Annotated in this window: 56 protein-coding genes and 1 pseudogene (1 of these 57 running past the window's edge); 23 read left to right on the forward strand and 34 right to left on the reverse strand. The window is 70.4% G+C overall.

What is annotated here, in order from left to right; translation table 11 throughout:
* The 7 genes from H4F98_RS12425 to H4F98_RS12455 form a co-directional block, all read right to left on the reverse strand.
* Positions 1-2297 (reverse strand): Tex family protein (locus H4F98_RS12425; RefSeq protein ID WP_182688140.1); only part of this gene is annotated, 2297 nt, incomplete at its 3' end.
* Between the two features lie 327 nt (positions 2298-2624).
* Positions 2625-4646, reverse strand: a complete 2022-nt coding sequence (locus tag H4F98_RS12430) for a M2 family metallopeptidase (RefSeq protein WP_182688142.1) — start codon at positions 4644-4646, stop codon at positions 2625-2627.
* Positions 4647-4737: 91 nt separating this feature from the next.
* A complete protein-coding gene (locus tag H4F98_RS12435; RefSeq protein ID WP_182688144.1) occupies positions 4738-5229 on the reverse strand; it encodes a hypothetical protein in 492 nt (163 codons plus the stop codon).
* 51 nt (positions 5230-5280) lie between these two features.
* Complete coding sequence (gene minE, locus H4F98_RS12440; RefSeq protein WP_182688146.1) at positions 5281-5541, reverse strand: cell division topological specificity factor MinE; 261 nt, start codon at positions 5539-5541, stop codon at positions 5281-5283.
* Between the two features lie 2 nt (positions 5542-5543).
* Complete coding sequence (gene minD / locus H4F98_RS12445; protein WP_141518264.1) at positions 5544-6353, reverse strand: septum site-determining protein MinD; 810 nt, start codon at positions 6351-6353, stop codon at positions 5544-5546.
* 25 nt (positions 6354-6378) lie between these two features.
* A complete protein-coding gene (gene minC / locus H4F98_RS12450; protein WP_182688148.1) occupies positions 6379-7158 on the reverse strand; it encodes a septum site-determining protein MinC in 780 nt (259 codons plus the stop codon).
* Entirely contained in the window at positions 7155-7754 is a 600-nt protein-coding gene (locus tag H4F98_RS12455; protein ID WP_182688150.1) for a GNAT family N-acetyltransferase, read from the reverse strand. The genes minC and H4F98_RS12455 overlap by 4 nt, the downstream gene beginning before the upstream one ends.
* A 162-nt stretch (positions 7755-7916) precedes the next feature.
* Here H4F98_RS12455 and H4F98_RS12460 point away from each other — a divergent pair, with 162 nt between their 5' ends.
* The 7 genes and pseudogenes from H4F98_RS12460 to H4F98_RS12485 all read left to right on the forward strand — a co-directional run bounded on the left by H4F98_RS12460 (position 7917) and on the right by H4F98_RS12485 (position 13676).
* A complete protein-coding gene (locus H4F98_RS12460; protein ID WP_182688152.1) occupies positions 7917-9125 on the forward strand; it encodes a sensor histidine kinase in 1209 nt (402 codons plus the stop codon).
* The gene (locus tag H4F98_RS12465; RefSeq protein ID WP_182688154.1) at positions 9122-9763 is read left to right on the forward strand and encodes a response regulator; all 642 of its coding nucleotides are present in this window, start codon (positions 9122-9124) and stop codon (positions 9761-9763) included. Before H4F98_RS12460 ends, H4F98_RS12465 begins: the two co-directional genes overlap by 4 nt.
* A 216-nt stretch (positions 9764-9979) precedes the next feature.
* Complete coding sequence (locus tag H4F98_RS12470) at positions 9980-11167, forward strand: polyketide cyclase (RefSeq protein ID WP_182688155.1); 1188 nt, start codon at positions 9980-9982, stop codon at positions 11165-11167.
* Between the two features lie 633 nt (positions 11168-11800).
* Positions 11801-11896: pseudogene (locus tag H4F98_RS17055) on the forward strand (IS110 family transposase); the annotation flags it as partial.
* A 185-nt stretch (positions 11897-12081) separates the two neighbouring features.
* Entirely contained in the window at positions 12082-12465 is a 384-nt protein-coding gene (locus H4F98_RS12475) for a DUF423 domain-containing protein (RefSeq protein WP_182688156.1), read from the forward strand.
* A gap of 3 nt (positions 12466-12468) precedes the next feature.
* On the forward strand, positions 12469-13143 hold the full coding sequence (locus H4F98_RS12480; RefSeq protein ID WP_182688157.1) for a DNA-3-methyladenine glycosylase family protein: 675 nt from the start codon (positions 12469-12471) through the stop codon (positions 13141-13143).
* A gap of 143 nt (positions 13144-13286) precedes the next feature.
* The gene (locus H4F98_RS12485; RefSeq protein WP_182688158.1) at positions 13287-13676 is read left to right on the forward strand and encodes a hypothetical protein; all 390 of its coding nucleotides are present in this window, start codon (positions 13287-13289) and stop codon (positions 13674-13676) included.
* Between the two features lie 90 nt (positions 13677-13766).
* Here the strand turns inward: H4F98_RS12485 and H4F98_RS12490 are convergent, their stop codons facing one another.
* From H4F98_RS12490 to H4F98_RS12520, 8 genes are all read right to left on the reverse strand, one after another.
* Complete coding sequence (locus H4F98_RS12490) at positions 13767-14576, reverse strand: M15 family metallopeptidase (RefSeq protein ID WP_182688159.1); 810 nt, start codon at positions 14574-14576, stop codon at positions 13767-13769.
* A 9-nt stretch (positions 14577-14585) separates the two neighbouring features.
* Positions 14586-15161: a PH domain-containing protein gene (locus H4F98_RS12495; RefSeq protein ID WP_182688160.1), complete on the reverse strand. Its 576-nt coding sequence runs from the start codon at positions 15159-15161 to the stop codon at positions 14586-14588.
* A 25-nt stretch (positions 15162-15186) separates the two neighbouring features.
* Positions 15187-15312, reverse strand: coding sequence for a hypothetical protein (locus H4F98_RS16935; RefSeq protein WP_281368145.1), 126 nt, complete (start codon positions 15310-15312; stop codon positions 15187-15189).
* Between the two features lie 39 nt (positions 15313-15351).
* A complete protein-coding gene (locus H4F98_RS12500) occupies positions 15352-15528 on the reverse strand; it encodes a DUF4177 domain-containing protein (protein WP_182688161.1) in 177 nt (58 codons plus the stop codon).
* Positions 15521-15733, reverse strand: a complete 213-nt coding sequence (locus H4F98_RS12505) for an Arc family DNA binding domain-containing protein (protein WP_182688162.1) — start codon at positions 15731-15733, stop codon at positions 15521-15523. The genes H4F98_RS12500 and H4F98_RS12505 overlap by 8 nt, the downstream gene beginning before the upstream one ends.
* 8 nt (positions 15734-15741) lie before the next feature.
* The gene (locus H4F98_RS12510; protein ID WP_182688163.1) at positions 15742-16116 is read right to left on the reverse strand and encodes a hypothetical protein; all 375 of its coding nucleotides are present in this window, start codon (positions 16114-16116) and stop codon (positions 15742-15744) included.
* A gap of 7 nt (positions 16117-16123) precedes the next feature.
* On the reverse strand, positions 16124-17002 hold the full coding sequence (locus H4F98_RS12515) for an SPFH domain-containing protein (protein ID WP_182688164.1): 879 nt from the start codon (positions 17000-17002) through the stop codon (positions 16124-16126).
* A gap of 148 nt (positions 17003-17150) precedes the next feature.
* On the reverse strand, positions 17151-18125 hold the full coding sequence (locus H4F98_RS12520; protein WP_182688166.1) for a hypothetical protein: 975 nt from the start codon (positions 18123-18125) through the stop codon (positions 17151-17153).
* 103 nt (positions 18126-18228) lie between these two features.
* Between H4F98_RS12520 and purT the strand changes: the two genes are divergently transcribed.
* Both purT and H4F98_RS12530 read left to right on the forward strand, forming a co-directional pair.
* A complete protein-coding gene (purT, locus tag H4F98_RS12525; RefSeq protein ID WP_182688168.1) occupies positions 18229-19443 on the forward strand; it encodes a formate-dependent phosphoribosylglycinamide formyltransferase in 1215 nt (404 codons plus the stop codon).
* A gap of 115 nt (positions 19444-19558) precedes the next feature.
* Positions 19559-20035, forward strand: a complete 477-nt coding sequence (locus tag H4F98_RS12530) for a hypothetical protein (protein ID WP_182688170.1) — start codon at positions 19559-19561, stop codon at positions 20033-20035.
* 19 nt (positions 20036-20054) lie between these two features.
* Here the strand turns inward: H4F98_RS12530 and H4F98_RS12535 are convergent, their stop codons facing one another.
* Together H4F98_RS12535 and H4F98_RS12540 are read right to left on the reverse strand one after the other, a co-directional pair.
* A complete protein-coding gene (locus H4F98_RS12535) occupies positions 20055-21281 on the reverse strand; it encodes an endonuclease/exonuclease/phosphatase family protein (RefSeq protein WP_246373171.1) in 1227 nt (408 codons plus the stop codon).
* 8 nt (positions 21282-21289) lie between these two features.
* A complete protein-coding gene (locus H4F98_RS12540; RefSeq protein ID WP_182688174.1) occupies positions 21290-22069 on the reverse strand; it encodes an arginyltransferase in 780 nt (259 codons plus the stop codon).
* Between the two features lie 134 nt (positions 22070-22203).
* On the opposite strand from H4F98_RS12540, the gene H4F98_RS12545 reads away from it, so the two are divergent.
* The gene (locus H4F98_RS12545) at positions 22204-22884 is read left to right on the forward strand and encodes an EF-hand domain-containing protein (RefSeq protein ID WP_182688177.1); all 681 of its coding nucleotides are present in this window, start codon (positions 22204-22206) and stop codon (positions 22882-22884) included.
* A 639-nt stretch (positions 22885-23523) separates the two neighbouring features.
* Here the strand turns inward: H4F98_RS12545 and H4F98_RS12550 are convergent.
* From H4F98_RS12550 to H4F98_RS12575, 6 genes are all read right to left on the reverse strand, one after another.
* Positions 23524-24747, reverse strand: a complete 1224-nt coding sequence (locus H4F98_RS12550) for an RNA polymerase sigma factor (protein ID WP_182688179.1) — start codon at positions 24745-24747, stop codon at positions 23524-23526.
* Between the two features lie 91 nt (positions 24748-24838).
* Positions 24839-26008, reverse strand: coding sequence for an RNA polymerase sigma factor (locus H4F98_RS12555; protein WP_182688182.1), 1170 nt, complete (start codon positions 26006-26008; stop codon positions 24839-24841).
* A 12-nt stretch (positions 26009-26020) separates the two neighbouring features.
* Complete coding sequence (locus H4F98_RS12560) at positions 26021-26227, reverse strand: hypothetical protein (protein ID WP_182688184.1); 207 nt, start codon at positions 26225-26227, stop codon at positions 26021-26023.
* A gap of 89 nt (positions 26228-26316) precedes the next feature.
* The gene (locus H4F98_RS12565) at positions 26317-27201 is read right to left on the reverse strand and encodes a hypothetical protein (protein ID WP_182688186.1); all 885 of its coding nucleotides are present in this window, start codon (positions 27199-27201) and stop codon (positions 26317-26319) included.
* Between the two features lie 3 nt (positions 27202-27204).
* The gene (tesB, locus tag H4F98_RS12570; RefSeq protein WP_182688188.1) at positions 27205-28101 is read right to left on the reverse strand and encodes an acyl-CoA thioesterase II; all 897 of its coding nucleotides are present in this window, start codon (positions 28099-28101) and stop codon (positions 27205-27207) included.
* Positions 28102-28199: 98 nt separating this feature from the next.
* Complete coding sequence (locus tag H4F98_RS12575) at positions 28200-28760, reverse strand: N-acetylmuramoyl-L-alanine amidase (RefSeq protein WP_182688189.1); 561 nt, start codon at positions 28758-28760, stop codon at positions 28200-28202.
* Between the two features lie 73 nt (positions 28761-28833).
* Here H4F98_RS12575 and H4F98_RS12580 point away from each other — a divergent pair, with 73 nt between their 5' ends.
* From H4F98_RS12580 to H4F98_RS12600, 5 genes are all read left to right on the forward strand, one after another.
* Positions 28834-29355, forward strand: a complete 522-nt coding sequence (locus H4F98_RS12580) for an MOSC domain-containing protein (RefSeq protein ID WP_182688191.1) — start codon at positions 28834-28836, stop codon at positions 29353-29355.
* 2 nt (positions 29356-29357) lie between these two features.
* Positions 29358-29900, forward strand: a complete 543-nt coding sequence (locus H4F98_RS12585; protein ID WP_182688193.1) for an alpha/beta hydrolase — start codon at positions 29358-29360, stop codon at positions 29898-29900.
* Positions 29897-32053 (forward strand): bifunctional 23S rRNA (guanine(2069)-N(7))-methyltransferase RlmK/23S rRNA (guanine(2445)-N(2))-methyltransferase RlmL, encoded by a 2157-nt coding sequence (gene rlmKL / locus H4F98_RS12590; RefSeq protein ID WP_182688194.1) that lies wholly within the window; start codon positions 29897-29899, stop codon positions 32051-32053. Before H4F98_RS12585 ends, rlmKL begins: the two co-directional genes overlap by 4 nt.
* 322 nt (positions 32054-32375) lie before the next feature.
* Entirely contained in the window at positions 32376-33239 is an 864-nt protein-coding gene (locus tag H4F98_RS12595) for a pirin family protein (RefSeq protein WP_182688195.1), read from the forward strand.
* Entirely contained in the window at positions 33239-33565 is a 327-nt protein-coding gene (locus H4F98_RS12600) for a DUF3861 domain-containing protein (protein ID WP_182688196.1), read from the forward strand. The genes H4F98_RS12595 and H4F98_RS12600 overlap by 1 nt, the downstream gene beginning before the upstream one ends.
* A gap of 51 nt (positions 33566-33616) precedes the next feature.
* Here the strand turns inward: H4F98_RS12600 and aqpZ are convergent, their stop codons facing one another.
* From aqpZ to H4F98_RS12625, 5 genes are all read right to left on the reverse strand, one after another.
* Positions 33617-34351, reverse strand: a complete 735-nt coding sequence (aqpZ, locus tag H4F98_RS12605) for an aquaporin Z (protein WP_182688197.1) — start codon at positions 34349-34351, stop codon at positions 33617-33619.
* A 540-nt stretch (positions 34352-34891) separates the two neighbouring features.
* Entirely contained in the window at positions 34892-35347 is a 456-nt protein-coding gene (locus H4F98_RS12610) for a hypothetical protein (protein WP_182688198.1), read from the reverse strand.
* A gap of 114 nt (positions 35348-35461) precedes the next feature.
* Entirely contained in the window at positions 35462-36322 is an 861-nt protein-coding gene (locus H4F98_RS12615; RefSeq protein WP_182688199.1) for a pirin family protein, read from the reverse strand.
* A 96-nt stretch (positions 36323-36418) separates the two neighbouring features.
* Entirely contained in the window at positions 36419-36988 is a 570-nt protein-coding gene (locus tag H4F98_RS12620) for a phosphoglycerate mutase family protein (protein ID WP_182688200.1), read from the reverse strand.
* 48 nt (positions 36989-37036) lie between these two features.
* Positions 37037-37498, reverse strand: a complete 462-nt coding sequence (locus tag H4F98_RS12625) for a VOC family protein (RefSeq protein ID WP_182688201.1) — start codon at positions 37496-37498, stop codon at positions 37037-37039.
* Positions 37499-37626: 128 nt separating this feature from the next.
* On the opposite strand from H4F98_RS12625, the gene radA reads away from it, so the two are divergent.
* Complete coding sequence (gene radA / locus H4F98_RS12630) at positions 37627-39048, forward strand: DNA repair protein RadA (protein WP_182688202.1); 1422 nt, start codon at positions 37627-37629, stop codon at positions 39046-39048.
* Between the two features lie 22 nt (positions 39049-39070).
* Here the strand turns inward: radA and purU are convergent, their stop codons facing one another.
* The 6 genes from purU to H4F98_RS12660 all read right to left on the reverse strand — a co-directional run bounded on the left by purU (position 39071) and on the right by H4F98_RS12660 (position 45687).
* Positions 39071-39922, reverse strand: coding sequence for a formyltetrahydrofolate deformylase (purU, locus tag H4F98_RS12635; RefSeq protein WP_182688203.1), 852 nt, complete (start codon positions 39920-39922; stop codon positions 39071-39073).
* Between the two features lie 105 nt (positions 39923-40027).
* On the reverse strand, positions 40028-41614 hold the full coding sequence (locus tag H4F98_RS12640; RefSeq protein ID WP_182688204.1) for a DHA2 family efflux MFS transporter permease subunit: 1587 nt from the start codon (positions 41612-41614) through the stop codon (positions 40028-40030).
* Positions 41615-41622: 8 nt separating this feature from the next.
* A complete protein-coding gene (locus H4F98_RS12645) occupies positions 41623-42840 on the reverse strand; it encodes an efflux RND transporter periplasmic adaptor subunit (RefSeq protein WP_425487605.1) in 1218 nt (405 codons plus the stop codon).
* Between the two features lie 47 nt (positions 42841-42887).
* A complete protein-coding gene (locus H4F98_RS12650) occupies positions 42888-44333 on the reverse strand; it encodes an efflux transporter outer membrane subunit (RefSeq protein WP_182688206.1) in 1446 nt (481 codons plus the stop codon).
* A gap of 4 nt (positions 44334-44337) precedes the next feature.
* Positions 44338-44787, reverse strand: a complete 450-nt coding sequence (locus H4F98_RS12655) for a MarR family winged helix-turn-helix transcriptional regulator (RefSeq protein ID WP_182688207.1) — start codon at positions 44785-44787, stop codon at positions 44338-44340.
* A gap of 105 nt (positions 44788-44892) precedes the next feature.
* Positions 44893-45687: a cytochrome C assembly family protein gene (locus tag H4F98_RS12660; protein WP_182688208.1), complete on the reverse strand. Its 795-nt coding sequence runs from the start codon at positions 45685-45687 to the stop codon at positions 44893-44895.
* A gap of 135 nt (positions 45688-45822) precedes the next feature.
* Here H4F98_RS12660 and ffh point away from each other — a divergent pair, with 135 nt between their 5' ends.
* The 7 genes from ffh to rplS all read left to right on the forward strand — a co-directional run.
* Positions 45823-47190, forward strand: a complete 1368-nt coding sequence (gene ffh, locus H4F98_RS12665) for a signal recognition particle protein (RefSeq protein ID WP_182688209.1) — start codon at positions 45823-45825, stop codon at positions 47188-47190.
* 92 nt (positions 47191-47282) lie between these two features.
* Positions 47283-48455, forward strand: coding sequence for an acyltransferase family protein (locus H4F98_RS12670; RefSeq protein ID WP_182688210.1), 1173 nt, complete (start codon positions 47283-47285; stop codon positions 48453-48455).
* A 239-nt stretch (positions 48456-48694) separates the two neighbouring features.
* Positions 48695-51979: a S8 family serine peptidase gene (locus tag H4F98_RS12675; protein WP_246373173.1), complete on the forward strand. Its 3285-nt coding sequence runs from the start codon at positions 48695-48697 to the stop codon at positions 51977-51979.
* A 174-nt stretch (positions 51980-52153) separates the two neighbouring features.
* Positions 52154-52423, forward strand: coding sequence for a 30S ribosomal protein S16 (rpsP, locus tag H4F98_RS12680; RefSeq protein ID WP_182688212.1), 270 nt, complete (start codon positions 52154-52156; stop codon positions 52421-52423).
* A gap of 28 nt (positions 52424-52451) precedes the next feature.
* Complete coding sequence (rimM, locus tag H4F98_RS12685) at positions 52452-52973, forward strand: ribosome maturation factor RimM (protein WP_220479206.1); 522 nt, start codon at positions 52452-52454, stop codon at positions 52971-52973.
* Between the two features lie 147 nt (positions 52974-53120).
* Positions 53121-53912, forward strand: a complete 792-nt coding sequence (gene trmD, locus H4F98_RS12690; protein WP_182688213.1) for a tRNA (guanosine(37)-N1)-methyltransferase TrmD — start codon at positions 53121-53123, stop codon at positions 53910-53912.
* Between the two features lie 122 nt (positions 53913-54034).
* Positions 54035-54167: the 5' portion of a 50S ribosomal protein L19 gene (gene rplS / locus H4F98_RS12695; RefSeq protein WP_141519391.1), read on the forward strand. It continues 254 nt past the right edge of the window; the window shows 133 of its 387 coding nt (coding positions 1-133); it begins with the start codon at positions 54035-54037; its stop codon lies beyond the right edge, outside the window.

Genomic DNA, 54167 nt, shown 5'->3' on the forward strand with positions numbered 1-54167 from the left:
CTGCCGCGCGCGGCGTCGCGCCCGCGGCCGCCGGCCGGCCGACCCGCCTCGCGCGGTCCGCGCGAGGCCTCGCGTGGCTCGCGCTGCGGCGCGGTGGCCGGGTCCAGGCGTCGCGACAGCGCGATGCGCTTGCGCGGTACGTCGACTTCCAGCACGCGCACCTTGACCACGTCGCCGGCCTTGACCACGTCGCGCGGGTCCTTGACGTAGCGGTCGGCCAGTTCCGAGATGTGCACCAGGCCATCCTGGTGCACGCCGATGTCGACGAAGGCGCCGAACGCGGCGACATTGCTCACCACGCCTTCCAGCACCATGCCTTCGCGCAGGTCCTTGATGTCCTCGACGCCGTCGGCGAAGCGGGCGGCCTTGAACTCCGGGCGCGGGTCGCGACCGGGCTTCTCGAGCTCCCTGAGGATGTCGCGCACGGTCGGCACGCCGAAGGTCTCGTCGGTGAACTGCTCGGCCTTCAGGCCGCGCAACAGGGCGCTGTCGCCGATCAGCTGCTTCACGTCGCGGCCGCACCGGGCGAGGATGCGCTCGACCACCGGGTAGGCCTCCGGATGCACGGACGAGGCGTCCAGGGGTTGCTCGCCCTCGCTGATGCGCAGGAAGCCCGCGCACTGCTCGAAGGTTTTCTCGCCCAGGCGCGGCACCTTCAGCAGGGCCTTGCGGCTGGCGAAGGGGCCGTTCTGGTCGCGATAGACGACGATGTTCTCGGCCACCGTCGTCGACAGTCCGGAGACGCGGGTAAGGAGCGCGGCCGAGGCGGTGTTGACGTCGACGCCGACCGCGTTCACGCAGTCCTCCACGCGCGCGTCCAGCGCCCGGGCGAGCCGGTACTGGTCGACGTCGTGCTGGTACTGGCCGACGCCGATCGCCTTGGGCTCGATCTTCACCAGTTCGGCGAGCGGATCCTGCAGGCGACGCGCGATCGACACCGCGCCGCGCAGGGACACATCCAGGTCGGGGAACTCCTTGGAGGCAAACTCCGACGCCGAGTACACCGAGGCGCCGGCCTCGCTGACGACGATCTTCTGCATCGCCTGCGCGGGCAGCAGCTTGAGCAGGTCGCCGGCCAGCTTGTCGGTCTCGCGCGAGGCGGTGCCGTTTCCGATCGCGACCAGCTCCACGCCGTGCTTCTCGCACAGCGCCCGCAGCACGTGCAGCGAGGCGTCCCACTGGCGCCGGGGCTCGTGCGGGTAGATGGTGGCGGTGTCGACCAGTTTGCCCGTGCGGTCGACCACCGCGACCTTGACGCCGGTGCGCAGGCCCGGGTCCAGCCCCAACACCGCCTTCGGGCCCGCGGGGGCGGCCAGCAGCAGGTCCTTGAGGTTGTCGCCGAACACGTCGATGGCCTCGGCCTCGGCCTTCTCGCGGGCCTGGCCGAACAGGTCCAGCATCAGGTGCAGGTGCAGCTTGGCCTTCCAGGCCAGGCGGCACCCGTCGAGCAGCCACTTGTCGGCGGGGCGGCCCTGGGCGCGGATGCCGGCGTGCACGGCGACCCGGCCCTCGGCCTGGGCATGGCCGGCCTCGGCATCGCTCCCGGGGTCGAGGTCCAGGAACAGGAATTCCTCGCGCCGGCCGCGGAACAGCGCCAGCAGGCGATGCGAGGGGATCGCGGCGAGGTTCTCGGCGTGGTCGAAGTAGTCGCGGTACTTGGCGCCCTCGGCCTCCTTGCCCTCGGCGACGCGGGCGCGGATCACGCCCACCTCGGACAGCCAGGCGCGCAGGCCGCCGACCAGGGTCGCGTCCTCGGCCCAGCGTTCCATCAGGATCGCGCGCGCGCCGTCCAGCGCGGCCTTGGCGTCGGCCACGCCCTTGTCGGCGTCCACGTAGGCGGCCGCGGCCTCCTCGGGCACCTGCATCGGATCGTCGAGCAGGCCATCGGCCAGGGGCTCCAGTCCGGCTTCGCGGGCAATCTGGGCCTTGGTGCGGCGCTTGGGCTTGTAGGGCAGGTAGAGGTCTTCCAGGCGCGCCTTGCTGTCGGCGGCCTCGATGTCGGCGCGCAGCGCGTCGTCCAGCTTGCCCTGTTCCTCGATGCTCGCCAGCACGGCGCTGCGCCGGTCCTCGAGTTCGCGCAGGTAGGTCAGCCGCGTTTCCAGGTTGCGCAACTGGATGTCGTCCAGTCCGCCGGTGACTTCCTTGCGGTAGCGGGCGATGAAGGGCACGGTGGCGCCTTCGTCGAGCAGGCCGATGGCGGCGATGGCCTGGGCGGGCTGGGCGCCGATCTCATCGGCGATGCGGGAGGCGATCTGGGCGGCGACGCGGGTCGCGCTGGACTTGGAGCTGTCGGACATCGATTTCTGGCATTGCGGGACGCGGGGTCCGGGGCGTCGATTGTGGCAATGCGCCGCGGCCAGCGGTACCCGTTGACAAGCCGGGCCGAACCCGCCCCGGCCGCGGGCAGCACCGTTGCGAAACGACGGCCAGGCGAACGCCGGTATCCGGCATCGGCTCTACCGCTGCCCCGGGTGCGTTTTGCTTGCCCGGGTTGCAGGGACGGCCTATGGGGTTGGGACGCAGGCCACCCGGGTCAGCCGAGCGGCATTCACCCCCAGTCGGGAGAAGAACAAAAAAACGGGCCGGCGAATGGCCGGCCCGTCGGGTGGCGCGTGGCGGAGCGGTCAGCCCTGGGCGTCGGCGCTGGCCGCGGCATCGTCTGCCGCTTCCTCGCCGGCCGGCGCCGGCGCGGGCACCGTGGTGCTGGCCTGCCAGCCGCAGGTCTGGCCTTCGTTCTGCTCCTTCAGCCAGTCCTGCAGCGGTGCGAAGTATTCCAGCACCGCACCGGCGTCCATGCTCTCGCCGCCGGTCAGCTCCTTGAGGGTCTGCTGCCAGGGCTGGCTTGCGCCCTTGGCCAGCATGGCCTGGAACTTCTCGCCCGCGGCCTTGTTGCCGTAGAAGCTGCACTGGTACAGCGGGCCTTCGTATCCGGAGGCATCGCACAGCGCCTTGTAGAACTGGAACTGCAGCACGTGCGACAGGAAGTAGCGCGTGTACGGGGTGTTGCCCGGCACGTGGTACTTCGCGCCCGGGTCGAAGAACTCCTCGCCGCGCGACTCGACCGGGGCGACGCCCTGGTACTTGGCCTTCAGGTCCCACCATGCCTTGTTGTATTCGCCCGGCGCGATCGAGCCGTCGAACACGCCCCAGCGCCAGCGGTCGATCATCAGGCCGAACGGCAGGAACGAGACCTTGGCCAGGGCCATGCGCATCTGCGCGTTGATCAGCGCCTCCTTGCTCTGCTGCTGCGCGTCCACCAGGCCGATCGACTGCAGGTACTCGGGGGTCATCGACAGCACGATGGTGTCGCCGATGGCCTCGTGGAAGCCGTCGTGCGCGCCGTTCTGGAAGATCGGCGGCTGGTCCTTGTAGAGCATGTAGTAATAGACGTGGCCCAGCTCGTGGTAGATGGTCGTGAAGTCTTCCTCGTTGGGCTTGATGCACATCTTGGTGCGCACGTCGTCGGCCATGTCCATCGGCCAGGCGCTGGCGTGGCAGACCACGTTGCGGTCGCGCGGCTTGATGAACTGGGTCTTGTCCCAGTACGTCGCCGGCAGCTTGGGCATGCCCAGAGAGGTGTAGAAGTCCTCGGCGCGCTCGGTCATCTGGCGCGCGGTGGCGAGATCGGCGCCATGCTCGATCTCGGCCAGGTCGGAGGCGTTGCGCTCGCCCTTGTGCCGGGCCATCCCGGCGGCGAAGTTCTGCTGCCACTGGCCTTCGAGCGCGCCGGTGATGTCCAGGCTGCCGGCGTTGCGGTAGGGCGCCAGGATGTCCCACAGGTTGCCCCAGTCCTGCTGCCACATGTTGCCCATCAGGTGGGCGGGCAGCATGCCGCCGGCGACCTCGCCCTTGTCCTCGCCGTACTTGGCGTCCAGGCGGGTGCGGGCGTAGCAGTGCAACTGCTCGTAGAGCGGCTTGACCTGGCCCCAGAGGCGGTCGGTCTCGGCCGCGATCTCGGCCGGGGTCATGTCGTAGCCCGAGCGCCACATCTCGCCGGCGTCGGCATAGCCCATCTCCTGGGCGCCTTCGTTGACCAGCTCCACGAAGCGGGTGTAATCCTTGCGCATCGGCTGGGCGATGGTGTGCCAGCCGCGCCAGGCGTCGAGCTGGTCGTCGTAGTCGCGGTCGCTGCGCAGCACGTCCTCGAGCTCGCCGAGCTGGCGGCACTTGCGTGCGTCGCCTTCGCCGGTGCAGTACTCGCCCTCGCCGTACATGGCCTCCATGCTGGCCGCGATCTTCGTCAGCTCCGAGAGCTTGGCCGGATCCCGCGGCGCGGGCATCGAGGTGCTCAGCTTGAGCAACTGGATGGCGCGCGCGGTCTGCGGCGACATCTCCTGGCCCTCGAACTTCTTGGCCTGCTCGATCCAGCTGTTGAGCTGGGTCAGCATGCGTTCGTTGGCCTTGGAGGAGATCAGCTGGCTGTCGCTGTTGATGTAGGTCGAGGCGATCCACTGCGCGGAGGTGATCTCCGGGTACATGGCGCGCATCTCGTCGTTGACGCGGGCGACGAACTGGTCGGCGGTCTCGCCGCCGGGGGTGGTCGAGCCGGTGGTGCCGGCGTCGTCGCTGGACGGCTTGCTGCAGCCGGCCAGGCCGATGACGGCCGCGGTGATGCCGAGCGCGAGCAGGGCGCGGACAGGTTTCATGGGATGGGATCTCCTCGAACGGATCGCGCCGATGCGCTGAAAACGCAAGGCTAGAGGCCGTTCCCGGGTGGCGCAAGTGCGCGAGGCGGGGTCAGCAGGGCGCCGGAACGGGCAGGGCGAGGGTGCGCGCCGGCAGTTCGACGAGGCCGCGGGCCTGCAGCCAGCGCCAGGCGGCGTCGGAATCGTGTTCGAAATAGGCGGCGGCCGATCCCAGCCGGAAGGTGTAGCCCCAGGCGTCCATGTCGGCCAGCACGCGCGCGCGTCCGACCCCGGGCAAAGCGTCGCCGAGCAGGGCCTGCAGGATGCAGACCGCGTCTTCCTCCTCGATCGAGTCGGTGGCGTCGGTATGGACGGCGGCGCGGCGCTCGGGCGGCAGCACGATCAGGTGGCAGGCTTCGTGCAGAAGCGAATGCACCGGCGTGTCGCCGCGCGCATGGACCGTGCTGCCGATCAGCCCGGCCTCGCATTCGCCCCAGTAGCTGCCGGGGATCGGCATGCCGTCGGCGACCCGCTCCAGGCGCAGGCCATAGCGCGCCAGCAGGGCCGCCACGGCCTCGTGTTCGATGTCGGCGAGGGTCAGCATCGCGGGACGCGCGGTGCGCGGCGGCGGGGTGCGCGCGCCGCGTGCCGCGGCTCAGGCCTGGGCGGGGTTCTCGGGCAGCGAGACCGAGATGTCCAGCACCTTGCTGTCGCCCTCGCCGATCAGGTCGACCTTGACCGCCTCGGCGTCGACGTTGACGTACTTGCGGATCACCTCGAGGAGCTCGCGCTGCAGGGTCGGCAGGTAGTCGGGGCCGCCGCGGGTGGCGCGCTCGTGGGCGACGATGATCCGCAAGCGGTCCTTGGCGACCGATGCCGTCTGCTTCTTGGCCAGCAGGAAGTCGAACAATCCCATCATCAACCTCCGAACATCTTGCTGAAGAAGCCCTTCTTCTCGACGTGGGTGAAGCGCATCGGGCGGGTGTCGCCGAGCAGGCGGGCGACGGCGTCGTCGTAGGCCTGGGCGGCATCGGATTCGGTGTCGAGGATGACCGGTTCGCCCTTGTTGGAGGCGTTGAGCACGTCCCCGGACTCCGGGATCACGCCGATCGTCTTCAGGCCGAGGATCTCCTCGACGTCGCCGACGCTGAGCATCTCGCCGGTTTCCACGCGCTTGGGGCTGTAGCGGGTGAGCAGCAGGTGCTCCTTGACCCGCTCGCCGTTCTCGGCCTTGCGCGTCTTCGAGGAAAGCAGGCCCAGGATGCGGTCGGAATCGCGCACCGAGGAGACTTCGGGGTTGACCACGACGACGGCCTGGTCGGAGAAGTACATCGCCAGGTAGGCGCCCTTCTCGATGCCGGCCGGGGAGTCGCAGACGATGTAGTCGAAGCCCTCGTCGGACATCTCCTTGAGGACCTTCTCCACGCCTTCCATCGTCAGCGCGTCCTTGTCGCGGGTCTGCGAGGCGGCCAGCACGTAGAGGTTGTCGAAGCGCTTGTCCTTGATCATCGACTGCTTGAGCGTGGACTCGCCGTTGACGACATTGACGAAGTCGTACACCACGCGGCGCTCGCAGCCCATGATGAGGTCGAGGTTGCGCAGGCCGACGTCGAAGTCGATCACGGCCACCTTGTGTCCACGACGGGCAAGTCCACACGCGAGGCTGGCGCTGGTGGTGGTCTTGCCGACGCCGCCCTTGCCTGACGTGACTACGATGATTTCGGCCAAGTTCAAATCCTCCGGTGGAGCGGCATCAGTCGAGTGCCGCTATTTTTAGTTGTTGGTCTTCCAGCCAGACCTGCACGGCCTTGCCGCGCAGGTCGGAGGGTATGTCTTCCAGCACCCGGTAGTGGCCGGCGATGGCCACCAGCTCGGCATGGAACTCGCGGCAGAAGATGCGGGCCTGCTCGTTGCCCTGAGCGCCGGCCAGTGCGCGGCCGCGCAGGGGGCCGTAGATGTGGACCGAGCCGTCGGCGATCACTTCCGCGCCCGCGCCCACCGGCGAAAGCACGGTGAGGTCGCGATTGTCGGCATAGACCTGCTGGCCCGAGCGCACCGGCGCGGACTGGATCTTGCCCGGCTGGCCGCTGCCGGGCACCGCGGCAGCGGCCGGCGCGGCGGGGCGGGCCGATGCCGGGGAGGCTTGCGCGGGCGCCGGTTCAACTGCCGGGGCCGGCGTGCCATCGGCGCGCTCGTACTGGGCGCGGAACTTGGCCAGCAGCGGCAGGCCCAGGGCCTCGGACAGGCGCTCGGTCTCGGGGGTGCCATAGGCCAGCGCCACCGGCAGCACGCCCGCCTCGACGAGTCCGTCGATCAGGGCACGGGCGGTGGTGGCGTCGGGCACCTGCGACAGCCCGCCGAAGTCGATCACCACCGCGGCGCGCGCGAACAGCTTGGGCGCGCGCTGGACGCGCTGGCGCATCTCGTCGACGAGGCGGGCGACGTCGAGGGAGCGGATGCGAAGGTTGGCAATGCCGACCTGGCCGATCTTGAGTTCGCCGGCCTGCTCGTAGTCCATCGCCGCTGCGCTCATCGACCGGTGCCCGTCATGCGGGGCGGGCTGGCCAGGTGCGCGCGATTGCGTACCCACGGCGCGTCGGGCAACTCGCCGCCGTAGGTGTCCCGCACCCAGGCATAGCTGCACAGGGGCTTCATGAGCATCGCCGCGCGGACGTTGACGCCGGGCATGACATGCTGGCCGATCTCGCGAAAGCCGAAGCTGCCGTGGAAGAGCAGGGCCGGGTCGTGGCCGCCTTCCAGGAAGACCTCGCAGGCCATCTGCGGGTACCGCAGCTCGGCATAACTCTGGGCATCGGCGTAGAGGGCGCGCCCGACGCCGCCGCCGCGGCGCCGGCTGGCGACGACGATGCGGTCGATGTAGAAAAAGTCGGCGTGGCGGTCCCGGAACCAGTTGAAATTGCTGCTCTCGTGCTCGGCGCGGCTGCCGACGCCGATCATGAAGCCGGCCAGGGTGTCGTCGCGGAGGGCGACGCGGAAGTACTCGGCGGTATCGAAGAAACGGCGGACCCTCGCCGCGTCCAGCGGCAGGATGGCGGGGCCGGCGGCGTTGTTGAGGGCAAGGACGGAATCCAGCTCGTGCTCGTGCACGTCGCGGACGACGATCGACATTCCTGACTCCATGTGATTCCTGGCCGGGGGCGTGGGGCGCTCCGGCAATGCGGGATTATCGCATGGCCGGGGCGGCTCGGCGAAGTGCCGGCGACCCCGCCGGGCGTCGCGGCATGACTTTCGGGCGGCCCTGCACCCCCGCAATGCCGTTAGCATGCGGGAATGTTGACCCATCTGAACCATTCCCGACTGCTTCGCTATGCCGGCCTGTTCACCTGGGTCGTTGTGGGCGTGCCCCTGCTCTACCTCTATTCATGGTCCTGGCTCCTCGAGGCCGGCGGGGTGGAGTCGGGCGTGGCGGCCGGGTTCGCGGCGATGCCCTGGGCGGCGATCGCGGCCTACGCGCTCTTCGGCGCGAGCTATGCCTGGCTGACCCGGGAGCTGGGCGGGCGCCAGGTCCGCTGGGTCGACCAGTTGTTCCTGCTGGTGCTGACCGCCAGCGCGGTCGGGGTCAGCTATTTCACCGAGACCGGCCTGGGCAGCATCCTGCTGATGGTCACCGCCAGCGTCCTGCCGTGGATGCTGCCGTTGCGGGTCGGCGTGGCCTGGCTGGTCCTGAGCCAGCTGATCATCGTCCCGGTCTACATCCGCCTGGACCTGCCGGTCTTCGAGGCGGTGATGCAGTCGGTCCTGTACGCAGGCTTCTCGGGCTTCGTCTTCGTCACCAGCCTGGTCGCGCGCCAGCAGTCGCTGGCGCGGGAGGAGCAGCGCCAGCTGAACGCGGAGCTGCGCGCCACCCGCGCACTGCTCGCCGAGAGCGCCCGCGTGAACGAGCGCACCCGCATCTCGCGCGAGCTTCACGACCTGCTCGGCCACCACCTGACCGCGTTGAGCCTCAACCTGGAGGTCGCCAGCCATCTGTCCGAAGGGCGGGTCAAGGACCACGTCCGCCAGGCCCACACGCTCGCCAGGCTGCTGCTGACCGATGTGCGCGAGGCGGTCAGCCAGCTGCGCGAGGGCGGCGCGATCGACCTGGAGTCCGCGCTGCGGCCCCTGGCCGAGAACGTGCCCTCGCTGAACATCCAGATGGACATCCAGTCGCCGCTCACCGTGGACGACCCCGAGCGCGCGCATACCCTCCTGCGCAGCACCCAGGAGATCATCACCAACACCGTCCGCCACGCCCACGCCCGAAACCTGTGGATCGAGGCCCGCAGCGAGGATGGCATGATCGTCATGCGGGCCCGGGACGACGGCCGCGGTGCCGAGGCGCCGGTGCCCGGCAACGGCCTGCAGGGCATGCGCGAACGCCTGCAGCAGCAGGGCGGCGAACTTACGATAGAGACACGACCGCAGGCCGGGTTCTCGCTGCGTCTCGTATTGCCTGCCACGGTGGCCGCGGCCCCCGTCAACGAAGGAGTGGTTGCATGATCCGCGTATTGCTCGTAGACGATCAGACCCTGGTGCGCCAGGGGGTACGTTCCCTGCTCTCGCTGGCGGAAGGCATCGAAGTGGTGGCCGAGGCCGGCGACGGCCGGCAGGCGGTGGAGATGGTCCCGGAGGTCCGGCCCGACGTGGTCCTGATGGACATGCGCATGCCGGTGATGTCCGGGTTGGAGGCCCTGCAGGCGCTGGCCCATGCCAACAACCTGCCGCCCACGATCATCCTGACCACCTTCGACGACGACCAGCTGGTCCTGGCCGGGCTCAAGGCCGGTGCCAAGGGCTACCTGCTCAAGGACGTGTCGCTGGAGCAGCTGGTGGGCGCGATCCAGACCGTGGCCGAGGGCGGTTCGCTGGTCCAGCCGGCGATGACCCAGCGACTGCTCTCGGGCCTGGAGCACATGCGCAACGATTTCGTCAGCCTCGATCGCCCGGATCCGCTGACCGACCGCGAGACCGAGATCCTGCGCCTGATGGCCGGCGGCTTCTCCAACAAGGAGATCGCCAATTCGCTGGGCGTCGCGGAGGGGACCATCAAGAACCACGTGTCGAACATATTGTCCAAGCTCGGCGTGCGCGATCGCACGCGGGCGGTGCTCAAGGCGTTCGAGCTGCAGCTGGTCTGAGCCGGGGGCGGGCGAGCGTGTGCGCATGACGGCCTTCCGGTGGACCTGAACCGGGGCCCGGGGCGGGTGGCCAGCCGCCTCCAGGACCGGCGCGGGGCGTGGACCGGACGGCCTTCCGGGTTCCTGCGAAAGAGTAATGCGCCGGCCCCGTTACCTTTGCTAGGATTGTGGGTCTGCGCCCCGGTTTGGTCCCGGGTCGGTCCTGGAGAACGCTGAATGACCCGTCTGATCGAAATCCTGATTTCCCTTGCCATCGTCGCCGCGCTGTTCCTGACGCTTGGCGTGCTGTTGCCGGATCGCCGCCACCTCGAGGAAAGCGTCGAGACGAACCGCAAGCTGACCATCGTCTACGACACCATCAACAGCCTGCGCCGCTTCGACGACTGGAACGCGCTGGTCCTGCACGATCCCGCGATCAAGCTGGAACTGTCGGGCCCCGAGTCGGGCGTCGGCGCGCGCCTGGAATACACGTCCGAGGTCGAGGAAATCGGTACCGGCAGCTGGGAGATCACCGGCAACGAACCGCTCAAGAGCGTCAGCTACGCCCTGACCACCCGTCCCGGCGGCAACAATCCGTTCCGCGGACGCGGCAAGAACCAGCGCAGCACCTTCACGCTGACCCCGACCGGCCGCAGCGGTCGCAACACCATGATCACGCAGATCTACGACGTCGACTACGGCTGGGACCTGCTGGGCCGCTACTCGGGCATGTACGTGGCCAGCAACTTCGGCCAGGACATGAAGCTCAGCCTGTCGCGCCTGACCAACATGCTGTCGACGGTGCCGAACATCGACTACACCGAGTTCGGCAAGGACGACCCGTCCAAGGCGCCGCGCACCGACGATCGCCCGGCCGAGAACCTGCTGGTCGTCAGCGCCGCCGTGCCGCGCGAGAACGAGGCCGTCGCCAAGCAGATGAAGGCCAACCTGGAGTGGATCCGCAAGGTCATGGACGCCAACAACCTGGTGGCCGCCGGTCCGCTGCGCATCGTCACCAATGAGTTCGGTTCCGAGAGCTACTCCTTCGACACCGCGATGCCGGTGCGCAAGAAGGGCAGTGGCGACACCGCCGCGAAGGATGGTGACGACGAGGGCGAGGACGGCGAGGACGCCAAGCCGGTTGCCGTCGCCAAGCCCACCACCGATGCGCCGAAGCTGGAAGGCATCAAGGTCGAGGGCGACAACAACCCGGTCGAGGTGGTCTACTCGCCCGCCGGCAAGGTGGTTGCCGTGCCGTTCACCGGCCACATGGCCAACCTGTCCAAGGTGCGCGACGCACTGCGGGCCTGGGCGCTGACCCGCGGCTACGAGACCGTGGACCGTCCGTACGAAGACTGGAACAACGGCGTCGACAAGGGCTTCACCGAGGAAGGCGATTTCGTCGTCTACTGGGGCGTCAAGTAAGCACGCGGTCCCCGCGATGATCCACGAAGAAGGCGCCGCTCACGCGGCGCCTTTTTTTGTTTTCTCCCAGCTGGGGGAATGCCGCCTGGCCGATCCGGGCAACCTCGGCCCCGACCCTGCGCCGTCATCCCGCGAACGCTGGGATCCAGCCTTTGCTTTCCAACTCCCGGTGGGTGCGCTTCGTTTACCTGGGCTACGGGGCGAGTCGCCTTTGCGATTGCCCCGCGATCCCACGCCCCTCGTAGGGTGGGTAGCGCGAAGCAAAACCCATCGCGCGCCGTGCGTGCAGCTTCGCGACGGTGGGTTTCGCCTTCGGCTCTACCCACCCTACGAGGCCTGGCACGGCCTACGGGCTCTTTCTCCCAGCTGGGGGAATGCCGCCTGGCCGATCCGGGCAACCTCGGCCCCGACCCTGCGCCGTCATCCCGCGAACGCTGGGATCCAGCCTTTGCTTTCCAACTATCGGTGGGTGCGCTTCGTTTACCTGGGCTATGGGGCGAGTCGCCTTTGCGATTGCCTCGCGATCCCACGCCCCTCGTAGGGTGGGTAGCGCGAAGCAAAACCCATCGCGCGCCGTGCGTGCAGCTTCGCGACGGTGGGTTTCGCCTTCGGCTCTACCCACCCTACGAGGCCTGGCACGGCCTACGGGCCCGCGGAAAGCCGGCCATGGTTGCCATCGTGGCCGTCATGCGAAAACTGCTAGTCATCCTCAATGCCCGCCCGCGCGACACCTTCAAAAACACGACAATCGCCATCCGACGAACACAGTGGCTACGGGTATCGGGACCGGTCAGCCCTGGCGCCCCGCATGGAACCCCACTCCCCACGCAATCCGATTCCCCATTCCCCATTCCCCATTCCACCGACGGACGCGCCTGCTAAGGTGCCAGACCCGTGCAACAGGATCCGAGCAGATGCCCGCTGGCCCCGACGCCCTTGCCGCCCCCGCGAATACCGTGCAACGCGTGCTGGCCGCGTCGGGTGCCGTGCTGGCCGCCCTGTCGGTCGGCCTGGCGGCCTACGCCTCGCACGCCGTCGACGCGAGCGCGCGTCCCCACCTGATGCTGGCGGCGATCTTCGCGTTCGGGCACGGCGTGGCCCTGGCGTCGCTGGCGCCGGCGTGCCGGCGCCGCCTTGGCATCGGGGCCCTGGCGGCGTTGCTGCTGGGGGTGCTGCTGTTCTCCGGCAGCCTGGCGGGCGGCCAGTTGCTGGGGTGGCCCACGCGGCTCGCGCCGACCGGCGGCAGCCTGATGATCCTGGCCTGGCTGGCGCTGGGTATCGACCTGGGGCGGCGCTGAGCCATGCCGCGCCAGGTCCGCGGCTTCGATACCGCCGAGGCGTACGCCTGGCTCGCCCGCCGCGACCGTCGGCTGGGCCGCTGGATGCGGCGCATCGGTCCGATCGATGCGGACCCGCGCTGGAAGAAGCGCTTCGATCCGGTCGATGCGCTGGCGCGGGCGATCCTGTTCCAGCAACTGAGCGGAAAGGCGGCCGCCACCATCGTCGGTCGCGTCGAGGGCGCCATCGGCAGCGGGCGCCTGCATTGCGACACGCTGGGTCGCTGCGAGGATCCCGTGCTCAGGGCCTGCGGGGTCTCGGGCAACAAATTGCTGGCCCTGCGCGACCTGGCCCGCCGGGAGGCGGCGGGCGAGATTCCCACGCTCCGCCAGATGGCCTGGATGGAGGATGCCGCCCTGGTCGAGGCCCTGGTCCCGATTCGCGGCATCGGCCGCTGGACGGTGGAGATGATGTTGATGTTCCGCCTCGGGCGTCCCGACGTCCTGCCGGTCGACGACCTGGGCATCCGCAAGGGCCTGCAGCGGGTCGACGCGCTGGAGGCGATGCCGACCCCGCGCGAGCTGGCCGAGCGCGGGGAACGCTGGGGGCCGTACCGGACCTATGCCAGCCTGTACCTGTGGCGGATCGCCGACGATACGGGCGCCGACCGGCCGCCCACGCCGCGCTCGCAGGAATAGCCACGACGCCGGCCCAGCGTCGCGTGCCGGCCGGGCGTCATGCGTCCTTCACGTGCCCCGTCGATCCCGCGCCCCGCGCTTTCGCGGCGCCTCCACGCGCGCCATGAGAGCGTAGCCTCCTGCAATGAAACAGGGGCACCCCCATGAGCCGATACAAGCGCGGACTGGTCTTCCGAACCCTCTTCACCCTGGTGCTGATGATCGTGGTGGGGATGGTGGTGGCGAGCCCGTCCAACAAGTGGCGACTGGAGGTCAGCAGCGATGCCGACAGCGCCGGAGAAGTGGTCATCCGCTTGACGCCCGAAGACGGCACGCCGACCGACGTGCGCATCGCGATCCCGGACGACACCGGCGAGAACCACATCGCCCGGCTGATCAGCGCGGGCCTCAAGGCCGAGGTGGGCGACACCTACCACGTCGAGGTCGACGACGGCGAAGACGTGCTGGTGAAGAAGCGCGGCGGGCCCGACTTCGACCTCCAGGTCATCGAGTTGACGGTGAAGGGAACGCGCATCCACGCGCAGCACGAATAGCGGTTCGCGACATCGCCCGGTGCCATGCCGGGCCTTCCGGAAAGCCCGCTTCGCCGCGGGCTTTCGCGTGCCGGTCCCGGCGTCGTGGGGTCAGGCGGTGTCGGCGGGCGAATGGCGCCAGTGCCAGGGCTCGTACACGATGCCGTGCGGGTTGTCGCGCGGATAGCTCATGTGGAACCCATGGCGGGCCGCGTTCGCGACCAGCCATGCAAACGCCGCGGTCCCTTCGAACGAGGTCTCCGCCGGGGGCTCGCCCGGCGTGCCGATGTCCAGCGCGAGCCCGGAATGATGCTCGCTGTATCCCGGCGCGGCGTTGACCTGCAGGATCTCGTCGACCTCCAGCCCGCGCGCGCGCTTGCGCTCGAAAATACCCAGCTGGTAGGCGTGGCTCCGGTAACCCGAGATCGCCTCGAGCAGGACGCCGTCGCGTTGCGCGCCCGCGCGCATGGCCGCCCAGGCCGGGGCGGCGTGGGCATGCAGCCACAAGGGACGGCGGTAGCGGTCGAAACCGGCGAGCGACAGCCAGGCCGGCTCGGGGACCAGGGCCAGCCCGGTGCGCTCGCCGTAGGCATGGTCCAGCCCGAGGGCCTCTAGCCGCGCTTCCAGCCCGGCCAGCGGCAGGTTGGCCACGCGTTCGAGGCCGGCGCGCCGATGCGTGGGGACGGTGTCGAGCGCGGCCAGGGCCTCGTCGATGCCCGCTTCGCGCGCCAGCCGCGGGACCAGCGACAGCAGCCCCTCGGGCAACACGGCAGCCAGGTAGCGCCCGTCGCGCTTGCGTCGCAGCACGTGGCGCGCGCGGGCCAGGGCGCGGGCGTCGCGATTGCCGCGTGCGCGCAACAGGCGTGCCGGCCACAGTTCGATGTCGGCGGTGTTGACCAGGATGTCGGGTGCGCGCGGCATGCAGGGAGCTTAGTCCCGATGCGACGCCTCCGCCAAGCCGCGCAGCCGCGACAGCAATCCGTGCGGATCCTCCGGGCTCAACAGCAGGTAGCGACCGTCCCGGCGGGGCAGGAGCAGCACGCGATCGCGGCGCGTCAGCAGGCAGAACGCCCGGCGCCGGTTGCGCAACAGGCAGTGGCCCGCGGTGAAGCCGGGCAGGGACATGCCGAACAGCCGAAGCCAGGGTCGATGGTCCACGTGCTCGTCGAGGTCGAGGACGCGGGCATGCGCCAGGTCGAGCGCCGCGACCGGCACGCGCTGCGTGAACACCGAGGCCGCCATCACCCGCAACACGTCGCCCTCCAGCGCGATGCGACGGTATTGCAGGAGGATGTACGGGCCGACGACCACCATCGCGCACGCGAACGGCGTAATCAGCCACGCCGGCACCGGCTCGGTCGCGGCCTCCCCGTGCGGGCTCAGGTAGGCCACCACCAGCAGGACGGCCCACAGTCCCGGGAAGAACCAGCGGGTGCGTCCCGCCAGCGGGGCGACGGCGAACGCTTCCTCGCCGTCGGCGCTCCGCGTCCGGTCGCCGTGCTGCATGCCCTTGCCCGCCCGGACCATGGGGTCAGTGCGACCGCAGCAGGGCCAGCCCCGCGCCGAGCATCAGCGCCGACGCGGCGGCCAGCAGGACGACGATCCGGCGGGCATGGCGGGGGGAACGGCGTTCGATCAGCTTGATGACGTGAAGCATGGTGGGCTCCTTGGTCGCGCGGAGGGATGGCGTGCGGACTCAGGCGGGCTTCTTGAAGAACAGCCTGAGCGTATGGCTGGACTGCGACTGGACCACCGACACCAGCTCCCAGCCTTGCTGGCCGTGCTTGTCCAGTTCCTGTTGCAGTTGCTCGGTCTGGTTGGCGAACAGCTTGTAGGGGACTTCGGTGACCTTGTGCTGCCAGCGGTTACTCATCGGTGTCTTCCTCGGGGGTGGCGGCCCCGCCAGGCGGCGATGGCGCCGCGGAGCGGGGCAGTCGGCCGGCCTTGCGCAAGGCGTCGCGCAGGACGTACTCGATCTGGGCGTTCAGGCTGCGCAACTCGTCGTCGGCCCATCCCTGCGCCGCGGCGAGCACGTCGGCGTTGATGCGCAGGGGGTAGGCTTTTTTCTTCTCGGCCACGGCGCTTCTCAGGTCCGCCCGCCGTCGGGTTCGGAGGGCGCGGGCGGGCGGGGCAGGTAGTCGCGCCGGGCGGCCGAGGCGGCGCGGAACAGCGCGAAGCCCAGGCCGTTGACCACGAGCAGCAGGACAAGTACCACGGCGATCATCCGGCCTTCGTCGTCGCCGGCCGCGTACAGGCCCGCCGCGCCCAGGACCAGGGCGACGCCCACCAGCCCCAGCAGGCGGGCCAGACGGCGTGCGACCGCAGCCGGGTCGCGCAGGCGGCGTGCGTCCAGGCCGTTCACCCAGTGCAGGTCGCCGCGGCCGATGCGCCAGGCGATGGCGAACATCGGCAGGCTGCCGGCGAACAACAGGGCGGGGACGAGCAGGTCGCGGGTGTCCATACGGGCCTCAGTACAGCGTGCCCGCGTTGACGATCGGCTGGGTGCTGCGATCGCCGCAGAGCACGACGAGCAGGTTGCTCACCATCGCCGCCTTGCGCTCTTCGTCCAGGTCGACGACGCCGTTCTTCTGCAGTTCCTCGAGCGCCATTTCGACCATGCCGACTGCGCCGGCGACGATGCGGGTGCGGGCGGCGATCACCGCGTTGGCCTGCTGGCGTTGCAGCATGGCCTGGGCGATCTCCGGCGCATACGCCAGGTGGCTGATGCGGGCCTCGATGACGTCCACGCCGGCCTCGGTCAGGCGCTCGTCGAGGTGGTGCTTGAGGCGATCGGAGATCTCGTTGGGATGGCTGCGCAGCGAGATCTGGTCCTCGTCGTGCTGGTCGTAGGGGTAGCTGGTCGCCATCGCGCGCAGCGCGGCCTCCGACTGGATGTGCACGAAGCTCTCGTAGTCGTCGACGTTGAAGACCGCTTCGGCCGAGTCGACCACGCGCCAGACGATCACCGCGGCGATCTCGATCGGGCTGCCGTCGAGCTCGTTGACCTTGAGCTTGCCGCTCTCGAAATTGCGCACGCGCAGCGAGATCTTGCGCTTGGAGAAGAAGGGGTTGTTCCAGCGCAGGCCGTTGTCCTTGACCGTGCCCACGTACTTGCCGAACAGGCTGAGCACCGCGGACTGGTTGGGCTGCACGGTGTACAGGCCGATCAGGCTGAAGAACGCCAGCAGCGCCAGCACGATCCCGCCGACGACCATCGACAGCGAGGCCGGGCCATTGCCGTCCGCGCGGGCGCCATTGACGAACAGCCAGCCGGCCAGCAGCACCGCGACCAGTACGCCGAGCAGGAAGGGGATGCCGGGAAGCGAACGGACATGGTTTTCTTTCATGGTGGGACCCTCGGGTGGATGCAAATAATTTGATATCAAAATGATATCAAGTCAAGTGCGACGCGAAAGCGCCGCGGCCCAGACGGCGACTTGCGCCCGTTATGCGCGCCATCGGCAGAGGATTTTCCTTTTCAATCAGTGGGTTGGGTCAGGGTTTGGGTTGGGGCGCGGCCGCGGCAGGTGCCGGCGGCTGGATCCGGAACAGCGGCGCGGGAATGAACTCGCCGGTGGCGAGGAGGGCGCTGCCGTCCGCCCGCCAGCCCATCGCTTCGGCCTGCGGCAGCCAGGGCAGGGGGGCCATGTCGGGCGCGCGCGCGATGGCGCGGCTCCAGTCCTCGACCCCCTGGCGCGTGTACACCATGAGGTCGCGGTAGGTCATGACGGCCAGTCGGCGGCCGTCGGGAGAGAGGTCGGCCGCGGTGACCTGGTGCTCGTAACGTCGTCGGCGCGGCGCATCCGCCGGAATGTCGTTCGCCGGCCCCGGCACCCCTGCCAGGGCGCCACGGGCCGCGGCGACCTGCAGGCCATCGCCCTGGGGGCGCAGGGGCAGGCTGAACAGCTCAGGGGGCGTCCGCTTCTTGGAGACCAGCAGGATCTGGCCACCGGCGGCGTCGACCGCGACCGCCTCGCAGTCGAGCGGTCCGTCGGGCCAGCGGAAGGCGATCGACCAGGCCGGTTCGAGGCGCGCGTTCTCCAGGACAGCCGGCTCTTCGAAGACATGCAACTGCAGGGTGCGCCGCAGCCCGCCGTTGTCGCCGGTGTCGGCGACCAGCAGGTAGGCCCGTCCGTCCAGTTCGAAGGCCGCCATGTCTTCCCAGTCGGTCTTGGTCACCCCTTCCACGGTGAAGGTCGCGATCCTGCCGCCATTGGCATCGGTGGCGAACAGGCGTGCGGGATTGCCGCCGTCGTCGTGCATCCAGAGCACGCCGGGGTGTCGCCGCGAGGCCGCCAGCCCGCTGATCTCGCTCATCTGCGCGTCGAGCAGCACGCCCTGCACGCCGTTCTCGCCGGCGGCCTCCTCGCCGCTGCCGCAGGCGACCAGTGCAAGCGGGAGGCAGGACGACAGCAGCCATGCCTGCCAGCGAGGGCATGGACGGCTGCGGCGGTGGCGGGGCCGGGACATGCCGGAAGCATCGCACGGCCCCCGGTGGCGCCCAAGTGGGTGGCGGGCCCGTGCGACCGCCTCGACTAGAATGAACGCCCGACCTTTCGCCACAGGACCTGCCATGACCACCCTCGGCACCCCGCTCTCCCCCCATGCCTTCCGCGTGCTGCTGCTGGGCTCGGGCGAACTGGGCAAGGAAGTGGCGATCGAGCTGCAGCGCTTCGGCGTCGAGGTGATCGCCGCCGATCGCTACGCCGATGCGCCGGCGATGCAGGTCGCTCATCGCAGCCATGTCCTGGACATGCTCGACGGACAGGCGATCCGCGAGCTGGTGGCCGCCGAGCGCCCGCACCTGATCGTGCCGGAGATCGAGGCCATCCATACCGCGACCCTGGTCGAACTGGAGCAGGAATTCGCCGAACGCGGCAGCGACACCCGGGTCATCCCGACCGCACGCGCCGCGCGGCTGACCATGGACCGCGAGGGCATCCGCCGCCTGGCCGCGGAAACCCTCGGCCTGCCGACTTCGCCTTACCGCTTCGTCGACACGCCCGCCGAATACCGCGAGGCCGTCGCGGCGATCGGCCTGCCCTGCGTGGTCAAGCCGGTGATGTCCTCCTCGGGCAAGGGCCAGAGCACGGTGCGCGACGCCGCCGACGTCGATGCGGCCTGGGATTACGCCCAGACCGGCGGACGCGCGGGTGCCGGCCGTTGCATCGTCGAGGGCTTCGTGGACTTCGACTACGAGATCACCCTGCTGACGGTGCGCCACGCCGGCGGCACCGCGTTCTGCGCGCCGGTCGGGCACCTGCAGCGCGACGGCGACTACCGCGAAAGCTGGCAGCCGCAGCCGATGTCGGCGCGCGCGCTGGAACGGGCCCGGGCGATTGCCCGCGCCATCACCGACGACCTCGGCGGCTGGGGGCTGTTCGGCGTCGAGCTTTTCGTCAAGGGCGACGAAGTCTGGTTCAGCGAGGTCTCGCCGCGCCCGCACGACACCGGCCTGGTCACGCTGGCGTCGCAGTCGGCCAGCGAGTTCGCCCTGCATGCGCGCGCCATCCTCGGTTTGCCGGTCCACGCCGACGCCGACGGCCAGGTGCCGCTGGTGGGGCCCACCGCATCCTGCGCTGTGCTGGCCGAGGGCCACGGCATCCCCGTGTTCGAAGGCGTGGATGCCGCGCTTGCGGCGCCGGGGACGCAGCTGCGCCTGTTCGGCAAGCCGCGGGTCGAGGGCCAGCGTCGCGTCGCGGTTACCCTGGCCCACGGCGGGAGCGTCGATGCCGCGCGCACCGGCGCTCGCGAGGCCGCCGCGCAGCTCAAGGTGCGCCTGCGCTGATCGGGCGCCTTCGCTACAGTCGACGACTGCGCGGGCCATCGCGCTGCACCCTTGGCGGCACGCGGCGACGGACCGCGGCCGCCTTCCACCCGCAACCGCGACACCAGGAGATGCCATGAACGACGTGCAGGGCTACGCCGTGTTCTTTTTCCCCAAGGCGATCGAAGCGCTGGGCGGCGCAATCGAGCCTTACCTGCTCGGCGAGAAGGGCGGCGAGCACGTCCTCTGCCGCGAGGTCGACACCGGCGGCGCCTTCACCAAGATGGTGCTCGATGGACGCACGCCGCAGGGCACGGCGGTGGAACTGGAACTGATGATCCCCGGCAGCATGGTCAGGATGATCGTCTCCGCGCGCAGCGAGGAGGCCTTCGGTTTCGGTCCCCGCGTGCAGACCGCATTGCCGGCGCAGGCGATCGTGTCCGACGCGCCGGTGCCCGCGGCGCAGGCACCGGCAAAACAGCCCGCCGACCGGCCGGCGAAGAAAGCCGCGAAGGCCTCGCGGCCTCCGGGCGGCCAGACCGCGAAGAAAGCCACGAAGAAAACCGCGAAGAAGGCCGCGACGAAGCCAGCGGGCAGGAAGAAGGACCGCTAGAAGTCGTGCGTGCCGCCGCCTAGGGGGCGCCGCCGGCCAGGTCCACCCAGACCAGGCGGTGGTCGCTGGCGCCGACCAGCTCGGCGCCCGGAGCGTTGCTGCGCGGCCAGAACACGCCGCTGCCGGTGACCGCCAGGCCGACAGACGGCAGCACATAGTCCAGGCGCAAGGTGCCCACGCGGGGCCCGTAGTCGCCGGTGGCCTGCGCGGGCGCACCGCGGCGCGCGACGTCCGGATACCGCGCGGCCGCTTCCTCGGCGCCCTCGCTGCGCGGCGTCGCCATGCGCAGCACGCGCGGGTGCTCCAGCAGTTCGACGATCGCCGCATGGTCGCCGTCGCCGTCGACGGGGTCGTTGTTGTAGTCGCCCAGGATCACGAAGCGCGCATCGGTCGCGAGCCCGCCGCAGGTGCCGGCGTCGTCGCACAGCCACGGCGCGTCGCCGCCGATGTATTCGCGCCACAACCGGATCTCGTCCGCGTTGCGCGCGCCATTGCGGTTCTCGGGGCCATCGAACACCGGCGGCGTGGGGTGCGCGGCCAGGACATGGAGGGTTCCCGCCGGCGTGCGCACCGGAACGTCCCAGTGAGATTTCGAGGACAGGCGCAGGCGCGACCACACCTCTGCCGGGTACCAGGGTTGGCCCGTGGCGGGGTCGCGGGGCTGCCGCGCGCCCGGCATCGCGCTCCATGCCAGCTTTCGGAAAGTGCGCACACGCGCCTCGTCGATCGGGAAGCGCGACAGCAGCAACATGCCGTACTGCCCCGGGTGCAGGCCGAAGCCCCAGGCATCGTTGCCGCGGCCCCGGCCGTCGCCGCCGACCTCGCCGTTGCGGTCCAGGTCGAGCCCGCTGGGCTCGCCGGTGTTGACTGGCGCCAGGTAGCGATGGGGATAGGCGAGGGCGTCGCCGCCGCCGGCCTGGGCCACGCCCAGGTAGCGTTGCTGGAACAGGTCTGCGGCGCGATGCGCATCGTCGAAGTCGAATTCGTTCAGCAGGACCACGTCGGGACGCACGCGCTGCAGGACCGCGGCGATGCGACGCGCGTCGGGGTCGCCGTGCTCCAGTCGCGCGACCAGGCCACCCGCGGTGTCGGAATACAGTGAAGTGTTGTAGGTGGCCAGGCGCAGGGTGCGGCTCCCGGTGTGCGTGGAAGGGGCGGGCGGATCGCCATGGACGTTGACGCGCACGCAGGCGACCGGCGCCATCACGACGATCGCGATCGCGGCGAGCGCGGTGCGCAGTCTCAAGCCGCCCCTCATGGCGTGGCGTCCCCGTCGGCCGGGAACGCCCGCGTAACCGGATCGAACTCACGCCAGCCGCGTCCGTCGAAGCCTTCCAGCGGGTGGAAACGACGCTTGTAGTCCATCTTGCCATGCCCCGCGATCCAGTAGCCCAGGTACAGATGCGCGCGTCGCTCGCGGCGGGCCCACTCGATCTGCTTGAGGATCGCCAGGGTGCCCAGCCCGCGCGCGACGGCATCGGGCTCGAAGAAGGTATACACCGCCGAGAGCGCGTTACCGGCGACATCGGTGACCGCGACCGCCAACAGCCGGCCCGGGCGTCCGGCGCCCGCCTCGCGCAGTTCCATGAAACGCCCTTCGCTCCAGCTGCCGACCAGGAACTGGTCGAACTCCAGCGCGCCGTGGCCGTCCATGCCGCCACCGGGGTGGCGCGCGCGCAGGTAGCGGCGGTACAGGGCCAGCTGCTCCTCGGTCCGTACCGGCTGGCAGACGCGCATTTCGATATCGGCGTTGCGCTTGAGGCAACGTCGCTGGCTGCGGTCGGGGCGGAAGGCATCCACGGGGATGCGTACCGCCACGCAGGCGCGGCAGCCGGCGCAGTGCGGGCGGTAGACGATGTCGCCCGAGCGGCGGAATCCCCATTCCAGGGCCTGCGGATACCAGGCCGGCAGGCGGGGATCGCGCGGGTCCAGGACCAGGTCGCGCGCGGTGCGTTCGGGCCAGTAGCCGCAGGCATGCTCGCCCGTGTGGAACAGGCGCATGTCGTTGTCGTCGCGGCCGGAAGAGTTGCCCATGCCACCAGCATAGCGCCGGGGGCGGCGGCCCTGTCCAGCGCCTGAACCGATCGGGGACGCTGTCAACCCGGTCGCGGGCAGGGCGTTTGATGTCATGACGGCGCCAACGGGCGTCGATGAACCGGAGACAGTCCATGAATCGTTCCCTCCTGCTGGCCGCCATCGCCACCGCGCTCGTGGCCGGTACCGCGCTCGCTGCGCCCCAGGCGCCTGAGGAAGGCCCCGACGCGCCCCCGCGCATGGCCCGCCTGGACAGCAATGGCGACGGCGCCATCGACCGGACCGAGGCTGCGGCGTCGCCCCGCCTGGTCGAGCGTTTCGATCGCATCGACCGCAACGGCGACGGCCGCCTCACCGCGGACGAGCGACCGGGGCGCAAGCACCGCCGCGGCGGTCGCGGCGGCCTGGAGCGCATCATCGCACTCGACGCGAACGCCGATGGCCGTATCAGCAAGGTCGAGGCCGGTAACGACTCGCCGCTCGGCAAGCACTTCGACGACATCGACGCCAACCGCGACGGCTACATCGTGCGCGCCGAGCTGCGTGCCTCGCACGAGAAGATGCGCGCAGAGTTCCAGGCGCGCGCCGCCGAACGCCACAAGGCGCGATTCGCGGAGGTCGACGGCAACAAGGACGGCCGCCTGAGCCAGGCCGAAGTCGAGGCCGGCATGCCGCGGCTGGCCAAGGCCTTCGCCTTCCTCGACGAGAACCGCGATGGCTACCTCAGCGCCGAAGAAGCCCGGCCCGAGCACGGGATGATGTCGGGCCACCCCCGTGGCCGCCATGGCCGCGGCGGCGATCGCACCACGCGCTGAAGCACGTTTTGGAAGCTCCTGTGGGGGAGCCCTGCAGGTGCCTTCGGGCACCTGCTTTTTTTTGCGGCCTTGCCGCCCTGGCCAGGAAGGACGTGCCTGTGTGTGGCCGTGGCCGGGCAAGGGGCTTGAGCCGTAGGCGATACCCACCGTCGCGCAGCCGCACGCATGACGCACGATGGGTTTTGCTTCGCGCTACCCATCCTACGAAGCTACGAGCGCATGATCGCCAGCCGCGTAGCCCGGGTAAGCGAAGCGCACCCGGGGACCCGGGGACCCGGCAAAGGGGATGAGGCACGAAGCGAACCCGTCGATTGACTGCCATCACGCGCGGCGGCGTGTTGGATGCCAAGCGGGGTCGAAGCGTCACCTTGCGCGGCGCAGGAAGCGAAGCGCCTGGCCCCCATTCCTTCCGACCGCCAACGCCCGGGAGTGGTGGTCGAGTACAAGGTCGCGAGCAAGAGCTGTATTCCATCGTGCGCCGGGCAGGCGGTAAACCTGCCGGCCGCTGGCCGCCCCGGCGTGTCGCCTTGGGCATCCCCAGGCTGCCCGGCTCAGCCGTGCGCCACTCTTACCCCGGCGGGAAGATCCTTTTTGCACGATTGCCGACCTGGCCAGGGAAGTGGCTCGTGGTGGCGGGCTTCAGAGCGGGAAGTCGCTCGAGCGCACCACGGCGATCGCGATGACGGCGGTCGCCAGCAGCGAGCTGTAGAGCACTGCCGTGCGCCCCAGGGTGTATTCGTAGCAGCGTCGGCGGCGCTGGTTGACCGGGTAGGCGAGGATCGGCTCCATGATCCTCGGCAGCATCACCAGGTACTGGTAGTTGATGAGGCCCATGCCAGCCAGGAAAACGATCGGCAGCGACCACCACTGCGGCACCAGCGTGAACGCCAGGACCATCGCGCCTCCCCATAGCGCCCCGGTCACGGTGTTGAGGCGCATGAAGCGCAGGACCTGCTGGCGCTCGGCCGGGGTCTGCGCCAGCCGCAGCAGGTACCACAGCGTGGCCGCGGCGCCGAACAGGCCGCCCAGTCCGCCCAGCGCGGCCATGGCGAGGGTGTCGGCATCCAGCCACGCCGCGTTGGCGACGACCGCCATCGTGCCGCCGGCGACGCCACCCGACACGCTGCTGCCGGCGATCGCGCCGCTCCCCAGCTTGCCAAGGCCGCTGCCCACCAGGCCGCTGCCGATGACGGCGGCCGCGCTCGCCGCGGGCGACGCGACGGCCAGGCTGCCAACGACGACCGCAGTGAAGGCCGCCCCCGGCGCGCTGCCGCGGGCGAACTCGCCGAAGCGCTCGAGCATCTCGCCACGGACCAGTTCGCGCGCCCGCGACAGGCGTTTGCGCACCGCGGCATCGCTCAGGCCGAGCAGGGCGGCGACCTGCCTTGAGCGCTGGCCTTCGCGATAGAACAGCAGCAGGGTTTCCCGGCTGTCCTCGGGCAGGCTGGAGATGATGTCGGCGGCCGCCTCTTCCTGCTCGGTCCGCAACAGACGCTCGGCGGGCGAGGGCGAAGGGTCGGCGGCCATGTTGATCGCCATCTCGGCGCCGGAGCCGGTCATCGGCTGGGCGCGCGTGGCCCGCAGGTAGTCGCGGGCCAGGTTGCGGGTGATCTGCCGCAGCCAGGGCAGGAAGCTGGCCTGGTTCTTCAACGTGTCCAGGCCCTGCCAGGCCTTCAGGAAGGCTTCCTGTGCAATGTCCTCGCTCGTGGCCACGTCGCGCACGATTGCCAGGGCGATGGCGGTGATCGAGTTCTGGCAGGCACCGACGATGCGGGCATAGGCGTCGCCGTCGCCGCGCCGGGCGGCCGGAAGGTGGCGTTCCACCAGTTGGTCGATATCGAACTCGGCGGCGATGGCGTTCATGCGGGTCTCCGTGTCGACGCGCCGTGGCCGCGCATCCTCGCCCCCCTGACGAGGCCCGGCGGAAAACGTGACCGGGTCGTCTCCCCCCGGTTCACAGGCGGCCCGAGGCCACGAGGCCCGCGAGAAGGCCTCCCAGTCCGCCCACGAGGCCGAGGCCTAGGCCGAAGCGCGCGCGCAGGCGTTCGCGCCGCCTGTCACGGGCGGCCGCTTCGGGATCGAGCGCCGCCTCGCGGGCATGCCGGCGGCGCATGGCGCGCGGTTGCACCACCATCGACTGCCAGAACACGGTGCCCATGAACAGCAGCGTCATCACGGTAGGCCACAACCACCCCCTGTCCCTTGCCGCGACGAGGGTGATCGCGACCACGAAGCCGACCGAGGCCAATGCGCATACGACGGCGCTGCGGACCAGGGCCAGGCGTTCGGCGGCGTCCAGGGCGCCCTTCAGTTGCGCACGCAGGCCCAGCCAGATGCCCGTGAGTGCCGCGATCGCACCGAACGCGATGCTACCGGCGGCCCCCAGCACGACCTGCAGGAACGTGGTCTTCGATCCTCCGGCCGCCGCCGCGCCGAGGATGCCGAATGCCGCGGCCGGTGGACTTGCCATCGCAAGCGCACCGGCCACCACGGTCGTGAACGCCGCCGACGGCGCGGTGTCGCGGGCAAGTTCTGCGAAGCGCTCCAGCAGGTCGCGCCGGACCGTGGCGCGCGCCCGCGACAGGCGCTTGCGCACGGCGGCATCGCTCAGCCCGAGCAGGTCGGCGACATGGCGTGAGCGCTGTCCTTCCCGGTAGTACAGCAGCAGGATCTCGCGACTGTCGTCGGGCAGGGCCGCGATCAGCTCCTCGATCGCAGCGCGTCGTTCGTCATCGAGCAGGCGAAGGCAGGGGTCGGGTCCAGGATCGGCGACCTGGGCAATGACGGCCTCGGCGTCGTCCACCGGTCGCGGGCGACTCCTGCCTGCACGCAGGTGGTCGCGCGCGAGGTTGCGGGTGATCTGGCGCAGCCAGGGCAGGAAGCTGGCCGGGTTCTGCAGCCGTCTCAGGTTCATCCAAGCGCTGAGGAAGGCGTCCTGGGCGATGTCCTCGCTGGCGGGCACGTCCCGCACGATCGAAAGCGCGATGGCGGTCACCGAGTTCTGGCAAAGCGAGACGACGCGGGCGAACGCATCGCGGTCGCCGCCGCGGGCGGCCTCGAGCAGGGGCTCGAGCTGGCGGTCGACGCCGGCGCGCGCATCCACCGATGAGAGGAGAGCGGACATGTCGGCAGTCTCTCAGCGTTCGCCGCGCCGCGCATCCGCCAGCGCCCGGGCGATGCGCGGCCAGGCGACGACGACCATGACCGCCAGGGGCGGCCACGCTGCATCGGCCGAGCGCCAGGGGCCCAGCCCCAGGACCAGCAGGAAGACGGCCAGCGTGCTCCAGGCAAGCCTACAGAGCGTGTCGGCGGCGCGGGAACGGAAGGGGGGCAGGGCGGGCATGCGAACTCCGGTGCGCGAGGCGCAATCATGTGACCTGCCCATGCATGACGGGGCGGCGCAGGAAATGTGACCGCCGCGCCCGACTGGATTCAGATCGACGCGCCGCGCAGCACCTTCACGACCTGCCAGCGGCCATCGATGCGCCGCACCTCGAGGGTGCGGTAGGTCGCGAACAGGCGATGGTGGTAGGCGGTGTACTCCACCTCGCCGGCGTCGGCCGCATGCGCCCGGAAGCGCCCCACGTCGACCAGCATCGCCGGACGGCCGCTCGCGCGGTGGCGGCTGCCCGGGTCCTCGTCGGCGATGCGCTCGCAGTTGGACGAGGACACCAGCTGGAGGCCCGTGTCGCCCAGCTGCGCCTGCACGGTCTCGATCAGCGGTGCGGGTGCGTCGTGGCCATCGACCGACATGCACGCGATGTCGAGCCTGACATCGCCCAGCTCGTGCGCGAAGACGGCCTCGGCGATCGCCGTGAGGGTGGGCTGGATGCTGCCGTCGAAGGGCTCGCGTGCTTCCTGCCGCTCGGGCAGCGGTTGCGGGTTCATCGGCGTGCTGATCGCCGCGCCGGTCGCCTGGGGCCGGTTGCGGACCATGTGCACGGTCAGCGCGCCGGCGGCGATCAGCAGCACCACCAGCATCGCGTACTTGATGCGGACCACGCGGCGCTGCCGGGCGTCGCCGCCGCCGGCCGCCGCTTCCGGCTCGCGGAAGTTCGCCACGAAGCTGTCGCGCTGGCGGGTGGAGTCGATCAGTCCTGCCTCGCGGAGGATCTCGCGGGCACGGACCTGGTCGCCCGACTGGACGACCCAGACCGCCGCCTTCGGCCCGCTGGTGTCGCCATAGCTGAAGTTGCCGCGACGATTGCCACGGTACGAGCGGCCATCGGTGATGCGGACCTCGATGCCGGCCTCGGACAGGACCTGGGCGACGGCTTCGACGTTCTCGAGGCGGGGGCTGCTGAATACCTGGCGCATGGTTCAGCGCTTCGCCGGGACGTGCTGGGCGGCGGCCGCGTCCTCGACCACGCGGATCAGGCCCTCCTGCGCGGTGCTGGCGACCAGGCGGCCTTCGCGATCGAAGATCTGGCCGCGTGCAAGGCCACGACCGGCCTGCGCGCTGGGGCTGTCGATCGAATACAGCAGCCAGTCGTCGGCCCGGAACGGGCGGTGGAACCACAAGGCGTGGTCGAGCGAGGCCATCTGCACGTTGGGCTGGTAGTAACTGATGCCGTGCGGGAACGTGGCCGTGCCGAGCAGGTGGAAATCCGAGGCGTAGGCGAGCAGGGCCCGGTGCAGTTCGGGCGCGTCGTCGACCTTTTCCGCCAGGCGGAACCACACCTGCTGGTAGGGCGGTCGCTTCGGCGGCTGCAGTTCGTCGCGCGGGTAGACGTGGCGGAACTCGAACGGGCCGCCGCGCGAGAGCCAGCGCTGGATCTTGGTGGGCAGCGTCTTCATCACCTCGTCGGGCACCGCGGGCGCCGGCGCGATGTCCTCGGGCTTGGGGACCTCGGGCATGGACAACTGGTGCGTTGCGCCGTCCTCCCGCTTCTGGAACGAAGCGGCGAGGAAGAAGATCGGCTGGCCATGCTGGATCGCGGTGACCCGGCGTACCGAGAAGCTGCCGCCATCGCGCGTGCGGTCGACCTGGTAGACGATCGGCGCGCGGATGTCGCCTGCCTTCAGGAAGTAGGCATGCAGCGAGTGCGCCGCGCGCGGGTCCTGCATGGTCGCCTGCGCGGCCGACAGGGCCTGGCCCAGGACCTGGCCGCCGAACACGTACTTGGTACCGATGTCGCGGCTCTGGCCGCGGAACAGGTTGTCCTCCAGGCGCTCCAGCGACAGCAGTTCGATCAGTTCGGATACGGCAGAGCTCATGCGCGGGCGTCGGCGGTCAGGGCGGGCCAGTATAGCGGGCGACCCGCGCGCGCCCTGCACGGCGCGACAGGATCGGGCGGGGGCCCGGGGCCGGGCGCTCAGGCCTGGCGCTGCAGGCCACAGGCCGGTACTACGGTCGCCCAGGGGAAAAGAGGGCCCGGGTCGCGCTTGCGTCGCACGCGCCGGGCGGGGTCGTCGCGGGCCTCGACCTCGGTCGTGTCCAGGTCCTCGTGCCCGGCGATCCAGGCCAGGCCGGGGAGTTGCCCGCGCAGCGACTCCAGCAGTCCCAGCAGGGCGTCGATCTGTGCCTCGCCATAGGGCTCGTCCATGGCCTGGTGACCTGCGTCCAGCCAATTCGGCCAGCGCCCGGTGTTGACCAGCTCGATGCCGATCGAGCGGGCGTTGTGGCCGCGCGTGTGGTGGGCGACGCGGCCGATGTCGACGTACTGGTGCACGCTGCCGTCGCGGTCGATGTAGAAGTGCCCGCTGTTGCCCGTGCCACTACCGGCATAGTGGACCTGCTCGCCGAACTCGCGCGCGGTCGCCAGGTCGGGCAGTTCGGTGCAGTGGATCACCACGAGGTCGATCGCGGCCCGGTCACGGGCCTGCAAGCGGCTCTCGTAGGGCAGGGGCGAGTGGACGATCGGCGGGGCGGGCATGGCCCGGATGCTACCATTCGCCACCGTCTCCGCCGCGCGCCGGTCGCGCCGCCGGCCCAGCCACGAGCCCCGCATGAAACTGCCTCCCGCCGATTCCCCCCTGGGCCAGCTGATGGCCCGCCTGCCCCGGGCCGGTCGGGTCGAATGGATCGGCCTGCGCCCGGCCCGCGACGTGCCGATGGAGGCCGTCGCCCAGGCCCGGGCCGTCGAGGGCGTCGGCCTGGTCGGCGACCGCTACGCCGGCGGCAGCGGCAAGCGCGGCCTGACCCTCATCCAGGCCGAACACCTGCCGGCGATCGCCGCGCTGGCCGGGCACGACACCGTGCCGCCGGCCACCCTGCGCCGCAACGTGGTGGTCTCCGGAATCCCGTTGGTCGCATTGAAGGGACGGCGCTTCCGCATCGGCGACGCCGTGCTGGAAGGCACCGAACCCTGCGATCCGTGTTCGCGCATGGAAGATGCGCTGGGCGCGGGCGGCTACAACGCCATGCGCGGCATGGGCGGCCTGTGCGCGCGTATCGTCGAAGGCGGCGAGCTGCGCCTGGGCGACGCGGTCGAGGCGCTGCCGGCCGCCGCCGTGGGCGAGGGCAGCTGAACATGCGCGGACACTGCATCCTGTCGCACGGCTTCGAAAGCGGCCCCGACGCGACCAAGGTCACCGCGCTTGCCGAGGCGGCCGAACACCTGGGCTGGACCCACGACCGCCCCGACTACACCGACCTGGACGCCCGCCGCGAGGTCAGCGAACTGGGTGACGTCGCGGCCCGCCTGCAGCGCCTGCTCGGCCTGGCCCATGCCGCCGCGTCGCGCGGCCCGCTGGTGCTGGCCGGCTCGAGCCTGGGCGCGTGGATATCCGGGCGTGCGTCGACGCTGTTGCCGGTCGCCGGCCTGTTCCTGATGGCACCGCCGGTGCAGATGGGCCACGCTCCGCGCCTGGAGGCCGCCGACGTGCCGACCTCCATCATCCATGGCTGGCACGACGAACTCATCCCCGCCAGCGACGTGGTCGCCTGGGCGCAGCCCCGGCGCGCGCGCCTGTTGCTGGTCGACGACAGCCATCGCCTGGCCTCGCACGTGGACGCGAGCGCGGATGCCTTCGCCGCGCTGCTGGCGTCGCTGGGACGGTCCCGGCACGCATGAGCGACGCCTCCGTGCCCACGCGTTTCTTCGCCAGTTGCGGCAAGGGGCTGGAATACCTCCTGGCCGACGAGCTGGCCGCCCTGGGCTGCGAGAGCGCCAAGGCCACCGTCGCCGGCGTCAATGCCGTCGGACGCCTGGTCGATGCGCAGCGCGCCGTGCTGTGGTCGCGCCTGGCCAGTCGCGTGCTGTGGCCGCTGCTGGAATTCGATTGCGCCGACGAAGCGGCGCTTTACGCGGGCGTACGCTCGATCGACTGGACCGCGCACCTCGAGCCGGGGCACAGCCTGGCGGTCGATGCGCACGTGTCGGGCGATGCGATCACCCATGAGCGCTACGCGGCGCAACGGGTCAAGGACGCCGTCGTCGACGTGATGCGCGAGGCCAGCGGGCAACGTCCGGACGTCGACCTGGACGCGCCCGACCTGCGCCTGAACCTCGTCATCCGCAAGGGCCGGGCGATCCTCTCGGTCGACCTGGGCGGCGGTCCGCTGCACCGCCGCGGCTGGCGCCAGCACCAGGGCGAAGCACCGCTGAAGGAAACCCTGGCCGCGGCCGTGCTCCTGCGCGGGCAGTGGCCCAGGATCCACGCCGAGGGCGGCGCGCTGCTCGACCCGATGTGCGGCAGCGGCACCCTGGTGATCGAAGGTGCGTTGATGGCGGCCGACGCCGCGCCCGGCCTGTCGCGTTACGGGGCGTTGCGGCCGACGCGCTGGCGCGGCTTCGACGTCGATGCGTGGAAGCGCCTGTTCGACGAGGCGCGCCAGCGCGAGGCGGCCGGGATGAACGCATTGCGGCCTTGCTTCTTCGGCAGCGACAGCGATCCGGCGGCGATCCGCGCCGCGCGCGACAATGCCTCGCTCGCCGGCCTGACGGGAATGATCGCCTGGGACCACGCCGACATCGAACGCCTGCCCGCGCATCCGGCGGTGCGTGGCCTGGTGGTCTGCAATCCGCCCTACGACGCGCGCCTGGCGGCCGACCCCGCGCTGTATCGCGCGCTGGGCGACGCGCTGCGCCGCGCCGTGCCGGCCTGGCGGGCCAGCCTGCTCTGCGGCGACGCCGAACTGGCGCGCGCCACCGGCCTGCGCGCGGCGAAGGTGTACCAGCTGTTCAATGGCGCGATCGAATGCAGCCTGATCGCCGTCGACCCGGTGGCGCCGCCGCAGCGCGTCGTCGAGGCGCGACCCGAACTCGACGAAGGCGCGCGGATGGTGGCCAACCGCCTGCGCCGCAACCTGCGCAAGCTCAAGGCGTGGCGACGGCAGGAAGGCATCACCTGCTTCCGCGCCTACGATGCCGACCTGCCCGAGTACGCGGCCGCCATCGACGTCTACGAGACCGACGAGTCGCCATCGCGCACCTTCCTGCATGTCCAGGAGTACGCGGCGCCGGCGACGATTCCCGAGGCCGACCAGCGCCGCCGTCGCAACGAACTGATGGCCGCCGCGCGCGAAGTCTTCGAAGTGCCGCGCGAACAGCTGGCGCTGAAGACGCGCGCGCGCGGGAAGGGCGGCAGCAAGTACGGCGCCTTCGACTCGCGCGGCGAGTTCCTGCCGGTGCGCGAGGGCGAGGCGCGTCTGCGCGTGAACCTGTTCGACTACCTCGACACCGGCTTGTTCCTCGACCACCGCCCGCTGCGCATGCGCTTGTTCGAGGAGGCCGATGACACGCGCTTCCTGAACCTGTTCGGCTACACCGGCGCGGCCACCGTCCAGGCCGCGGTGGGCGGCGCGCGCGCGACCACCACCGTCGATCTCTCGGCGACCTACCTGCAATGGTGCGCCGACAACCTGGCCGCCAACGGCATCGGCGGACGCCGGCACCAACTGGTCCAGGCCGACGTGATGGAGTGGCTGGAGGCCAGCCGCGGCGAGTACGACCTGGTCTTCTGCGATCCGCCCACGTTCTCCAACTCCAAGCGCGCCCAGGACTTCGACATCCAGGCCGAGCACGTCCGCCTGCTGCGCGGGGTGGTCGAGCACCTTGCGCCGGACGGCGTGGCGTACTTCTCGAACAACTTCCGCCGCTTCCGCATGGACGACGAGGCGATCGCGGCCTTCGCCCATTGCGAAGAAATCAGCCCCGAGACACTCCCGCCCGATTTCGAGCGCAACAGCCGCATCCACCGCTGCTGGCGGCTCCGTCGCCGCTGAGGGCCGCCTTCGGCCCTGCCCATCCTGGGGCGTTGGAATCGGGGCCTCGGGGCGCTTCGCTTACGCGGGCCACGTGGCTCGACCTCGACCTTCGCGACTTCGAGGCCGGCGGCCGATAGGCCTTCGGCTGCTGAGGGCCCCCGCGCCGGTCGACCCGACCGTTCCCCACTTCATTGGAGGCATTTCCGCACTTGTTGTCCGCGTCGCTTTGGTATTGTTCCGTTATTGGAACGAATCGCTGCCGACATGCAGCGACCGGACGCGGCATTCGCGCGCATCCTTGTCGTCAGCCGATCCCGGCGCATGACACGAGGGCAAGACCATGTCCACCCAAGCCACTGCCAGCCGCAATGCGCATCCCAGCCGCCTGGTCCGGGGCCAGGCGGCCTCGGACGGCGCCGGCGTGCGCCTCACCCGCGTCATCGGCAGCCCCATGCTGCCCGACCTCGATCCGTTCCTGCTGCTGGACGAATTCGGCACCGACAAGCCCGAGGACTACCTCGCCGGCTTCCCCGACCACCCGCACCGTGGCTTCGAGACCGTGACCTACATGCTCGACGGGCGCATGCGGCACAAGGACAACCACGGCAACGAGGGCGTGCTCGTGCCCGGCAGCGTGCAGTGGATGACCGCTGGCCGCGGCCTGGTGCACTCGGAGATGCCCGAGCAGGAAGAAGGGCGGATGCGCGGCTTCCAGCTGTGGGTCAACCTGCCCGCGCGCGACAAGATGATCGCACCGCGCTACCAGGAGTTCGCGCCGGAGCGGATCCCATCGCTTGCACCGGCGCCCGGCGTCGTGGTGAAGGTGATCGCCGGCGAGGTCGACGGCATCTCCGGTCCGATCGCCCAGCCGGCGACCGACCCGGTGTACCTCGACATCGCGCTGGAGGCCGGGGCTTCCTGGGCGTACGAGCTGCCGGCGGGGCACAGCGCTTTCGCCTATGCCTTCGAAGGCAGCGTGCGACTGGGCGAGGGCGAGGACGCCCGCGAGCTGCCGGGACAGACCCTGGCCGTGCTCGGGGGCGGCGAGCGTGTCGTGCTGCAGGCCGTCGACGCGCCTTCGCGCCTGATCCTCGTCGCGGGGCGTCCGCTGCGCGAACCCGTGGTCCGCCACGGGCCGTTCGTCATGAACAGCCGGCAGGAGATCATGCAGGCCTTCATCGACTTCCAGGAGGGGCGCTTCTGATGGCGCTTCGCGAGCATCGTTACCGCGTCACGCTCGAGCACCTGGCCCACCCGCGTGCGGAGGGCCAGGTGCATCCGCCGCTGGTGTTCGAGGACGGCAACCACGACGACATCTTCGAGATCGTCGAGCGCCAGCGCGCCTCCGGTCGTTTCGGCACTGCAGACGAGGCGGCGGCGTTCGCCCTGGGCCTCAAGCTGCTGGGCGAAGCGGTGCTGCGCAATCGCCAGGACGCTTTGCTGCAACAGTTGAAGCCGGCGTTGGGGGATTTCGTCCGCGCGCTGAAGGCCGAGGGCAAGACGCGCGCCGCGGCGCATCAGGTGGATTGAACCGGGACGAAGGCCGCGCTGCGCGGCCTTCGCCATCCCCGGTGCGGGTGATCAGGCGCCGCCGACCACGTCCGGGCGCTCGGGTCCCAGCCAGCGGTAGAGCATGCCGCCCAGGAGCCCGCCGAGGATCGGCGCCAGCCAGAACAACCACAGTTGCGAAATCGCGCCGCTGCCCGCGAACAGCGCCACGCCGGTCGAACGCGCCGGGTTCACCGAGGTGTTGGTGACCGGGATGCTGATCAGGTGGATCAGGGTCAGGCCCAGGCCGATCGCGATCGGCGCGAAGCCCACCGGCGCGCGGCTGTGCGTCGCGCCCATGATGATCACCAGGAACATGGCGGTCATCACCACCTCGCAGAGGAAGGCGGCGGCCACGCTGTAGCCGCCCGGCGAGAGGCCTCCGTAGCCGTTGCTGGCGAAGTTGCCCGCTGCCGCCGGGTCGGGTGCGAAGGCCGCCGACCCGCTGGCGATCTGCCAGAGGATGAAGCCCGCGAACAGACCGCCCAGTACCTGGGCGACGATGTAGAGCGCCAGGTCGCGGGCCGGGAAGCGGCCACCGGCCCAGAGTCCGAAACTGACGGCGGGGTTGAAGTGCCCGCCCGAGATATGGCCCAGCGCATAGGCGCCGGTGAGCACCGTCAGGCCGAACGCGAACGCGACGCCCAGGAAGCCGATGCCCAGGGGGTTGCCGTCCCCGCCGAAATTCGCTGCGAGCACGGCACTGCCGCAGCCACCCAGCACCAGCCAGAACGTACCGATGAACTCCGCACCCAGTCGCTTGATCATGGTCCTGTCCTCCCGAAGAAGCCAACATGTTTGGCCACCGTTCAGGATGAAACTAGAGGCCGTGTGAGCTTGGTGTGTTCATGGCGTGACGATGCAGGCGGCCGCCTTGGCCTGCGGTGCTCGGCGGCCTCAAGGTCGCGGAGGTCAAAGTCAAGATCAACGGCAACGGCAACAGCAACGCCTCGTAGGGTGGGTAGAGCCAAAGGCGAAACCCACCGTCGCGGGATTGCACGCAAGACGCACGATGGGGTTTGCTTCGCGCTACCCATCCTACGGTGCTGGATTCCAGCACTCGCTCGAATGACGGTTCGTGTGGGATGCCGGAGGGGGCCGGCTGCAGCGTCGTCGTAGGGAGGGTCGAGCCGAAGGCGATACCCACCATGGCCCGTGGCCACGACGCACGATGGGTTTCGCTTCGCGCAACCCATCGTGAAAGCTGGAGGCGACCACGACACCCAACGCGCTTGCACGCTGGCTGGGGCGCGAAAAAAAAGCCGCCCCGGCGGGAGCGGCTTTCGATGCGTTGCGGTGGTGACTGGCTCAGTTGCTGGTGAGCTGCGCGCTCGGGAACTGCAGCAGCTGGGTCGCCTGCAACGCCTGGTTCAGGCGATCCTGCGATTCGGCCTGCACCCAGATGTGCGCCGTGCGGTCGCGCCCGACCTTCACCAGGGTCTCGCGCGCGATGATGTCGGGCTTGCCCGCCAGCTCGCTGCGATACCAGTGGATCTGCTGCCCATCGACGCGCCCCTCTTCCTCGCGATCGCTGCGCTTGGGCTCGAAGCCCGGCTTCTTGCTGATGTACATCCCGAAGGCTTCCGAGCCGTCCTCGCGCAGGGCGCGGCAGAAGTCCGCATCCCCGGCGCTGCTGTATTCCCAGGTCAGGCCCGTGCTTGCGGGCAGGATGGGGCAGCCTTCGGCCGCCGTCTGTGCATTCGCCTGGCTCCATGCGCCCAACCCCAGCGCGCAGAGCAACAGGACTCCCCTCGTCGTCGTCATCTGGATTCCCCCCTGTAGGGCCAAAACAGGCCGGTGATCACAACCCGACCATAAAACACTCTGAGGGGATTGACAAATTTTCCCGGATATTGTTTCAGATGTTACGACCCTGCCTTACCGGTCGGGCAACGGGATGAACTCGTCGTCGCCCTCGATCCGGCCGAAACGACCGGCCACCCAGTCCTCCTTGGCCTGCTCGATCCGCTCCTGCGAACTGGACACGAAGTTCCACCACATGTGGCGGGGGCGGTCGAGCGGTTCGCCGCCCAGCAGCATGGCCTTGAGGGGGCTGCGCGCGCGCAGGCGCGGGCGGCTGCCGGGCTCGAGCACCACCAGGTGCTTGTCGGGGATGTCGGTGCCGTCGAGCTGGGCATCACCCTCGAGGACGTAGAGCGCGCGTTCCGGGTGGCTGGCCTCCAGGAACATTTCCGCCTCCGGGTCCAGGTCGATCGCCACGTACAGGGTGTCGGCGAAGACCTTCACCGGGGACTCCCCGCCGTAGCCGCGGCCGGCGACGATGCGCAGCCAGCGGCCGTCATGCCGCAGCTGGGGCAGGCTGTCGGCGGCATGGTGGTGGAAGGCCGGCGCGGTCTCCTCGTCGGGCAGGGGCAGCGCCACCCATGTCTGCATGCCGTGCAGCGGGTGCTCGCCTTCCCGCAGGATCGCCGGGGTCCGCTCGGAGTGTGCGATGCCACGCCCGGCGGTCATCCAGTTGACGTCGCCGGGCCGGATGTCCTGGTCGCTGCCGAGGGTGTCGCGATGGTTGATGCAGCCCGACCACAGGAAGGTCACCGTGGCCAGCCCGATGTGGGGGTGGGGCCTTACGTCGACGCCCTGTCCCGGCTGGAAGGTCGCCGGTCCCATGTGGTCGACGAAGACGAAGGGTCCCACGCTGCGCGCCTTCAGGCTCGGCACCGCGCGGCGTACCTGGAAGCCGCCGAGGTCATGGACGCGGGGGGCGATGATCGTGCTCATGGGCCTGCGCTCGTTTGGGAGGGGGGGGACGAGGATCGCATCCCAGGCGTGACGCCGGGAGCGAACCGGTGCAACGCTGCGTTGCCGTCGCGTGGTTCAGGGCGAGAGCGGGCGGTCCGACATGCGTGGGGTGCCGCCGGCGTCGAACTCTACGTAGTAGCGGTGGTCGTACTCGGCTTCGCTCATCGGCGGTACCGGGCAGCCGCACAGCGCCGCCACGATCCCCGGGACCGTGTTGCTGTGGCCGACCACGAGCACCGTGCCGCCTGGGTGGCGGCCCCGGAGCTGGCGGGCGAAGTCGGCGGCCGGGACGCGCGCCTCGTAGGGCAGGACGGTGAGGCCATGCGCCGCCGCCGTGGGCGCCGCGGTCTGCTGCGTACGCCGGTATGCGGTCGCGTACACCGCGACCACGTCCGCGTCCCGAAGCGAGCGTGCCAGGCGATCGGCCCGCACCAGCCCGGCCGCCGTGAGCGCGGGGTCGGTATCGGCGTCGGACCGGGCCGGCAGCTTCTCGGCATGCCGCACGACCACGAAGCGCGATGGTGCGTCCGTCGCGTCGGCGGGTGCGTGGCGACAGCCCGCGATGGCCAGGGCAAGGCCGAACACGCAGGCGGCCGCGCGCAGGCCGCGCACGGACGTCGTCATCGAGATCGGCGTCATCGCCATGGGCGTCTCCCTCGCGGCCGGTCGGAAGGCCGGCATCATGAACCGAGTCTAGCGCCGGCCGGATGCGCGCGGCTCGGCCCCATCTCCCTGCGGGGTGGCGAACAACTGGTCGATATCGCGGAACGCCTTGAACTCGAGGGCGTTGCCGCATGGATCGAGCAGGAACATCGTCGCCTGCTCGCCGACTTCGCCGCGGAAGCGGATGCCCGGCTCGATCACGAACGCGACGCCGCGTCCGCGCAGCCGCTCGGCGAGGGCTTCCCAGTCCTCCCATGCCAGCACCACGCCGAAATGGGGCACCGGTACCGCCTGGCCATCCACCGGGTTGCGGTGGGCCGCTTCGGCGCGCGCGGGGGCTTCGTGGATCACCAACTGGTGGCCGAAGAAGTCGAAGTCGACCCATTGCGCGGCGCTGCGGCCCTCGCGGCAGCCGAACACCTCGCCATAGAAGCGGCGCGCCGCCCGCAGGTCGTCGACCGGGATCGCAAGGTGGAAGGGCGGCAGAGGCATGGCGGCACTCGTTCGGGCGCGGGACGGGCAGCGACGAGTCTAGCCGAGCGAATGCCGGCCGCGCGCGATCTCGCGGCGTGCGACCAGGGGCGGGTAAAGTGAAGGCCTCTCCTTCGATCGAACCGCCCATGTCGACGCCATCGCCCCGATCGTCCGCCAAGCCGTCCGGCAAGGCCAAGGCCCGCGTGGCCTACGTCTGCTCGGAGTGCGGATCGGACCACAACAAGTGGCAGGGCCAGTGCGCCGATTGCGGTGCCTGGAACACCCTGGGCGAATTCGTCGTGGAGCCGGCCGCGGCCGTCGCCAAGGGCGCGGCCTCGCGGCGCAGCAGTTGGGCCGGCAAGGTCGATCCCCCCCGCGTGACCGCGCTCAAGGACGTCCGCCACACCGAAGCCGCGCGCGTGTCGACGGGCATCGGCGAGCTCGACCGCGTCCTCGGCGGCGGCCTCGTGCATGGGGCGGTCGTGCTGGTCGGCGGCGATCCGGGCATCGGCAAGTCGACCCTGTTGCTGCAGGCGGTGGCGAAGATGGCGGCCACGCTGCCGTCGCTCTACGTGACCGGCGAGGAGTCGCTGTCGCAGGTGGCCGGCCGCGGTGCGCGCCTGGACCTGCCGCTGGACGGCGTCGATGCCCTGGCCGAGACCTCGATCGAGAAGATCCTCGAGCAGGCCGCCGACCGCCAGCCGCGACTGATCGTGGCCGATTCGGTGCAGACCCTGTGGACCGAGTCGCTGGCCGCCGCCCCGGGCTCGGTCAGCCAGGTGCGCGAGAGCGCCGCGCGCCTGGTCCGCTACGCCAAGGAAACCGGCACCGCGGTGTTCCTGGTCGGCCACGTCACCAAGGAGGGCGGCATCGCCGGACCGCGCGTGCTCGAGCACATGGTCGACGCGGTGCTGTATTTCGAGGGCGAGAGCGGCAGCCGCTTCCGGGTGCTGCGTGCCTTCAAGAACCGCTTCGGGGCGGTCAACGAGCTGGGCGTGTTCGCGATGGGCGACAAGGGCCTGCGCGAAGTCCCCAACCCCTCGGCGATCTTCCTGTCCGGCAGCCGCGAACCGCAGCCCGGCAGTTGCGTCATGGTGACCCGCGAGGGCACCCGGCCGCTGCTGGTCGAGGTGCAGGCGCTGGTGGATGCCTCGCCGCTGTCCAATCCGCGTCGCGTCGCGGTGGGCATGGAAGGCAACCGCCTGGCGATGCTGCTGGCGGTCCTGCACCGACACGGTGGCGTCGGCGTTGGCGACCAGGACGTGTTCGTCAACGTGGTCGGCGGCATCCGCGTGCAGGAAACCGCCGCCGACCTGCCGGTGCTGCTGGCGGTGCTGTCGAGCCTGCGCGATGCGCCATTGCCCGCGCAGACCATCGCTTTCGGCGAGGTCGGGCTGTCCGGCGAGATCCGCCCCGTCCCCAATGGCGAGGAGCGCCTGAAGGAAGCCGCCACGCACGGGTTCAAGCGCGCCATCGTCCCGCGCGGCAACGCACCCAAGTCGGGGCGTGTCGGCGACATGCAGGTCATCGCGGTCGAGCGCCTGGCCGACGCGCTCGAGCACGCCTGAGCCCGCGTTCCTCGCGATCGCCTCAGCTGCCGAACACCACCGTGCGGTGGCCGTTGAGCAGGATGCGGTCGTCGAGCCAGTTGCGCAGGGCGCGTGCCAGCACCTGGCGTTCGATGTCGCGGCCGATGCGGACCAGGTCGTCCGGCGTGTGCTGGTGGCCGACGCGCTGGGTGTCCTGCTCGATGATCGGCCCTTCGTCCAGGTCGGCGGTGACGAAATGCGCCGTCGCGCCGATCAGTTTGACCCCGCGCGCATGCGCCTGGTGGTACGGGCGCGCGCCCTTGAAGCTGGGCAGGAACGAATGGTGGATGTTGATGCAGCGGCCGGCCAGGCGCGCGACCAGGCCGTCCGACAGCACCTGCATGTAGCGCGCGAGGACGACCAGCTCGGTGCCGGTCGCGTCCACGAGTGCGCCGAGCGCCTGTTCCTGCGCCGCCTTGCTGGCCTTGCCCACCGGCAGGTGGTGGAACGGAATGCCATCGAAGTCGAGGTGGCGGAAGGTGTCGCGCGGATGGTTGGAGACGATCGCGGTGACCGTCATGTCCAGCTCGCCGGTACGCCAGCGATAGAGCACGTCGGCCAGGCAGTGGTCGAACTTCGAGGCCAGCAACATCACCCGTCGCGGCACCCCGCGGTCGCGCGCGGTCCAGTCCATGCCGAAGCGGGTCGCGAGACGGGAGAAATCGCGCTGGAACGCATCGAAGCGACCCTCGGGCAGCGCGAACACGCAACGCAGGAAGAAGCGTCCGTTCTCGACGTCGTCGAACTGTTGCGCGTCGAGGATGTTGCCCTCGTGCCGCAGCAGCTCCCCGGTGACCGCGTTGACGATGCCGGGCCGGTCGGGGCAGGACAGGGTGAGTGCGTGTTCGGACATGGCGGGCGTGACGGGGGCGGGGGCCCTGTATAGCGCAATCGGCGCGGCGGGGAAATTACCGCCGAAACCATCGCGCCCCGGCCGGGCCGGGGCGCGTCCGGCCGGTCAGTGCCCGCCGGCGGCGGCGCCCGCTGCCTTGGCCGCGAACGGCGGCCGCGCGAACCACACGAACAGGATCACGAGCAGGAACAGGATGCCCAGCAGGTGGAAGATCTCGTTGAAGCCGATCTGCATGGCCTGCTGGGAGATCATCTGGTTCAGCAACACCGCGCCGCGCTGCGGGTCGCCCTGGCCCAGCGCGCCGACGGTCTGCTGGATCGCCGGGTCGGCGGCCTGGATGTGTTCGGTAAGCCGCGCGTGGTGGATGGTACCGCGCTGGTTCCAGGCCCAGGTGGTCAGGGACGCGGCGAAGCTGCCGCCCAGGGTGCGCACGAAGGTGGCCAGGCCCGAGCCGGCGGCGATCTCGTGCGGTTCCAGGTCCGACAGCAGGATCGTCAGCACCGGCATGAAGAACAGCGCCACGCCCAGGCCCTGGAACAACTGGACCATGGCGACGTGCTCGAAGTCGACGTCGAGGTTGAAGCCCGCGCGCATGAAGCAGGTCACGGCCATGGCGATGAAGGCCAGGCTGGCGACCATGCGCAGGTCGAACTTCGTGGCGTACATGCCCACCAGCGGCGTCAACAGCACCGGCAGCAGGCCGATCGGCGCGGTGGCGAAGCCGGCCCAGATCGGCGTGTAACCCAGGTTGCGCTGCAGCCACAGCGGCACCAGCAGGCCAATGCTGAAGAAGGCGGCATACGCCAGCACCAGGGCCACCGTGCCGCTGGCGAAGTTGCGGTGGCGGAACAGCCGCAGGTCGACGACGGGGTCCTTCTCGGTGAGTTCCCAGATGACGAACACCGCCAGCGCGACCACGGCCACGATCGCCAGCACGACGATGCGGGTGGAGGCGAACCAGTCGTCGTCGTTGCCCAGGTCGAGCAGGACCTGCAGCGCGCCGACGCCGACGACCAGGGTCGCCAGGCCCACGTAGTCCATCTTGGGCCGCTCGAGTTTCTCGGGGCGTCCGCGCAACTGGCTGCCCACGACCAGGCTGACGAAGATGCCGATGGGCACGTTGATGAAGAAGATCCACTCCCAACTGTAGTTGTCGGTGATCCAGCCGCCGAGCACCGGTCCGGCGATCGGCGCGACCACGGTGACCATCGCCAGCAGCGCGATGGCCTGGCCGCGTTTCTGCGGGGGGTAGATCGAGATCAGCAGGGCCTGCGCGACCGGGTACATCGGTCCGGCGACGAAGCCCTGCAGCGCGCGCGCGGCGACCAGCATGCCCATCGAACTGGCCAGGCCGCACAGCAGGGACGCGATCGCGAAGGCGAAGGTCGCCCACATGAACAGCTTGCGCTCGCCGAAGCGACGCGTCATGAAACCGGTCAGCGGCAGCGCGATCGCGTTGCTGACCGCGAACGAGGTGATCACCCAGACCGCCTGGTTGGCGCTGGCGCCCAGGTTGCCGGAGATGGTCGGCAGCGACACGTTGGCGATGGTGATGTCCAGCACCTGCATGAACGTCGCCAGCGAGATGCCGATCGTGGCCAGCGCCATGTTCGGCGGCGCGAACGGCTTGGCCGCCGGCTCCGGTCCGGGCGGCAGGCCCATCCGTTCCTCTTCCTCGATGATGTCCGACATGGCGGCGCTCAGCCCCGGTCCGCGGCCTGGTCGTCGCGCGACGTGCGCGCGCTGCGCGGCAGGTTGTCGTTGATGACCTGCTCGATCAGGGCGTCGGCCTCGGCCAGCTGGTTGGCATAGGTGCGCGTCGACAGCACCGGGGCGCCGGAGTCGCGGGCTTCCGACAGCACCGGGCCGTCCTGGTCGCGCACCGACACGTCGGCGTGCATGCTCAGGCCCAGGCGGAGCGGGTGCTCGGCGAGCTGGCGGCCATCGATCTCGATGCGGACCGGCACGCGCTGGACGATCTTGATCCAGTTGCCGCTGGCGTTCTGCGCCGGCAGCAGCGAGAACGCGCTGCCGGTGCCCATGCCGAGGCTGGCGATGCGGCCGTCGTACTCGACGTCGTCGCCGTAGATGTCGGCGTGCAGCTTGACCGGCTGGCCGATGCGCATGTGGGCCAGCTGGGTTTCCTTGAAGTTCGCCTCGATCCACACCTGGTCCAGCGGGACGACCGTCATCAGGGGGGTGCCGGGCTGGACGCGCTGGCCCAGCTGCACGGTGCGCTTGGCGGTGAAGCCGTCGATCGGGGCGAGGATCGCCGAGCGCTGCTTGTCGAGGTAGGCGCGACGCAGCTGCGCCGCGGCGGCCTGGACCTGCGGCTGGCTGGCGACCTCGGTGGCATCGACCAGGGCCTTGTTGCGCGAGAGGTCGCCGGTGGACGCCGCGACGGCGGCCTGCGCGGCGGCGAGCTGGTCGCGGGCATGCGCCAGCTCCTCGGCCGAGACCGCGCCGCTGGCCACCAGGCCCTCGCGGCGGCGGACGTCGGCACGCGCCTTGTCCAGCGCCACCTGCTGCGCCTTGAGCTGGGCCTGCCCGGCGTCCACGGCGCTGTACAGGCCGCGCACCTGGCGTACCGTGCCGGCGAGGTTGGCCAGGGCCTGCTGGTAGGCGACGTCGGCGTCGTCGGGGTCGAGCTGCACCAGGGTCTGGCCGGCCTTGACCTTCATGCCTTCCTCGGCGCCGATGTCGATCACCGTGCCCATCGTCTGCGGGGTGATGGTCACCACGTCGCCCTGGACGTAGGCATCGTCGGTGCTCTCGTGCCAGCGGGCGACGAGGAGGTACCACGCCGTCCAGGCGACGCCTGCCACGACCACGACGGTCGCGAGGATCGCCAGGGCCTTGCGGCGCCGGCCATTGCGCGCCGGCGGGGTGGCCGGGGCGGCGTTTGCGTTGGGATTGATCTTGCTGGTCATCGGTGTGCCTTGGGGGATCCGGGGACGCGGGGCGTTCAGTGGGTGGAGGGCGGTGCGGGCAGTTCGAGGCCGCCGCCCAGGGCTTCGTCGAGGTCGATCGCGGCGACCAGGCGCTGGGCGCGCAGGCCGGCGAGCAACTGGTCGAGCTGCAGCAGCGGTTGCTGGGCCGCGAGCACGTCGAGTTGGGTGCCCAGGCCCGCGTCGTAACGTTGGGTGGCGAGCTGCCATGCCTGGTCGGCGGCGTCGCGCGCTTCGGTCGCGGTGGCGATGCGCGCATCCAGTGCGCTGGCGCCCTGGACAGCGTCGGCCACCTCGCGCAGCGCGGCCGCGAGGCGTCCGTTGTAGTCCGCGGCGGCGAGGTCGAAGTCGGCGTCGCTGGCGTCGAGCCGGGCGCGCAGGCGACCGCCGTCGAAGATCGGCAGGCTGATCGCCGGGCCGCCCTGGATCAGGCCGGCTTCGGTGCGGAACAGGTCCGACAGGCCGATCGAGGCCAGGCCGACCATCGCCTTGAGGTTGACGGTCGGATAGAACGCGGCCTGGCTGGCGTCGATCCCGCGCAACGCGGCTTCGGCGCGCCAACGGGCGGCGACGATGTCCGGGCGGTGGCCCAGCAGTTCACTGGGCAGCACGTCGGGCACGCCGGGCGCGGGTGCCTGCAGGAGGGTGGGGCGGGCGATCGCCAGGCCCCGGTCGGGGCCCTGGCCGAGGAGGGCGGCGATGGCGTTGCGCGCTTCGTCGATCCGCTGCTGGGCCGCTTGGCCCTGCTGGCGGGCTGAGGCGACGCTGGCCTGCGCGCGTTCGAGCTGCATGCGGTTGTCGAGTCCGGCGCGGACGCGCTTGCCGCTCAGGTCCTGGAGGCCGGCCGCACGCGCTTCTTCCGCGCGCGCGACGTCCAGGTCGTCGTAGGCACCGGCCAGCGCCACGTAGGCGCGGGCGATGTTCGCCGACAGCGTCAGGCGGGCGGCCTGCGCATCGACTTCGGCCGCGCGGGCCTGGCCGAGCGCGGCCTCCCACTGGGCGCGTTTGCCGCCCCAGAAGTCGAAGCTGTGGTCGAACCCGAGGCTGAGCAGCTCCACGCCGGAGTATTCGCCGCCGATCGGTGCGGGGGCGACTGTCTCGCCGATCCTCAGGCCCGAGTACTGGGCGGTGGCGCCGATCGTGGGCTTGCGCTGGGCGTCGGCCAGGCCGGCGCGCGCGCTGGCCTGGCGCAGCCGCGCGTCGGCGGCGTCCAGGCTCGGGTTGCCGCGCAGCGCTTCCTCGACGAGGGCATCGAGCTGGGGATCGCCGAAGGCGGTCCACCAGTCGAGGTCCGGGAAGGTCGCGTCGCCGCGCGCATGCGCGGCCAGGCTGTCGCGCGTGGCGAGGCCGTCGGCGGGGGCCAGCTGGCCCACGGGCTCCAGCCCGCCGCTGGTGGCGCAGCCGACGAGGCTGGCCAGGAGCAGCGGCAGGGCGAGCCGGGAGGGGAGGGGAATGGGTCGCATCGGTTCAGGCCCCGTAGGCGGTGAGGTTGTCGCGCACGCGGACCAGCAGGGCCAGCAATTGCGCCTGTTCGTCGGCATCCATGTCCTTCATCGCCTGCTCGCGGACACGGGCACCGCATTCGTTCACGTCCACCCACAGGCGGCGACCGGCCTGGGTGAGCTCGATGACGAGGGCGCGACGGTCGGCCGGATCGGCATTGCGGACCAGCAGGCCGCGGGCCTCGAGCTTGTCGAGCAGGCGGGTCATGGCGCCGGGGTTGAGCTCGGCGGCGCGCGCCAGCTCGCTGGCGCCCTGGCTGCCGTCGGCCAGCTTCTTGATGGTGATGTACTGGCTGAAGCTCAGGTCGTGGCCGGCCTCGGCCAGCTCACGCGCCATGCGGGCCCACATGGCGTCGCGGACCTGGCGGAAGAGCAGGCCCAGCGAGGAGCCCGTGCAGGGGGAAGGCGTGTTCATGGGCGCCATTTTCGTAGCCCACGCAATAGTTGTCAAGGCAAATATTTGGCATCGGGATATTCCCGCTGCGCAACGCAGCGTTCCATCAGCCGGGTCTACAGGGAGTCAGGCGCCGCGCCGCAGGATCAGTTCGAGCACGTACTTGCTGCCGAAGAAGGCCAGCACCAGCAGGCTCATCGCCACCAGGGTCCAGTGCACGGCCTTGGCGCCGCGCCAGCCGTGGCGCCAGCGCCCCAGCAGCAGGCCGCCGAACACCAGCCAGGACAGCACGCTCAGCACGGTCTTGTGGACCAGGTGCTGGGCGAACAGGTTCTCCACGAACAGCATCCCGGTCAGCAGGGTTGCCGTGAGGAGGATGAAGCCGACCGTGATGGTCCGGAACAGCAGGCTCTCCAGTTCCACCAGCGGCGGCAGTGCGCGCAGCCAGCCGTGGATCTCGCGCCTGCGGAGCGCGCGCTCCTGCAGCCACAGCATCACCGCGAGCAGCGCGGCCACGGCGAGCGTGGCGTAGGCTAGCAGGGCCAGCCAGGCATGCAGTTGCAGGCGCCAGTCCAGCGATCGCGCCACGCCGGGTTCGTGCATGAAGTCCGCGGCCAGCACTGCCGCCGCCAGCGGGAAGACCACCACGCCCAGCGCGGACATGCGGCCCCGGGTGGCGAAGACCGCGGTCAGGCCGGCCATGCCCAGGCCGACCAGCGACAGGGCGGCGAAGAAGTGCAGGTCGGCGCGCCCGGTCGCGCGCCAAGCGATGACGTGGGCGAGTGCGTGGCACGCGGTGCCGGTCCAGGCCAGCCACCACCACGGGCGGGGGCCGCCGGCCGGGCGGCCGTTGCGCAGTTCGCCGACCAGCAGGCCGGCGGCCGCGAGGTAGGCGATGATGGCGATGAGAACGATTGTCATCGGCGGAGTGTCGCACAGCCGCCGGTCGGCCGTATGGCCGCGATCGACGCGCGATGGCGAATTCCGCCGCCGTCCGGGCCCGTCGCCGCGGGGCGCTATAATCCGCGCCCGCCCCCGTTTTCCGGTTTCCCTGCGATGTTCGAATCCCTGACCCAGCGACTTTCCGGCACCATCGAGCGCCTGCGCGGCCGTGGCCGCCTGACCGAGGAGAACATCCGCGAGTCCCTGCGCGAGGTGCGCATCGCGCTGCTCGAGGCGGACGTGGCACTGCCGGTCGTCCAAGCGCTGATCGAGCGCATCAAGGTCCGCGCGGTCGGCCAGGAAGTGCTCAAGTCGCTGACCCCGGGCCAGGCCCTGATCAAGGTCGTGCGCGACGAGATGAGCACGGTGATGGGCTCGGCGGCCGCCGACCTCAACCTCAACACCTCGCCGCCGGCGGTGATCCTGATGGCGGGCCTGCAGGGCGCGGGCAAGACCACCACGGTCGGCAAGCTGGCCAAGCACCTCAAGGAGCGCCGCAAGAAGAAGGTCATGGTGGTCTCGGCCGACGTCTACCGGCCGGCCGCGATCGAGCAGCTGCGCACGCTCGCCGAACAGGTCGGCGTGCAGTTCTTCCCCTCCAGCGCCGACCAGAAGCCCGAGGCGATCGTCCGCGCGGCCATCGACGACGCCCGGAAGTCCTACGTCGACGTCCTGCTGGTCGACACCGCGGGCCGCACCAGCATCGACGATGCGATGATGGCCGAGATCAAGGCCCTGCACGCGGCGGTCGATCCGGTGGAGACCCTGTTCGTGGTTGACGCGATGACCGGCCAGGACGCCGCGGTCACCGCCAAGCACTTCAGCGAGGCCCTGCCGTTGACCGGCGTGGTGCTCACCAAGACCGACGGCGACGCCCGTGGCGGTGCCGCGCTGAGCGTGCGCTACATCACCGGGCGCCCGATCAAGTTCATCGGCGTCGGCGAGAAGCCCGATGGCCTGGACGTGTTCCACCCCGATCGCATCGCCAGCCGCATCCTCGACATGGGCGACGTCCTGTCGCTGGTCGAGCAGGTCGAGCAGCAGGTCGACCAGGACAAGGCGAAGAAGCTCGCCGAGAAGGTCGCCAAGGGCAAGAAGTTCGACCTCAACGACATGCGCGACCAGCTCGAGCAGATGCAGAACATGGGCGGTCTGTCGGGCCTGATGGACAAGCTGCCCGGCGTCGGCCAGATCCCCGACCACGTCAAGAGCCAGGTCACCGGCAAGGAAGTCCCGCGCATGGTCGCCATCATCGGTTCGATGACGCTCAAGGAACGGCGCAACCCGGCCCTGCTCAACGGCTCGCGCCGCAAGCGCATCGCCAGCGGCGCCGGCGTCACCCCGGCCGACGTCAACAAGCTGATGAAGCAGTACCAGCAGATGGAAAAGATGATGGGCAAGCTGGGCCGCGGCGGCATGAAGGGCATGATGCGCGGCATGAAGGGCATGATGGGCGGGCGCGGCGGCATGCCGTTCCGCTGAGGGATCCACGCGCTGCCTCCCCGGCGCGCGCTGGCCTTCCCCCACGATCGATCGCGTTGTGAAGGGAGAGACGGTCGCGCAGGGGGCGACGGGTGGCAGCAGTCCCACAATCGCAGGCGGGTGACGCCGGCCTGTATTTCCCGTCGCTCGACGGGTTCCGCGGCTTTGCCTTCATGGGCATCGTCGCCGCGCATGTCTTCCAGTTGTGGGAAGGCGTGGAGATCCCCTGGCAACTGAAGGTGCCCAACCTGCTCGTGCATTGCGCATGGGCGGGCATCGACGCGTTCTTCGTGCTGTCGGGCTTCCTGATCACCGGCATCCTGCTGCGCCTGCGCGGGCGCGAGCGCGCGCTCAGGTTGTTCTACTTCCGCCGTACCCTGCGCATCTTCCCGCCGTACTACACCCTGCTGCTCCTGCTGTTCGCATGGCTGGCGTGGAGTGCCGGCGACTGGCGCGCGCCCTTCGAACCCGCGCGGCTGTCCTACTGGGTCTACCTGCACAACTTCGCGATCAGCGCGCAGGGCTGGGACGCGTTCCGGCCGCTCTCGCACCTGTGGTCGCTGGCGATCGAGGAGCAGTTCTACCTGCTCTGGCCCTTGCTGGTGCTGATGCTGCCGATCGGCCGCCTGCGCTGGGTCCTGTTCGGCTTCCTGCTGTTCGCGCCGCTGCTGCGCCTGGCCATGACCGTGCAGGGCAGCTCGTACGTGCCGATCTACGTGCTGCTGTTCACGCGACTGGACGCGCTCGCGGGGGGCGCGCTGACCGCGCTGATGGCCGCCACGCCGGAGGGGCGCGCGCGCCTGGGAACCTGGGGGCCGCGCATGGTCGCCTTCAGCCTGGTGGTGATCCTGGCCTTCTACGTGCTGCGCCACGGCTATCTGCTGGACGACCCGCTGGTTCAGGTGGTCGGCTACAGCGTGAACATCGTCGGTGCGGTGGGCGTGCTGACCTCCCTGGCGTTCGCGCCGCGCACCCTGGGACTGCGCGGATTCTTCGCCTGGGGCCCGTTCCGCTGGCTGGGCAACCGCAGCTACGGCGGCTATCTCTACCACTGGCCGATCGCGATCGTGGTCCACCAGTGGCTGCTGCCGCTGGGCATGACGCCGCTCTGGAGCCTGGTCGACACGATGCTGGCCACCACGGCCTTGACGCTGCTGGCGGCCGAGGCGAGCTGGCGCCTGATCGAGCGGCCCTGCCTGGGCTTGCGGCACCTGTATCCCCCGCGGGTCGCGCCGGTCGATGTCTCCCGGCCGGTGGCCGAGTAGGGACCGGCCGGCGCGCCGTCTGACGAGCGGTCGCCCCGACGTATTGCGCACGGCCCGGCGGCTCGCCTACATTCCGTGATGTTGCGCACGCTTCGGCGCAGCGCCTCCCGTGGGCCTGGCATGGCGGAAACCGCGGAGGGGCGAAGTCACAGGGGGAGAAGCGGAATCACCATGTTCATACATGCCGCCGACCAATGACGGTCGGTTGGTGATCCGTTCGCATCATGAGGGGAAATCAGATGCTCTCTTACACCAGACTGGGTGTCGCGCTCGGCACGGCCGTGCTCGTGGCCGCCGTCGGCGCGACGACCCCGGGCGCCTCGGCGCAGGCTTCGGGCAAGGCGCCCGCCGTCGCGGAACCCGACAACAGTCCGCGGCAGATCTACATCGTCGGGTACGTCGAACCCGCGCTCGCCAACTACGACGGCGACCGCGCCGGCATTCCCGCGCCGCGCCGCCAGGGCGGCGCCGGTGGTCGCATCGACGTCCAGAGCAGCGAGGCTCGCGCATACGTCGCCGACCTCGCGCGCCAGCAGGGCGAACACGTCGCACGCGCGGGCCGGATGCTCGGCCGCCAGTTGCAGGTGCGCAGGCGCATGCAGCATGCGCTCAACGGCGTGGTCACCGACCTCACGCGCAACGAAGCCGCCGCGCTGGCCGGCATGGCCGAGGTGGCGTTCGTCGAGCCCTATCGCGAATACGAAATGGATACCGACGCCGGCCCGCAGCGGATCGGCGCGGATACCGTGTGGGCCAGCGGCAGCGGCCTGCCGCCGGGACAGACACTGCCCGGATCGCCGAAGCTGCCCGGTGCGCGCGGCGAGGGCATCGTGTTCGGCATCGTCGACTCCGGCATCAATTTCGGCAGTCCCTCCTTCAGCGCCGTCGCCAGCGACGGCTACCACCACGTCAATCCGAACGGCGCGGGCAACTACCTGGGCACCTGCGCGCCCGGTGGCGTCGACGAAGGACGATGCAACGACAAGCTCATCGGCGGCTACGATTTCGTCTGCGAGGCGCCGGGCAACCGCTGCGGCGTCGCCGGCATCCTGGAGGAGCCGGGCTTCGGAGACACCAACGGGCACGGCTCGCACACGGCGTCGACGGCGGCGGGCAACCCGCGCACGGTCGAGTTCCGCGGCGCGAGCGTGAACATCTCCGGCGTGGCGCCGCGCGGCAACATCATCGCCTACGACGTGTGCTACACGCGCACCAGCGACGGCAACGGGCTGTGTCCGAACGTGTCGTCGGCGGCGGCGATCGACCAGGCCGTGGCCGATGGCGTCGACGTCATCAACTTCTCCATCGGCGGCGGTGCCGCGCCCTGGAGCGAGGCGGTCTCCCAGGCGTTCCTGGGCGCATCGGACGCCGGCGTGTTCGTCGCGGCATCGGCGGGCAATTCCGGCCCGGCGGCCGGCACCCTGGGCCACCATGAGCCCTGGGTGACCACCGTGGCCGCGGCCACCCATGGCCGCCAGGGCTTCGAGTTCATCCTCGACCTCACCGGCCCCGGCGCACCGCCGGCCGCGGTCCAGGGCGTGGTGCTCACGCCCGGCGGCAGCGGCGTCGCGCACGAGTCGGCCATTCCCGGCACCACGGCCTTCGTGGTCGCGCCGGACTTCGACAGCGGCAGCGACGCGTGTTCGGCCTATGGCGGCAACGTGTTCCAGGGCGCGATCGCCTTCGTCCGCCGCGGCGGCTGCTCGTTCAGCATCAAGACCAACAACGCGTCCGCGGCGGGCGCGATCGCGGTGGTCATCGCCAACAACGCCGACGGCGGCCTGAGCCCCTCCGTCCCCGGCACCACGATCCCGGCCTTCGCGATCACCCGCGCCGACGGCGACGCGGTGCGCGACTTCGCCAGCGGAGTCTCGGCCACGGCGGCGATCGGCTATCCGGCGCAGGTCATCGCCAACAAGCCCGACGTGCTCGGTGCCTTCAGTTCGCGCGGGCCGGCCAACTACGAGCTGGTCAAGCCCGACATCACCGCGCCGGGCGTGGCGGTGCTGGCCGCCGACGCCGGGTCGACCATCGAGGGCTTCGAAGACCTGGTGGGCCTGAAGAACGGCACGTCGATGGCGTCGCCGCACGTCGCCGGCGCCGCCGGACTGATCAAGCAGTTGAACCCGACCTGGACGCCCGCCGAGATCAAGTCGGCGCTGATGATGACCGCCGACCAGGAGGTCTACATCGAGGACGGCGAGACCCGGGCCGACGCCTTCGCCATGGGCGCGGGCCGCGTCCAGGTGCGCAATGCCTCGCGCACCGGCCTGGTCATGGACGAGACCACCGCCAATTACCTGGCGGCCAATCCGGTGGAAGGCGGCGACACCAGCACGCTCAACCTGCCGAGCATGAACGAGCAGGCCTGCGTGGGCTTTTGCACCTTCACCCGCACCTTCCGCAGCGTGCGTCGCCCGAACGTGTTGTGGACCGCGCGCCTGGAAGGGGTCAAGGGCATCGTCTGGCCCGCGCTGTTCATGGTGAAGGGCGACCAGGAGGTCTCGCTCACCGTGATCGTGGATGGCCGCAAGCTTCCGGCGGACGACAGCTGGAACTTCGGCAAGCTGGTGCTGGAGCCGGTCGGGCACTCGCCTCACGTGGCGACCCTGCGCCTGCCGGTCGCGGTGTCGGTACCGTCGCCGCGCATCGCCACCGCGCCGGAGGATGGCGCATCGTTGACGCTCAAGGCCGGCCGCCGGGGCGTGGTCGCCGCGAAGGTCGCCAACGAAGGCGGTGGCTGGCTGGAGTGGAGCCACCAGGCCAGCGGTGCGGTCAGCGACGTGGTCTATGCCTCGACCAGCGAGGGCGTGACCACGGGCACCCTGAGCGCCTACATGCCCGACTACGGTTCGGGCTTCTACGCGGCCGACGACTTCGTGATGGAGGAGGGCGGCGCGATCGACTTCCTGGCCACGCGCGGTTTCGTCGTCAGCGGCGCCAGCCTGCAGTCGACCGCGAGCAGCATCACCTGGTCGATCTACGCGGACGATGGCGGCAAGCCGGCCGGCTATCCGCGCACGCCCGGCTCGACGCCGCCGTTGTGGACGTACACGGCGGCGCCCAACAGTGCCGGCATCGGCGTATCCGATGGTTGGCTGCAGTTCGATCCGACCCTGGCCGGACAGGACGTGCAACTGCCGCCGGGGACCTATTGGCTGCACGTGCACGTCGAGACCCTGCTCGCCAATCGCTGGGCCTGGTACCAGTCGCTGCAGGGCATCGGCGGGCAGGCCCAGGTGGTGCAGTCGCCCGAACTGGGCGGCACCTGGGGCGCGACCTCGGCGACCAACCCGGGCCTGGCCTTCCAGGTGAACGCCGCTTCGCAGTGCGGCGCGGCGTGGATCGGTTCGGTGCTGCCCGGCAGTGGCCGCGTCTACGGCGGCACCGACCGCACGGTGCTGCTGAGCCTGAACGCGGCCGGCCTCGCGCCGGGTGAATACCGCGCGCGCGCCTGTTTCGCCAGCAACGACCCCAGCCAGCCGGTGGCCAGCCTGCCGGTCAGGTTGACCGTCACGCCCTGACGGGCGGAGCGGACCGGGGCGGGCATCGCCCGCCCCGGTCTCCCGGCGGCAGTTGGGACGCCGCGCGCGTTCAGCCCCGGCGGTGGCGGGATCTTCCATTGACCCGGGGCCTGGGCTAGAATTGCCGGCTTACCTCGCCGTCCTGGCGACTGGGCAACACAGGAAACCGAAAAGATGGTCAAGATCCGCCTGACGCGTGGTGGCGCCAAGAAGCGCCCCTTCTACCACATCATCGTCACCGACAGCCGCAACCCGCGCGATGGCCGCAACATCGAGCGCCTGGGCTACTACAACCCCGTTGCCACCGGTGGCGAGAAGCGCATCGAGCTCAACACCGAGCGCGTCAAGCACTGGGTGGGCACCGGCGCGCAGCTGACCGACAAGGTCGCCACGCTGTACAAGGAAGCGCTCAAGGGCGCCGACGCACCGGCTGCCAAAGCCTGAGTGCGGGGCTGCGTCGAGGCGCGGCCGCATGACCGTGGAAACGCCAGGGCGCCGCATCCTGCTGGGCAGGGTGCTTGGCGCCTTTGGCTTGCGTGGTGAACTGAAGTTCGAGTCCTGGACCGAGCCGCGCGAAGCCCTGTTCCGCTACCAGCCCTGGATCCTGCGCGACGCGCAGGGCAACGAGCGCCAGGTCAGCGGCGCGCGCGGCAAGGCCAGTGGCAAGTACCTGGTGGGCCACTTGCCCGACGTGATCGACCGCGATGCCGCGGAAGCCGCGCGCGGCACCGAAATCTACATCCCGCGCGACGCGTTGCCTCCGCCCCGGCCCGGCGAGTACTACTGGGCCGACCTGGAGGGCCTGCGCGTCGTCAATGCCGAGGGCATCGACCTGGGCACGGTCTCGCATCTCTTCTCGACCGGGGCCAACGACGTCCTGGTCGCGCGCGACGACGAGCGCGAGCGCATGATTCCCTTCGTCCAGCCGCAGTACGTGACCGGCGTGGACTTCGAGACAGGCATCGTCAGCGTCGACTGGGACGCGGATTTCTGAAGCCACTGGCGCGGGATTGAAGTCCCGCCCCGCATGCATGCGACCGCTCGGGGACCCACCGGGCTCCCTGACGCGATAGAGTCGCTTCCCGCTTCCCGCTTCCCGCTTCCCGCTTCCCCATTCCCCATTCCCCATTCCCACGCAGCCATGCGCATCGACGTCGTCAGCCTGTTCCCGGAGTTCATCGCCCAGTGCGCCGCATTCGGCGTGGTGGGACGTGCCGGTGAGCGCGGCCTGATGTCACTGCACGGCTGGAACCCCCGCGACCACGCCGAGGGCAACTACCGGCGGGTGGACGACCGGCCCTTCGGCGGCGGCCCGGGCATGGTGATGCTGATCGACCCGTTGCGCGCGTGCCTGCGTGCCGTGCGCGAGGCCGACCCGCGTCCGGCCCGCGTCATCTACATGAGCCCCCAGGGCCGTCCCCTGGACCAGGCCAAGGTGCGTGAATTGGCGGCCTGCGAGCGGCTCATATTGCTGTGCGGGCGCTACGAAGGCGTCGACGAGCGGTTGCTGCAGGCCGAGGTCGACGAGGAACTCTCGATCGGCGACTACGTGCTGTCGGGGGGCGAACTGGCCGCCGCGGTGGTCGTGGACGCGGTCGCGCGCCTGCAGGACGGGGCCCTCAATGACGCCGAATCCGCGGTCCAGGACAGCTTCGAGGACGGCCTGCTCGACTGCCCCCACTACACGCGCCCGGTGGCGCATGAGTTGGGTGTCGTGCCCGAGGTGCTGATGTCGGGCAATCACGCCCGCATCGCCCGTTGGCGGCGGATGCAGGCGCTCGGCCGGACCTGGCTGCGCCGTCCCGATCTGATCGACGAGGCCGCGCTCACGCCCGCCGACCGCGCCCTCCTGGAGGCGTGGAAGGCCAGTGACGAGGGTGTCCAGCCCCTGCCGGACGGCCATGCCGGGGAGTCGCCTGAACAGGCGGAGTAGACGCCCGTCCGGCCAGTGGCGCCCGGGCCGGGAAATCCGTTACAATTAGCGGCTTACGTTCCAACCAGCCAGACGCGGGTCCACGTGCACTCGCGCTACAACGACTCCAACAGGCCAGAACCATGACCCAGCCCTCTCTCAATACGCTTCTGCAGAACTTCGAAGCCGAGCAGGAACAGCGCGAGCTGCCCGAGTTCGGTCCCGGCGACACCGTGGTCGTCAACGTCAAGGTGAAGGAAGGCAACCGCGAACGCC

This window comes from Marilutibacter spongiae, from assembly GCF_014145325.1.
GTDB classification, from domain to species: Bacteria; Pseudomonadota; Gammaproteobacteria; order Xanthomonadales; family Xanthomonadaceae; genus Marilutibacter; species Marilutibacter spongiae.

What these genes read in the sequence shown, in the direction of transcription:
- H4F98_RS12480 (WP_182688157.1), top strand. Translation starts at nt 12,469, where the DNA reads ATGCCGCGCCAGGTCCGCGGCTTCGATACCGCCGAGGCGTACGCCTGG.
- purT (WP_182688168.1), top strand. Translation starts at nt 18,229, where the DNA reads ATGACCACCCTCGGCACCCCGCTCTCCCCCCATGCCTTCCGCGTGCTG.
- ffh (WP_182688209.1), top strand. Translation starts at nt 45,823, where the DNA reads ATGTTCGAATCCCTGACCCAGCGACTTTCCGGCACCATCGAGCGCCTG.
- H4F98_RS12545 (WP_182688177.1), top strand. Translation starts at nt 22,204, where the DNA reads ATGAATCGTTCCCTCCTGCTGGCCGCCATCGCCACCGCGCTCGTGGCC.
- H4F98_RS12490 (WP_182688159.1), bottom strand. Translation starts at nt 14,576, where the DNA reads ATGCCGCGCGCACCCGACATCCTGGTCAACACCGCCGACATCGAACTG.
- purU (WP_182688203.1), bottom strand. Translation starts at nt 39,922, where the DNA reads ATGTCCGAACACGCACTCACCCTGTCCTGCCCCGACCGGCCCGGCATC.
- H4F98_RS12555 (WP_182688182.1), bottom strand. Translation starts at nt 26,008, where the DNA reads ATGTCCGCTCTCCTCTCATCGGTGGATGCGCGCGCCGGCGTCGACCGC.
- trmD (WP_182688213.1), top strand. Translation starts at nt 53,121, where the DNA reads ATGCGCATCGACGTCGTCAGCCTGTTCCCGGAGTTCATCGCCCAGTGC.
- H4F98_RS12520 (WP_182688166.1), bottom strand. Translation starts at nt 18,125, where the DNA reads ATGTCCCGGCCCCGCCACCGCCGCAGCCGTCCATGCCCTCGCTGGCAG.
- H4F98_RS12460 (WP_182688152.1), top strand. Translation starts at nt 7,917, where the DNA reads ATGTTGACCCATCTGAACCATTCCCGACTGCTTCGCTATGCCGGCCTG.
- rpsP (WP_182688212.1), top strand. Translation starts at nt 52,154, where the DNA reads ATGGTCAAGATCCGCCTGACGCGTGGTGGCGCCAAGAAGCGCCCCTTC.
- rimM (WP_220479206.1), top strand. Translation starts at nt 52,452, where the DNA reads ATGACCGTGGAAACGCCAGGGCGCCGCATCCTGCTGGGCAGGGTGCTT.
- H4F98_RS12585 (WP_182688193.1), top strand. Translation starts at nt 29,358, where the DNA reads ATGCGCGGACACTGCATCCTGTCGCACGGCTTCGAAAGCGGCCCCGAC.
- minE (WP_182688146.1), bottom strand. Translation starts at nt 5,541, where the DNA reads ATGGGATTGTTCGACTTCCTGCTGGCCAAGAAGCAGACGGCATCGGTC.
- H4F98_RS12600 (WP_182688196.1), top strand. Translation starts at nt 33,239, where the DNA reads ATGGCGCTTCGCGAGCATCGTTACCGCGTCACGCTCGAGCACCTGGCC.
- H4F98_RS16935 (WP_281368145.1), bottom strand. Translation starts at nt 15,312, where the DNA reads ATGCTTCACGTCATCAAGCTGATCGAACGCCGTTCCCCCCGCCATGCC.
- H4F98_RS12560 (WP_182688184.1), bottom strand. Translation starts at nt 26,227, where the DNA reads ATGCCCGCCCTGCCCCCCTTCCGTTCCCGCGCCGCCGACACGCTCTGT.
- H4F98_RS12660 (WP_182688208.1), bottom strand. Translation starts at nt 45,687, where the DNA reads ATGACAATCGTTCTCATCGCCATCATCGCCTACCTCGCGGCCGCCGGC.
- H4F98_RS12465 (WP_182688154.1), top strand. Translation starts at nt 9,122, where the DNA reads ATGATCCGCGTATTGCTCGTAGACGATCAGACCCTGGTGCGCCAGGGG.
- H4F98_RS12640 (WP_182688204.1), bottom strand. Translation starts at nt 41,614, where the DNA reads ATGTCGGACATCATCGAGGAAGAGGAACGGATGGGCCTGCCGCCCGGA.
- H4F98_RS12430 (WP_182688142.1), bottom strand. Translation starts at nt 4,646, where the DNA reads ATGAAACCTGTCCGCGCCCTGCTCGCGCTCGGCATCACCGCGGCCGTC.
- rlmKL (WP_182688194.1), top strand. Translation starts at nt 29,897, where the DNA reads ATGAGCGACGCCTCCGTGCCCACGCGTTTCTTCGCCAGTTGCGGCAAG.
- H4F98_RS12515 (WP_182688164.1), bottom strand. Translation starts at nt 17,002, where the DNA reads ATGAAAGAAAACCATGTCCGTTCGCTTCCCGGCATCCCCTTCCTGCTC.
- H4F98_RS12575 (WP_182688189.1), bottom strand. Translation starts at nt 28,760, where the DNA reads ATGCCCGCCCCGCCGATCGTCCACTCGCCCCTGCCCTACGAGAGCCGC.
- tesB (WP_182688188.1), bottom strand. Translation starts at nt 28,101, where the DNA reads ATGAGCTCTGCCGTATCCGAACTGATCGAACTGCTGTCGCTGGAGCGC.
- H4F98_RS12595 (WP_182688195.1), top strand. Translation starts at nt 32,376, where the DNA reads ATGTCCACCCAAGCCACTGCCAGCCGCAATGCGCATCCCAGCCGCCTG.
- H4F98_RS12620 (WP_182688200.1), bottom strand. Translation starts at nt 36,988, where the DNA reads ATGGCGATGACGCCGATCTCGATGACGACGTCCGTGCGCGGCCTGCGC.
- H4F98_RS12495 (WP_182688160.1), bottom strand. Translation starts at nt 15,161, where the DNA reads ATGCAGCACGGCGACCGGACGCGGAGCGCCGACGGCGAGGAAGCGTTC.
- minC (WP_182688148.1), bottom strand. Translation starts at nt 7,158, where the DNA reads ATGAGCGCAGCGGCGATGGACTACGAGCAGGCCGGCGAACTCAAGATC.
- H4F98_RS12650 (WP_182688206.1), bottom strand. Translation starts at nt 44,333, where the DNA reads ATGCGACCCATTCCCCTCCCCTCCCGGCTCGCCCTGCCGCTGCTCCTG.
- H4F98_RS12485 (WP_182688158.1), top strand. Translation starts at nt 13,287, where the DNA reads ATGAGCCGATACAAGCGCGGACTGGTCTTCCGAACCCTCTTCACCCTG.
- H4F98_RS12655 (WP_182688207.1), bottom strand. Translation starts at nt 44,787, where the DNA reads ATGAACACGCCTTCCCCCTGCACGGGCTCCTCGCTGGGCCTGCTCTTC.
- H4F98_RS12475 (WP_182688156.1), top strand. Translation starts at nt 12,082, where the DNA reads ATGCCCGCTGGCCCCGACGCCCTTGCCGCCCCCGCGAATACCGTGCAA.
- H4F98_RS12580 (WP_182688191.1), top strand. Translation starts at nt 28,834, where the DNA reads ATGAAACTGCCTCCCGCCGATTCCCCCCTGGGCCAGCTGATGGCCCGC.
- aqpZ (WP_182688197.1), bottom strand. Translation starts at nt 34,351, where the DNA reads ATGATCAAGCGACTGGGTGCGGAGTTCATCGGTACGTTCTGGCTGGTG.
- H4F98_RS12470 (WP_182688155.1), top strand. Translation starts at nt 9,980, where the DNA reads ATGACCCGTCTGATCGAAATCCTGATTTCCCTTGCCATCGTCGCCGCG.
- H4F98_RS12510 (WP_182688163.1), bottom strand. Translation starts at nt 16,116, where the DNA reads ATGGACACCCGCGACCTGCTCGTCCCCGCCCTGTTGTTCGCCGGCAGC.
- H4F98_RS12625 (WP_182688201.1), bottom strand. Translation starts at nt 37,498, where the DNA reads ATGCCTCTGCCGCCCTTCCACCTTGCGATCCCGGTCGACGACCTGCGG.
- H4F98_RS12610 (WP_182688198.1), bottom strand. Translation starts at nt 35,347, where the DNA reads ATGACGACGACGAGGGGAGTCCTGTTGCTCTGCGCGCTGGGGTTGGGC.
- H4F98_RS12550 (WP_182688179.1), bottom strand. Translation starts at nt 24,747, where the DNA reads ATGAACGCCATCGCCGCCGAGTTCGATATCGACCAACTGGTGGAACGC.
- radA (WP_182688202.1), top strand. Translation starts at nt 37,627, where the DNA reads ATGTCGACGCCATCGCCCCGATCGTCCGCCAAGCCGTCCGGCAAGGCC.
- H4F98_RS12455 (WP_182688150.1), bottom strand. Translation starts at nt 7,754, where the DNA reads ATGTCGATCGTCGTCCGCGACGTGCACGAGCACGAGCTGGATTCCGTC.
- H4F98_RS12615 (WP_182688199.1), bottom strand. Translation starts at nt 36,322, where the DNA reads ATGAGCACGATCATCGCCCCCCGCGTCCATGACCTCGGCGGCTTCCAG.
- H4F98_RS12565 (WP_182688186.1), bottom strand. Translation starts at nt 27,201, where the DNA reads ATGCGCCAGGTATTCAGCAGCCCCCGCCTCGAGAACGTCGAAGCCGTC.
- H4F98_RS12540 (WP_182688174.1), bottom strand. Translation starts at nt 22,069, where the DNA reads ATGGGCAACTCTTCCGGCCGCGACGACAACGACATGCGCCTGTTCCAC.
- H4F98_RS12675 (WP_246373173.1), top strand. Translation starts at nt 48,695, where the DNA reads ATGCTCTCTTACACCAGACTGGGTGTCGCGCTCGGCACGGCCGTGCTC.
- H4F98_RS12530 (WP_182688170.1), top strand. Translation starts at nt 19,559, where the DNA reads ATGAACGACGTGCAGGGCTACGCCGTGTTCTTTTTCCCCAAGGCGATC.
- H4F98_RS12500 (WP_182688161.1), bottom strand. Translation starts at nt 15,528, where the DNA reads ATGAGTAACCGCTGGCAGCACAAGGTCACCGAAGTCCCCTACAAGCTG.
- H4F98_RS12435 (WP_182688144.1), bottom strand. Translation starts at nt 5,229, where the DNA reads ATGCTGACCCTCGCCGACATCGAACACGAGGCCGTGGCGGCCCTGCTG.